A 57,671-nucleotide genomic window follows, 5' to 3' on the forward strand; every position below is an offset into this window, starting at 1 on the left:
GACGCCGTCATAACTTTATTATGGTCAACCTCACTGTATCTTACTCTGCTGTCAAAACTATACATAAGAAAAGCCTCCACTGAACACGATTATTCACATTATATCACGTTTCTTCCAAAAATAACAAGAGTAGAGAAATCAACTTCCGATAAGAATAAAAATGTGGTATAATGTACTTAACAAGTTTGGGCAGTGATATAAGAATATACGATAAGTATACCCAGTGCCGAATGAAGTGAGTGCATAGGAACGGCATAAGTTGCCGTATATCATTTGAGCTTGAGAATATGGTATAATAAAAAAGAAGTACATTCAAATTAATGAACAAACCCATCAAAAAGAAATGAAAAACAGGAGGTCTGGGATGAACTACGTTAGAAAAATAAATATAGTATTTTTATTTACCATAACTACTATATTTATATCAAACTTTATACCTTTTAGAGACTTCGTATCAAATGAAGCATTTTTACTATTAATATCTCAAGCAATCATAGCAGGACCTTCTATTGTATTTTTAATCGTAGAAAGTAGGAGACAAAAGAGATTCTCAGATGGGTTGGAGATAAATTATTATTCTATGGGATATGGAACCGGGGAAGATAAAAAAAGCATTCGCGAGCAACTTTGTTTTCACAAGGTATCGTTATCAAATGTGATATGGCTTATATTATTTACTATCTGTATTACACCAGCAATCAACTTTGTGAATGCCATATCACGTATGTTTTCAGTGGCAGCAATTAATGATACGATGTTAAATATAACTCAAAAAAATACTTATTTGTTTGCACTATTTTGTGTAGCTTTCGTACCTTGTGTAATGGAAGAGATCGTATATCGAGGTTTATTTTATCAGGGATATCGAAGAGTGAATCCACTTGGAGCTGCATTTTTATCAGCCTTCTTATTTGGTATCTTGCATGGTAACTTGAATCAGTTCTGCTATGCTTTTGTTATGGGAATTGTATTTGCATTTGTAATAGAAGCAACAGATTCTATTCTTTCGACGATGATAATTCACTTTATCATGAATGGTTGGTCGATTACCTTAGTTTATGCTATTCCAAGACTAATTGAATATTTAAGGAATATGGCAAATGATGCGATAGCACGTGGTGACCAAGGATTAGCAGATTCTATTACGAAATTGATAGGTACGGATCAAGTTGATTTTAAGCAAGTACTTCAAGAGAGTGGTAATGCAGTGTTATCGGATACGAATTTCATTGATATCTTAAGAACTTATGGTCTTACCGCTTTATTAGGTGGAGTATTAGCTTTTTTGATTTATCGTAAGATTGCAAAGAATACTGGAAGATATGAATATATTAAAAGTCTATTTTCAAAGAATAAGGAGTATAGATTAGAAGGAAATCATTCTATTCCTGGCGATGAGTATAAAGGCGAAGGAAATCACTATATTTCTAGTGATGAGTATAAAGGCGAAGGGAAAGTAAAAGCTAGAGCCTTATTTACTCTCCCTCTTTTGATTGCAATCGCAATCTGTGTCTTTTTCTTAGTAATAAATGAACTCACCCTTCAGGGAATCATTAGCATGTAACGTCAATGGTTTGCCCAAGGTTTGGAGTTACGGATTGCTCCATTAACTTTGTGATGTTTTCACCCATCTCTTTTATGGAGCTTAGATTCATAGCTAACACAGCAGTGTTAACCTGAGTCATAAGATTTGCTTGGCTATTCGCCATGGATAAAGCAGCAATGTCCATAGATATACCACCTTTCTGTGTTTGTACACATGGGTTACATCGACATAACAATAAGGAAACTTTAGCAATAAATTGCTTATTATATAGTAAAGGAGTGTTGTATATGAATAAAATAATTCATGACCTGGCTATCATTGGTTCGGGTCCAGCAGGTTTAACTGCAAGTATTTATGCCTCAAGAGCAGAGTTAAATACCATAGTGATTGAAAAAGAACCAATGAGTGGAGGTCAAATCATCAATACGTATGAAGTGGATAACTATCCAGGAATTCCGGGTATTGGCGGATTTGATTTGGCAGTTAAATTTAGAGAACACAGTGATAAACTGGGTGCCACTCATGTTTATGGTGAAGTGAAGGCATTTGAAGTAGAGGATGGTATTAAGAAAATCGTCTTGGATAATGGAGAGGAATTTTACGCGAAATCACTTATTATTGCGACTGGAGCTGCGTCTCGTAAATTAGATGTTAAGGGAGAAGCAGAACTACAAGGCATGGGAGTATCTTACTGTGCAACTTGTGATGGTGCATTCTTTAGAGGAAAAACCGTTGCAGTCGTAGGCGGTGGAGATGTGGCCGTAGAAGATGCTATCTTTCTTGCGAGAATTTGTAAGGAAGTGCATGTAATTCATCGTAGAGATGAGTTTCGAGCAGCGAAAACATTTATTACAAAGTTATTATCTCTTGAGAATGTAACAGTTCATTGGAACAGTGTTGTCGATGAAATTGTTGGTACAGATGCTGTTAATGCAGTTAAGGTACGAAATGTTGCTACAGAAGAAACATCAGAACTTAATGTGGATGGTGTATTTATTGCGGTTGGTAATGTACCGAATTCTGAAGTATATACACCTGCAGTTGCTGTTGATAGGGGTGGTTATATTATTGCAGATGAAAGTTGCGAAACCAATGTTCCAGGTATATTCGCAGCAGGGGATATCCGTACAAAGGAACTTAGACAAGTAATTACTGCAGCATCCGATGGAGCGGTTGCGGTAACTGGTGTAGAGCGTTATTTAAATCACTTATAGAAATAACAGCAATAAGGGATAAGGAATAAAAAATTAAATAAGAGATCAGAAGTTATGATTGGAGAATGATTTAGGGCATAGTACTTCCCTATATTATTCTCCAATTTTATTTTAATACATAAAAAGAAGGTTGGGAATGTGTTAAATGATACACACCCCAACCTTTATTATAGAACCCAATATTCATTAATGACAAGATAAGTTTGTGAAGCGTAAATTTATCTTGTTCATGATAAAGATAATCTTACGTATTGTGGATTAATCTTGTTCATAATCAAGGATAAGTTTGAGTAGGTGTGGATTTTTTATATCGATGGAAGTGAAAATAGATAGAGATGTTATTATGAGTTAAATTGTCGTTGGTAGTGGCTCGATTTAGACAATAGAAAATGAGATAGATTGACATAAGGTAACAGAAAAATTCTGATAATTGTCAGAATACAAAGAAAATATAGAAATAAAATAATCTTCGAAAATCCTATTGACAAGAAAGAGCTTATACAAAGTGCACAAACCAATATTCAGATATGGTAATAAATTACAAATGATAAAAGGAAATAAAAAAAGTTTCCAAAAGATATCCACAATAAAAACATGGAAAATGACGTACTTTAAAAGTTATACACCGAGTTATCCACATTATCCACAGTGAATAACCACATTTGTCGTATAAAAAAATAATGTCAAGTTCGAATATGTGTTTTGTCATATGTGTAAAAATGTACAATCTGACTATTAATTTCAAAAGACGCACTTGACAATAGTATTGTCGGAAAAATGAGAAATTAAGATTTCATTTGCTTGGAATATTGTCGAATAATTTCGAATAAGTGGTTTATATAGAAAATTAAGTGAGATATTGCAAGTAAAGTTGAAACAAGAATCGACTTTATCCTGAATAAGTGGGACAATTTGAAGAAATATTGATAATTATTGGACAGAAGGTATTGTCTAACATTCTAAATAGTGGTATAATATTAGTAACATCATAAAGAAAGACATCAAGTATTAGTATTTGCCTTTATTATGTTGGAATATCAGACGATAAGGAGTTGGTCAGTATGCGTTATATAATCAGCGGAAAGAATATTGATGTAACAGAGGGACTTAAGAGTGCGATCTATGAAAAGATTGGCAAGTTGGAAAAGTATTTTAATCCAGAGGCAGAAATTCACGTTACATTAAGTGTTGAAAAAGATCGACAGAAAATCGAAGTTACTATTCCTATGAAAGGTAATATCGTCAGAGCAGAACAAGTAAGCAATGATATGTATGCTTCCATAGATCTTGTTGAGGAAGTAATTGAGAGACAACTTAAAAAGTATAAAAGTAAACTAAAAGACATGAATCAGTCCGCGGCAAACTTTAATCCATCCTTTTTTGAAGATGTACTAAATGAAGATAGCGATGAAGAGGATATTAACATTACTCGTGTAAAGAGATTTGCTATGAAGCCAATGGATGCAGAAGAAGCTTGTGTGCAGATGGAGCTTCTTGGACATAACTTCTACGTGTTCCGTAATGCGGAAACTGATGAAGTGAATGTGGTTTATAAGAGAAAAGGTAATTCTTACGGATTAATAGAACCTGAATTCTAAGAAAGGAGTAGGGATACACCTTATATCAAAAAGAAAAGAGTGTATTAGATAGGATATGCTAGTACAATATTATACAAAGGTAATAGAATGCTAACTGCATTCGGATAAGGCTGTTGTTAAGTAATACAAAGGGGAAGCCCTTTGGAACACTTAGTGGCAGCCTTGTTGCATTGGAAGAACAATACACACGAACCAAGTAATTTATTGTTGAATAGTAGAGATGTAAATGATACAATAGACCCTATAGGGTTTAAAAGCGATGGTAGGCACAAAGTAAGATACTCATCAAGTTGTAGAGTCCGCATGCTTACCTGCTTCTTACGTTCTAGCCTAGTTAGGTAGAATGCATGGGGCTTTACAATGAAATGTTAGGAGTGAAAACGTAAATGGGATTAATAAAGAAAATATTTGGAACACATAGCGAACGAGAGATAAAACTTATCCGCCCTACTGCAGATAAGATAGAGGCATTAGAACCGGATATGATGAAACTTTCGGATGATGAATTAAGAGGTAAAACTATAGAGTTTAAAAATCGTTTGAAAAATGGTGAGACATTAGACGATATCTTAGTGGAAGCTTATGCAGTAGTTCGAGAAGCTGCGAAGAGAACTCTTGGTAATAGAGCTTATTATGTTCAGCTATTAGGCGGTATCATTCTTCATCAGGGAAGAATCTCTGAGATGAGAACTGGTGAAGGTAAGACACTTACATCTACATTTCCAGCATATCTTAATGCACTTGAAGGAGAAGGCGTACACATCGTAACAGTAAATGACTATCTTGCAAAGCGTGACGCTGAGTGGATGGGTGAAGTTCATCGTTTCCTTGGTTTAAGTGTTGGATGTATCTTAAACGATATGGATAATGACGAAAGAAGAAAAGCATATAACTGTGATATTACTTATGCTACAAACAATGAATTAGGTTTTGATTACTTAAGAGATAACATGGTTATTTATAAAGAACAGCTTGTTATGAGAGATTTGCATTTTGCTATCATCGATGAGGTTGACTCTGTATTAATCGATGAGGCTAGAACTCCTCTTATAATTTCAGGTCAAAGTGGAAAATCAACTAGACTGTATGAAGCATGTGATATCTTAGCTCGCCAGTTAACTAAAGGTACTGCGAAAGAACTTTCTAAGATGGATATCATCATGAAAGAAGATGACCAAGAAACTGGTGATTTTGTTGTAAATGAGAAAGAGAAGGCTGTAAACCTTACCGCAGAGGGTGTAGAAAAAGTAGAGCGCTTCTTTAAGATAGAAAACCTTGCAGATCCTGAGAATCTTGAAATTCAACATAATATTATCTTAGCATTACGTGCTCATTACTTAATGGCAATCGATAAAGATTATGTAGTTAAGGATGACGAAGTATTAATCGTAGATGACTTTACTGGACGTATTATGCCTGGTAGAAGATATTCTGACGGTTTACACCAAGCGATTGAAGCGAAGGAACATGTAAAGGTAAAGAGAGAAAGTAAGACTCTTGCGACAATTACATTCCAGAACTTCTTCAATAAATACACGAAAAAATGTGGTATGACTGGTACTGCGTTAACCGAAGAAAACGAATTCCGTGAAATCTATGGCATGGACGTTGTGGAAGTACCAACCAATCGTCCTGTTGCCCGTATTGATAAAGATGACGCTGTTTATCGTACTAAGAGAGAAAAATTGAATGCAGTTATCAATGCAATCGTAGAAGCTCATAAGGCAGGACAGCCGGTGCTCGTTGGTACTATTACAATCGAAGCATCCGAAGAAATCAGTGAATTATTAAAGAAAAAGAATATTCCTCATAAGGTATTGAATGCGAAGTTCCATGAACTAGAAGCGGAAATTATCGCAGACGCAGGTCAAAAAGGTGCTGTAACCATAGCAACCAACATGGCTGGTCGTGGTACTGATATCAAGCTTGGAGAAGGTGTAACAGAACTAGGTGGTCTTAAGATAATCGGTACAGAGCGTCATGAATCCAGACGTATTGATAACCAGTTACGTGGTCGTTCCGGTCGTCAGGGTGACCCAGGTGAATCTTGTTTCTACATCTGTTTGGAAGATGATTTAATGCGTTTGTTTGGTTCAGAACGTTTAAATACAATCTTTAAGTCACTTGGTTTACCAGAAGGTGAGCAGATCGAGCATAAGATGTTAAGCGGTGCTATTGAGAAGGCACAAAAGAAGATAGAGGATAATAACTTTGGTATCCGTAAGAATCTTCTTGAGTACGATAAAGTAAATAATGAGCAACGTGAGATTATCTACGCTGAAAGAAGGAAAGTATTAAACGGCGATAGTATGAGAGATGTTATCTTTAAGATGATTACAGATAACGTAGAAACCTGCGTAAATACTAGCATTAGCGACGACCAGCTTCCAGAAGAATGGGATTTAGCAGAATTAAATCAGATGTTACTTCCGATTATTCCAATGGAGCCTGTGGAGTTAAAAGATAATGAATTAAGACATATGAAGAGAAATGAATTAATTCATATGTTAAAGGAAAAAGCAGTTAAGTTATACGAAGAGAAGGAAGCAGAATTCCCAGAGAAAGAACATTTAAGAGAAGTGGAACGTGTTGTACTTCTTCGTGTGATTGACCGTAAATGGATGGATCATATCGATGATATGGATCAGTTACGTCAAGGTATTGGCTTACAGGCATATGGTCAGAGAGATCCTAAGACAGAATATAAGTTTAGCGGTTTTGAAATGTTTGACACCATGATTAATGCCATTACAGAAGATACTGTAAAAGCTTTAATGCATGTTCGTATTGAGCAAAAGGTAGAACGTGAAGAGGTTGCTAAGGTAACCGGTACAAACCGTGATGAATCTGTAGCTAAGGCACCTGTAAAGAGAGCGACCAAGAAAGTTCAACCCAATGATCCATGTCCATGTGGAAGTGGTAAGAAATATAAGCATTGCTGTGGCGGAGTTGGTAGAATCTAATTCACACCACTTCACAGGTTTATGATAGTGGAAACAAGAAAAAGTACGCGGAGCGAACTTTTTCTTGTTAGGAGGAAAGCGGATGTTATATCCGCTTTTCTAGGGTGGTGAAGTCACTCTGAAAATCTAAAAAGAAATGAGGTGGTTAGATGGTTGAATTGGATCAATTTAAATATACACTGAGTCAATATGATAAGCCTCTAATCGAAGTGGGGGATTCACTTTGACCTCGCTAATAAGAGGCTGAGGATTGAAGAAATTGAAGGAATTATGGAGGAACCAAATTTTTGGGACTCCCAAGAAAAGTCACAAGCTTACATGAAAGAGTTAAAGAATCTGAAAGATATTGTTTCGGAATACAATGGTTTAAAACAACAATATGATGATATTTTAACTTTACTTGAGATGGGATATGAAGAAGAGGACCCTGATCTGATTCCTGAAATTGAGCAGGAATTGGAGCAGTTTATTGATGCTCTTGAGGAGTTAAGATTAAATACCCTATTATCCGATGAATATGACAAAGATAATGCGATACTTACGCTGCATGCAGGTGCGGGCGGAACAGAGAGCTGTGACTGGGCAAGTATGTTATATCGTATGTATCAGAGATGGGCGGATAAGAAAGGATATACTACAGAACTTTTGGACTTTCTTGACGGTGAAGAGGCTGGTTATAAATCTGTTACACTTCAGATTAATGGATTGAATGCATATGGTCACTTAAAATCGGAACGAGGGGTTCATCGTCTTGTTCGAATCTCTCCGTTTAATGCAGCCGGCAAGAGACAGACCTCTTTTGTTTCCTGTGATGTTATGCCTGACATCGAAGAGGATATTGATATTGAAATCAATGATGACGATTTGCGTATTGATACGTACCGTTCTTCTGGTGCAGGTGGCCAGCACGTTAACAAAACATCATCTGCGATTCGTATTACCCACATTCCAACCGGAACTGTAGTGCAATGTCAAAATGAGCGTTCCCAGTTTCAAAATAAGGATAAGGCGATGCAGATGTTAAAGGCAAAACTTTATCTAAAGAAAAAGGAAGAAAACGCGGCAAAAGAATCAGGAATTCGTGGTGAGATTAGGGATATTAATTTTGGTAACCAAATAAGATCCTACGTACTTCAGCCATATACCATGGTGAAAGATCATAGAACGAATACGGATGTATCTAATGCACTTGGTGTACTGGACGGAAACATAGATCCGTTTATCAATGCATACCTTAAGTGGATTCATTCTTCAAGCGATGAGGAATCCTAGTTAAATGTGTGGAAGTAATATTCGGGCACTTTTAAATGTGAGGGAGTAACATTCGTACACTTTAAGAAAATTTAAATCTATTTATGGAAATGAATTTTGAAATTCGACTTTTTCGATTTTGAATTTTATAATAGCTTTTCTTAATAAAATGATGAAATTTGATTTACAGAGAAATGTTTGTACCTACGTAAACTTTTTGTACAAACATACGATAATTTAAATGCGCGATAGCGCAGGAATGGAGGGTTAGTATGGAAGCAACAAAACAAGTAGTGTTTAAACTAGGAGGGGAAGAGTACGGATTCGATATTTTAATTGTAAATGCAATTGAAACATATCATGGGGTCGTGCCAGTACCTAATGCTCCAGACTATATCCTCGGCATTTTGAATCTGAGAGGAGAAGTTATCCCAGTATACAGCCTCCGTGTGAAATTTGGATTGCCTGAAGTGGAGTCTACAACCTCTCAATTGATTGTTACCAAAACAAATGGTATGACCGTTGGGTTCAAAGTAGACGCCGTGGATGGTATTGTCGAATTTAGCGCGAAAGATTTGAATGAAGTTCCTATCATTATCAAGAGTAAGAAAACAAAGTATGCAAAACTAGTAGCGAATAAAAATGGTAAGATGATTGTTCTTTTGGATCATGATGGTATTCTTGATGATGAAGAGCATGAGTCAATAACACGCTTATTAGAGAAGCAATAGGAATCTCTATTCGTGTAGTATTGTATACGATAAAGTAAAATTTAGCTATAATAAAAATCGGTTTTTGCAGGTGGTTAATCACTTGAGAAATCGATTTTTTTAATTAAATTGTTATAGGAAAGCTTCGAACAAACATTCGAAAAATATTGCATCTAAAATATGGTTATGATATAATGACTAATAATTAGTATGGACAGAGTTAGACAGGAGAGGCAAACATGGATCATTTTAAATTAGTGTCGGAATTTGCACCGACTGGAGATCAGCCTGAGGCGCTAGAGGCCTTGGTGAAGGGGTTTGAAGAGGGTAACCAATTTGAAACCTTACTAGGTGTTACTGGTTCTGGTAAGACCTTTACGATGGCGAATGTCATACAAAGGTTGAATCGTCCTACGTTAATCATTGCACATAATAAAACGTTAGCAGCACAGTTGTATGGTGAGTTTAAAGAATTCTTTCCAGAGAATGCGGTAGAATACTTTGTTTCTTATTACGATTATTATCAACCGGAGGCTTATGTGCCATCAACGGATACTTATATAGAAAAAGACTCTGCTATTAATGATGAGATTGATAAACTGCGTCACTCGGCGACTGCAGCATTGACAGAACGACGTGATGTTATTATAGTGGCATCCGTGTCTTGTATCTATGGACTTGGTAGCCCGGTTGACTATCAGAACATGACACTTTCCCTTCGTCCTGGTATGATAAGGGACCGCGATGATGTGCTTCGCCGTCTTGTTGAGATTCAATATACAAGAAATGATATGGACTTTAAACGTGGTACTTTCCGCGTTCGAGGTGATGTTGTTGAGATATTTCCGATTACTGGAACAGATTTGGCATACCGAGTTGAATTCTTTGGTGATGAGGTAGAACGTATTACAGAGATTGATGTTTTAACCGGAGAGATTAAGTGTACGTTAGAGCATATGGTTATCTTTCCAGCATCTCATTATGTTGTATCCAAAGACAACCTTGAGAGGGCGATTGTTAATATTGAAGAAGAGTTAGAGGATCGAATTCGGTACTTTAAGAGTGAGGACAAGCTATTAGAGGCACAGAGAATTTCAGAGCGTACCCATTTTGACATTGAGATGCTCCGAGAAACTGGTTTTTGTTCTGGAGTAGAAAACTATTCGATGCATCTTGCTGGTTTAACACCAGAGAGTACACCACATACTCTAATTGACTATTTTCCAGATGATTTTCTGATTATGGTAGATGAGTCCCATATTACAATTCCACAGGTACGAGGAATGTATGCAGGTGACCAGTCAAGAAAGACTACCTTAGTTGATTTTGGTTTCCGTCTTCCATCTGCAAAGAGTAACCGACCATTAAACTTTACGGAATTTGAAAGTAAAATTAATCAGATGCTATTTGTTTCTGCTACACCGAATGTATATGAGAAAGATCATGAGCTACTTCGTGCAGAGCAGATTATACGTCCAACAGGTCTCCTTGATCCTGTTGTTGAGGTTAGACCGGTACATGGGCAGATTGATGATTTAGTTTCTGAAGTGAATAAGGAAACTGCGAAGAAGAATAAGGTCATGATTACTACGCTGACTAAGAGAATGGCAGAAGATTTAACGGATTATATGAGAGAGTTAGGTATTCGTATTAAGTATCTACACTCTGATATTGATACCTTAGAACGTTCTGAAATTATCCGCGATATGCGTATGGATGTATTTGATGTATTGGTTGGAATTAACTTATTGCGTGAGGGTCTTGATATCCCAGAGATCAGCTTAGTTGCGATTCTTGATGCGGATAAAGAAGGATTCTTACGTTCTGAAACATCGTTGATCCAGACGATTGGACGTGCTGCCCGTAATGCAGAGGGTCGGGTTATTATGTATGCAGACAGAATCACCGATTCAATGGATAAGGCACTGAGGGAGACAGAACGTCGTCGTAAGATTCAGGACGAATACAATGAGAAACATGGTATTACGCCACAGACAATTAAGAAAAAAGTACGTGAACTTATCAGCATTTCCAAGAAAGTAAGTAAGGAAATGTATGATATGAATATAAAAGACTACGAATCTATGAGCCGCAAGGAATTAGAGGCTGTGGCGAAGAAATTAACAAAAGAAATGCATACGGCAGCAGCGGAATTGAATTTCGAGCTTGCTGCAGAGCTTCGTGATAAATTGCTAGAATTAAAAAAGCAAATTAATGAGTTAGAATAGAGGTTAAATGATGGCTGATAATAAACACTTTATCAAAATCCGCGGTGCCAAAGAACATAATCTTAAGGGAATCAGTGTGGATATTCCAAGAGATGAATTCGTTGTTCTTACGGGACTTAGCGGTTCAGGTAAATCCTCTCTCGCATTTGATACCATCTATGCAGAGGGGCAAAGACGATACATGGAATCATTATCGTCATATGCAAGACAGTTCCTTGGTCAGATGGAGAAACCGAATGTGGAAAGTATTGAAGGGTTATCTCCTGCAATTTCCATTGATCAAAAATCTACGAATCGTAACCCAAGATCTACGGTTGGAACAGTAACGGAAATTTATGATTATTTTCGTTTGCTCTATGCAAGAATCGGTATTCCGCATTGTCCTATCTGCGGAAAGGAAATTAAGAAACAGACCGTTGACCAGATGGTAGATGAGATTATGAGATTACCAGAAGGTACGAAGTTACAGCTTCTTTCTCCCGTAGTACGTGGAAGAAAGGGTGAGCATACAAAGATATTTGAGCAGGCAAAAAAGAGCGGTTATGTACGTGTGATGGTAGATGGAAATCTATATGAACTAACCGAAGAGATAAAACTGGAAAAGAATAAAAAGCATAATATTGAAATAATGGTAGACCGTATCGTTGTAAAAGCTGGTATTGAAAAGCGACTGACAGATTCCGTAGAGAGTGTGCTCAAATTAAGTGATGGGCTTCTTATAGTTGACGTTATTGGAGGAGAACAGTTAACATTCTCTCAAAGCTTTTCTTGTCCAGACTGTGGTATTAGTATGGAAGAGATGGAGCCAAGAACCTTCTCCTTTAATAATCCATTTGGAGCGTGTCCGGAGTGCCATGGTATTGGTATTAAGATGGAGTTTGCAGAAGAATTACTAATCCCGGATACTTCACAAAGTATTGATGAAGGTGCGATTGCTGCTATGGGCTGGGCATCCGTAACGGATAAAGGAAGTTATACAAGAGCTACGATGGAAGCGTTGTCAAAAGAGTATGATTTTAGTCTAAGCACTCCTTATCGTGACTATCCGGATAAAGTTAAATATATTATTATGCATGGTACAGATGGAAAAACTGTCAAAGTTCATTATCAAGGGCAACGTGGTGTTGGTGTCTATGATGTGGCATTTGAAGGTTTAATTCGAAATATGGAGCGCAGATACCGCGAAACTGGTTCAGAGACACAGCGTGCGGAATATGAGACATTTATGAATACGACTCCATGTAAGGCATGTAAAGGAAAGAGACTGAAACGAGAGGCTCTTGCTGTTACTGTTGGTGATAGGAATATTGCAGAGGTAACTGAAATTTCTATTCGTGAACTTCATGAATTCATGAATCAACTTACTTTAACTTCAATGCAATTAAAGATTGGTGAGCTGGTATTAAAAGAAATTCGTGCTAGAATTGGCTTCTTAATGGATGTAGGTCTTGATTATTTAACACTTGCCAGAGCAACCGGAACATTATCCGGTGGAGAAGCACAGAGAATTCGTCTGGCAACTCAGATAGGTTCAGGATTAGTTGGTGTTGCCTATATTTTGGACGAGCCAAGTATTGGCTTGCATCAAAGAGATAATGATAAACTCTTAAAGACTCTAAAGCATCTGAAAGAGCTTGGGAATACGCTGATTGTAGTTGAGCATGATGAAGACACAATGTTTGCAGCAGATTGTATTGTAGATATTGGTCCTGGTGCAGGTGAGCATGGTGGTGAAGTTGTCGCTGTTGGTACAGCACAGGAAATCATGGACAACCCAAACTCTATTACTGGTGCTTACTTAAGTGGAAGAATTAAGATTCCAGTACCAAAGGTAAGAAAAGAGCCAACAGGGTTCTTAACTATTAAGGGAGCAAAAGAGAATAATCTTCGTAATGTCAATGTAGATATTCCTCTTGGTGTGATGACCTGTGTAACAGGGGTATCGGGATCTGGTAAGAGTTCCTTGGTAACACAGATTTTATATAAACGTTTAGCAAGAGATTTAAATCGAGCTCGTTGTATTCCTGGAAAACATGACGATATGATTGGTATTGATAAGCTTGATAAAGTCATAAACATTGACCAGTCACCAATCGGACGTACTCCTAGATCTAACCCTGCTACTTATACTGGTGTTTTTGATCAAATCCGTGATTTATTTGCAGCAACACCAGACGCAAAGATGAAGGGATACAGTAAGGGACGCTTTAGTTTTAATGTTAAAGGCGGACGTTGTGAAGCTTGTAGCGGTGATGGTATCATTAAGATAGAGATGAACTTCCTACCAGATATCTATGTTCCTTGTGAGGTGTGTGGTGGAAAACGTTATAATCGTGAGACATTAGAGGTTCGATATAAAGGTAAGAGTATTTATGATATTCTTGATATGACGATAGAAGAAGCAGTGAAGTTCTTTGAGAATGTACCTTCCATTAAGAGAAAGATTGAAACCCTTAATGATGTTGGACTTTCTTACTTAAAGCTTGGTCATCCATCGACTTCTCTTTCTGGTGGTGAAGCACAGCGTATTAAGTTAGCCACAGAGTTAAGTAAGCGTAGTACTGGAAAGACAATCTATATCTTAGATGAGCCAACAACAGGTCTTCATTTTGCAGATGTTCACAAGTTGGTAGAGATCTTACAAAGACTCTCGGAAGGTGGTAATACGGTCGTAGTCATAGAGCATAACCTCGAAGTGATTAAGACTGCGGACTATATTATTGATATTGGACCAGAAGGTGGAGACAAAGGTGGTACTGTAATTGCGAAGGGTACTCCGGAAGAGATTGCGAAAGTGAAAGAATCTTACACGGGTTATTATCTTAAAAAATATCTGGAAGAGGTAAGGGAATAAGTTAAGAAATAGATATTGTGCAAAAGAGGGGAATACAGTTATGGAGTATCATTTTTATGCAATGATGTCAAGAATGAAGTATATTGAACGATGGGCATTGATGAGAAATGCAATTTCTGAAAATATCAGTGAACATTCACTTGAAGTTAGTATGCTGGCTCATGCACTTGCTGTGATTGGGAAGAAAAGATTTCATAAAGAGTTAAATGCAGAAAAAGCTGCGTTAATAGGTTTGTATCACGATGCAACCGAGATAATTACAGGAGATATGCCTACACCAATTAAGTACTATAATCGCGATATCTTGGGAGCATTTCAAAAGATTGAGGAAAATGCTGCGAATCAACTTCTTGGAATGTTACCAGAAGATATCAGAGAAGAGTATCATAGCATCTTCTTTCCAGAAGAAGCGGAAAGCTATCTGTGGAAACTCGTAAAAGGAGCAGATAAATTATCTGCGCTGATTAAGTGCATGGAGGAAGAAAAGACTGGTAATACGGAATTCGTGAAAGCTAAGGCTAGTATCGAAGAGGCTTTGGAGAAGATGGAATTACCGGAGGTTGAATTATTTATGAAAGAATATCTTCCTTCCTATGCAAAGAGTTTGGATGAGTTGAGGTAAAGAGACAAGAAGGAATAAATAAAAGGACAATACCAGATTATAATGCTAATAGCAGAAAATCTGAGATTGTCCTTTTTGTTTATAACAAGGAAATTACGTAGTAATTATAATTCAGCTACCTTATCCTCAATTTCACGTAACTGGTCATGGGTAGGGATATAGTTAATCTTAATAGGATCTAATACCATCTCATAACCTAAGGATGCTAACTTTGCATGTACTGCTGGTACACTTTGTCCTCCCCAACCATAAGAACCGAAGGCGAATGCTTTCTTGTTCTTTAATGTTAATCCTTCTAAGTAGCAAAGGAATGAAGCAACTGTTGGGAGCATGCAATGGTTAAGGGTTGGAGAACCAACGATAATATAATCAGCTTTTAATACCTCGGACATAATATCAGAGATATGAGTCTCTTTTAGGTCGAAAAGATGTGTAGTAAGTCCTTTACGAGAAAGTCCCTCTACAATAGAGAAAGCCATCTTCTCTGTAGAATGCCACATGGAATCATAGATAACCAATGCTTTCTCCTCATTCTCACCGCTTGACCATTCTTTATATTTATCAATAATATCTTTTACATGACTTCTCCAGATAACACCATGACTGGTTGCAATCATATCTATATCTAAAGCTTCAATTAGCGGAAGGGTTTTCTTCATCGGTAACTGGTATGGTTGAATAATATTTGCGTAGTACTTCAAAGCTTCTTGCATTGCTTTATCTAAGTCTACTTCATCGTCAAAACGCTTATTTGTTGCATAATGCTGACCAAATGCATCATTGGAGAACAGAATCTTCTCTTCTGGACAATAAGTCACCATATTATCTGGCCAGTGAAGCATTGGTGTTCCTATAAAAGATAGAGTACGTTTACCAATAGAAAGAGTATCTCCGCTCTTCACAGGTAGATAGTTATAATCCTTGCCATAGTGTGCCATTAAACCTTTCAAACCATTTGGAGCTGAGGTAACAAGGGTTGCATTTTTAGCGACCTCCATAACACCTGGAAGTGCACCAGAGTGATCCATCTCCACGTGATTAGAAATTACATAATCAATCTTAGCAGGATCAATGATTTCACGGATACGATTTAATAATTCTTCTGTAAAGCCAACTTTAACTGCATCAATTAAAGTGATCTTCTCGTCAATAATTAAAAATGCATTATAGGTAGCTCCGCGATTGGTGGTGTAGCCATGGAACATGCGAACGTTCCAATCAATTGCTCCAACATCGTAGATACCTGGTTTCAGTTCAACTTTATTCATAAGTAGCCTCCTAACAAAATAAATAAATATATGATGACATTACGTCTTAATAAATATAGTAATGATGGCGCTGACAATATGTAATTTCAAAACAGCGCAAAACCTCATAGTCTGTTTAAATTGTAACATATTTGCCTTAAAAGTAAATAGTGAAACATAGCAAAATACTACGAATTCTTTCGATTAATGTGCCATTTTTAACAAAAATTACGGAATTCGTATTATATATTTTGGTACGCTTATCTAATTTACATAAATACATTAAAAATTAGAGGATAAAGAAGAGGAAAAAGTAGAGTAAACAGAGGGGTATTACATATAAGAATAGCGTTATGCACTCCCCCTATGGTAAGGGATTTTTATTAGTTTGGTTTTATATCTCTCCTTTGTTAAATGTTAAATTAAAAACAATTCCCAGATCCTTTGAATAGCTTTAAATTGCAACACTAAATTCTGGTTTTTCACTTAATAAATGATGTTTCTTTATTAAAATACAAGAAAATGCTCCGCAAATGTTATTGATGGAACAATCTGTAAATAGTTATCGTCTAATAGATAATCGCGATGGTACTAAGGATAAGGATAACCAAAATTAAATCAATTTAGAACACACGCTGCCGTTCGATAAAAAAAATAGGGTATTACTCGGAATCTAATAAAGAGAAAGTATTAGATAAAGGTAGGGGCTATGAATAGGTGTGCAGCGTAAGGAGATTTCTTTGTTTGGAGAGGAGTTGGAATGATGAATCAGAGTAGAGTTTTAAAAAGAATAGCACTTATACTTAGCATTATATTAATATTGCCAAATGTCGTGGCATGTTCAAGTAAGATGGATAGAGAAAATAGTACTACAGGGCAGAATGGAAGTAAGAGTAGTTCGGATATTAATTTTGGATCTCAGGTAGCATTACAGGATACCACATCGCTATCGAAAACGGAATCGGATGGCTTATATGTATCTTATAAGTTAGATGGGGACAATAGTAATAATATGGATTTTTCAACCGAGGAATACAATGCAGTAATAGAACAGGGTTACCAATCAACGAAGAATCATCCGTTATCAACCTTTTCAGCAGATGTGGATACGGCTTCTTACAGTAATATTCGTCGTATGCTAAAGGAAGGCAGAAGGGTGGATACCGGAGCTGTAAGAATAGAAGAAATGCTCAATTATTTTAACTATGATTATAAATTACCAGAAGGAGATTCCCCATTTGGAATAACAACGGAGCTATCTGATTGCCCTTGGAATCCAGATACCAAGCTATTCCTAGCTGGGATTCAGACAGAGAAGATTGATTTTTCCAAGAGCGCACCTTCGAATTTAGTATTTTTAATTGACGTGTCAGGTTCGATGATGGACGAGGATAAATTGCCTTTGGTTCAGCGAGCATTTTTATTATTGACTGAGAATCTTACAGAAAAAGATAGAATTTCAATTGTTACGTATGCAGGAAATGATACTGTTGTGTTAAGCGGAGCGAAGGGCAACCAAAAGGAGAAAATACAAAACGCTATCACCGAATTAGAAGCTGGCGGCAGCACTTTTGGTAGTAAAGGAATAGAGACAGCTTATCAATTAGCCATGGAAAATTATATCGAGGGTGGAAATAACCGCGTGATCTTAGCAACAGATGGTGACTTAAATGTTGGTGTCACCAGCGAAAGTGAGTTAACCAATCTGATTGAGGAGAAGAGAAAGAGTGGTGTCGCACTTTCCGTACTTGGTTTTGGAACTGGAAATATCAAAGACAACAAGATGGAGGCTCTTGCAGATCATGGAAATGGAAACTATGCTTATATCGATTCCTTAATGGAAGCAAGAAAGGTATTAGTAGAGGAAATGGGTGCTACCTTAGTTACGGTTGCAGGCGACGTAAAGTTTCAGGTAGAGTTTAATCCTGCAAAGGTGAAAGGGTATCGTTTGTTAGGGTATGATAATCGTTTACTTGCAACGGAGGATTTTAACGATGATACCAAAGATGCTGGCGAGGTAGGTGCAGGGCATTCGGTAACCGTGTTATATGAACTTGTGCTAGAAGATTCTAAGATGGAGATTCCTGAAACTGAATTAAAATATACGACGACAGAGCCGACAAATATGGTGGATGAATTACTAACCGTTAATATTCGCTATAAAAAGCCTGGTAAAGATAAATCAATTCTTATGTCAGAACCAGTGGGAATCAATCAATTAGCAGACACCCGGACAGATAACCTGGCATTTGCTACTGCTGTAGCAGAGTTTGGGTTGTTATTAAAAGATAGCGAGTATAAGGGAGACGCTACATTTTCTAAAGTTTTATCACGATTAGAAGAGACTAATTATAAACAGGATGAATACCGTGCAGAGTTTTATCAATTAGTTAAGTTGGCAAAAGATATCTATTAAAAGGCTATGTTGTCTGCATTAAGCTTCTAAAATGCTGTTACTATCATAATTCTGTCGAAGTGCTGTGTACTTTTGGTATGAAAATTATAGATTCTGTGGAAAAATATTTTTATACTAGAACATTTGCAAAAAATGTTGTAAAATGAGTGACATAGATTTTGAAGGTTTATGGAAACATAAGAAGGTAACAAATAATGGTTAAAGTATGAAGAGAATTTTTAAGGTGCTAAAAGACGCCACCTAAGAAATTCTAAAACTTCACACTGGAAGAATAAAAATGAAATCCATTGGAATTTCATTTTTATTTTTCCGGTTCATTGTTTGTGTCGCCCGTGTGAATTCGCACGTCTACTAAACAGGCATGTTTTCAGGTGTTTCTATAATTTGGTGAAATTTGATAGAGAAAGCATATTAGGAGGAAGCAATTGTGAATAAGGAAATGGTAATTGTACTTGATTTTGGTGGACAGTACAATCAGCTGATTGCAAGACGTGTCAGAGAATGTAATGTTTACTGTGAAGTTATGCCTTATAACATCAGTTTGGAAAAAATAAAAGAATTAAATCCAAAGGGTATTATTTTTACCGGCGGACCAGCAAGCGTTTATGCGGAAGGTGCTCCACATTGTGATAAGGGTATATTTGAGTTAGGGATTCCAGTGCTTGGTATCTGCTACGGCGCCCAGTTAATGACACATCTTCTTGGAGGATCAGTAACGAGCGCTGAGGTAAGAGAATATGGTAAAACTGAGATTAAGGTGAATACCACTTCTAAATTATTTAAAGACGTTGCTGAAAATACAATCTGTTGGATGAGCCATACAGACCATATCAAGACTCCTGCAGAAGGATTTGTAGTTACTTCAAGTTCCGATTCCTGTCCAGTGGCCGCAGTTGAAATGGTAGATAAGAAGCTCTATTCAGTGCAGTTCCACCCAGAAGTAGTTCACACACAAGAAGGTACTAAGATGCTTCGTAACTTCTTATATGAAGTATGTGAGTGTAACGGTGACTGGAAGATGGCATCCTTTACAGAGGAATCCATTCAGGCTTTACGTGATAAAATCGGTGATAAGAAAGTACTTTGTGCTTTATCCGGTGGTGTAGACTCCTCTGTAGCAGCAGTTATGATCTCTAAAGCAGTTGGAAAGCAGTTAACCTGTATCTTCGTAGACCACGGTTTACTTCGTAAGAACGAAGGTGACGAGGTTGAGCAGATCTTTACAACTCAGTTTGATGTAAACTTTGTACGTGTAAATGCACAGCAGAGATTCTATGATAGATTAGCTGGAGTTACAGATCCAGAAACAAAACGTAAGATTATCGGTGAGGAATTCATCCGTGTATTCGAAGAAGAAGCAAAGAAAATTGGAACTGTTGATTTCTTAGCACAGGGAACCATTTACCCAGATGTTATCGAATCCGGTCTTGGCAAATCCGCAGTGATTAAATCCCACCACAACGTAGGTGGTCTTCCAGAGCATGTTGATTTCAAGGAAATTGTAGAGCCACTTCGCCTTCTCTTTAAAGATGAAGTTCGTAAGGCTGGTTTAGAGCTTGGAATCCCAGAAAAATTAGTATTCCGTCAACCATTCCCAGGACCAGGACTTGGTATCCGTATCATCGGTGAAGTTACTCCTGAGAGAATTAAGCTTGTTCAGGAAGCAGACGCTATCTACCGTGAGGAAATTGCCAATGCAGGTCTTGACCGCAGTATCGGACAGTACTTCGCAGCATTAACAAACATGCAGTCTGTAGGATGTATGGGTGATGAGAGAACTTACGATTACGCAATTGCACTTCGTGCAGTAACAACAACTGACTTCATGACCGCTGAGTTTGCTGAACTTCCTTGGGAGTTACTTGGCAAGGTTTCAAGCCGTATTGTAAATGAAGTTAAGGGTGTTAATAGAGTACTTTATGATTGTACGGGGAAACCACCGGCAACGATTGAGTTTGAGTGATTTTTTAAAGCCAGCAGCGCCTTGATTTATCAAGATCTAAGTCAAATCTGCTAAGGAAGTCAAAAGTAAAATTTAATTATTTAACTTTATAGACATCATAAATAAGGAACGAGAGTTTCTCCTTCCTTATTTATGATGCTTTTTTAATTGTGCAATTATTATGTAATATAGGCATCTTTAAGCTTTGCATAGTAAATATATAAAATTTACTCAAGCCTGCAATTTTTGTAACTTTATAGGATTTGTCTCAATTTCTACTTTTTCACATTGTCATATACTACGTTTGCTTAAGGGGGATTGTCTGTAAATGGTATCGTGAAAGTTATCAGAGATTATTATGATATGTGTGATCATGAGTATAATTTTGACGATCTGATGAGTGAGGCAGGTATAATAATATAAAGTAGCTCAGCGTGATAGAATCCATGAGGTGGTAAGATAGATAGAGATAGGGGGAAGGTAAATTCAGAAAGTAGGCGGTAAGCATATCATAAAGCAGGGGCAATAAGTTCCTTTTTTTTACGTTTACTTCCATTAAATCATATTTAAAATGACGGAATTTGGTTGCTAATATGACAATTTAGAGATACAATAATTGTAGTTGTGTAAAAACAGAAAGTTCTATATTTTAGAGGAAAATGTATGTCTGAAATAAATGAAAAATGGCTGAGTATAGATGAAATATCAGAGTATCTAGGCGTAACAAAAGATACTATAAGAACTAGATTAAGAAGACAGATATACCATCACATAAACAGGAAGACTTTGAAAAGTTAGAAAGTGGTAAAAGTGAACTGTATGACCAGATTTTTAGAAAGGTTAAGTTGGATAATAGAGAGGTTTAGAATTAAATTACTATTTATTAGAGGGTGTTGTTTCTTTGATACCAGGTGAATCAGTAATAAAATTGATAAAATATGGGCGGATATGTGGGCTGGGGGATTTCAAATCCCCTAACTGTCATTTGAGCAGATTAAATATCTGATGTTCATTCGTCCAATAGTCGATAAACAACACCAAAATACTAATGAGCTCTTTGATGCAAAAGTATTTTGAATAGAAACATAAAAATAATAAGGATAAGTTGGTAATTTGATATATGTGGCTAAATTATTTATCTACAAAAGTAGCCATATGATTATTATTTTCTATGAGGGATATGACATGACAAAGTGGAAAAAGAATAAAAAGGTTGAAAAAGAGGGAGTAATATATTTAGAAAATCTAGTAAATAATCATGGTTCTATTTTCAGAGAAGTACCAGGAGATAAAGATACTGGTATTGATGGGTTTATTGAATTTGTTGATTCAGAAGAAGCAACTGGGAGGTTATTGGCCGTCCAAGTAAAATCAGGCGATTCTTATTATAATAGTGAAAAGAAGAAGTTTATATTATATCCAGATCAGGAACATCTTGATTATTGGAAAAGTTATACTTTGCCAGTTATTGTTGTATTCTATTCACCAACAGAAGGTTGCAGTGCTTGGATTGGGATTGAAGAGCATATCAAGAATCTGAAATATCATAATAAACCTTTGCTAAGTAGGATTGAAGTTAATAATGAAGGTTATAACAAGGTAGGAATTGATCTTGATGATTTAAAAGAATTATATGGATATGAAGTATGATTCGACGAAACTTCTTAAGAGTTTAGATAGATGTTTTGATAAGGATAGCGATATTGTATATAGAAATTTTCAAATTCTTATTAACCATCCGGATTCACGAGACAACAAAGGAATTATTAAGGTTGCAAGAGAATTATTAGAGGGTAATGACAAAGAGATTGTGAAAGAAGCATTGTGGTACCTTGGATCTTGTGTTGGTAGTCAAAGGTGGTCATGGAATCCTAATAATATAGAAGAAAAAAATTTGATTGAGTTTTCGCGTAATATATGTTCAGATATTTCTAGTGGGGTAATATATAAGCTTCTATGTCATGTAGATGATGAATACTTTTCAGGACTAATGGGTCTTGGTGAACGACTCCTAGATATCATATCATGCTGCTATGATAATGCTTATAGTGTGCTAGATAATACAGTTTTAAACGTCTCAGAACCAATGAACAGAAGAACAAATGCGTTATTTTATTTGTATGGTGGTGACGAAGAATTGATGGAAGATGATATTAAAAATCGAGGTAATAATAGTAAATATAAAGATGTATTTGACTATCTGACTCATGGTTATTAAAAGTTAGCATAATAATTTCGCTTAATTGTAATCTGATGTTTTGATAGTATTAATTTTGGGTAATTATAATTGAATATACAACAAAAATTGTATATTGATGAAAGAGCAATATGAAAATTGTAAATAGTTAATAATTGGTATGGGACCTAGGTTATCTTCTGCAATTGAAGATTTGAAAAGATTATTAAATGTTTTTAAAAAGATGGGACGATAAATAAGTAGTAGCATATTGATTATATACTATTTCTTATCTCATTAAATACTAAAAGTAGGAAGTGAATATTATGGATGAAAAGTCAACAGGATCATTTTATACTCCTGTAAATTTGATAAAATACATGGTTTCGTATATTGAAACTAAAAGAAAGCCTACTAGCATATTGGAACCGTCGGCAGGAGATGGTAGATTCGTTGATTTTGTAAGAAAATTTGATATACCAATAACCTTAATTGAATATGACAAGAAAAAGGTAAATCAGCTAAGAAAAAAGTACAGAGGAGTATGTAGTATCCATAAAGCTGATTTCAATAGATTTGCACAAAGGAATAATAGAAAATATGATCTTATAATAGGGAACCCTCCATATATAAGTAAAAAAAATATGACAAAAGAATTAAAAGAGCAATCAGAAAAAGTTGTAGATTCTTTTGGGCTTGCTAAAGACCTTTTTCAGAATATTTGGGTACCATTTATATTATCTTCAATTAACATGTTGGAACTTAACGGCCGGATTTTTTTTATTCTTCCATTTGAGTTTTTACAAGTACAGTATGCCGAAAAATTGAGAATTTTTCTTGAAACAAAATTTAACATAATCGAAATTATAACATTTGAAGAGCAAATTTTTGAGGGGATTGAACAAGATATTTGTTTGCTTTATTTAGAAAATGATAAAATTGGTTCACCATACATTATGTATAGAACATTAAACAATCCGAGCGAACGAGAAGAAAAATTTCAAAGTGTTATTATGAGAAATAAACCTTTAAAAAAATGGTCGAATTGTATACTGAATGATAATGAGACTGAAAGTCTATTCAATATTGCTAATAAGTTCAAGAGGGTAAATGAATTTGGGGATATTTCGCCTGGAATAGTAACTGGAGCTAATGCTTTTTTTATTATAAGCAAAGACGAATACTGTAAATTGAATGTTGATAATAACATTGGACTACCAATTATTTCTAGAAGCAAGGATGTAAAAGATTGTTTGCTTTTTGGAAAAGAGGATTACGATAGGCTATATAGTGATAATGCTAAAGTTACAATGCTGAATTTGAATGGTGTGGTAGAAAAATCATTTTCAAGTGAACTGGTAGACTATTTAGAAAAAGGAAAAGAAAAAAAAATAAATGAAAGATATAAATGTTCTATAAGAAACAGATGGTATGATGTTCCAATCATTCGAAAAGGAACCGTAAGTTTCTTTAAACGATATAGTATAGTTCCTAGAATAATAGTAAATGATGCGGATGTCCATACAACGGATGTAGCTTACAATATAAGGTTGAAAGAGCAGTATGATTCAAACTCTTTTGCATTTTGTTTTTATAATTCGTTGACGTTGGCTTTATGCGAATATGAAGGACGTTTTTACGGTGGTGGGGTTGGAGAATTGGTCCCAAACGAATTTAAGGGACTTTCAATGCCATATGTTAAGGTAGAGGATGAAAAAATTTTGCATTTAGATAAGTTGTTTAGGGAAGGTGCTAATATAGAGGAAATTGTAGATTATGTAGATTCTGTTGTCTTCGCTACGTTTGAAGAAAATGATAAACAGTTGTTAAAAGCTATTAGAATGAGATACTTAAAAAGAAGATTAAAAATATATGAGAAGGAGATTGATATTAATGGATAATAATGTTGTTGGAAATGTAAATTTTAAATTTGCTGCCAGATTTAGTAAATTGATTGGTAGAAATTTAATATCAAATCCTATTGTGGCGGTTTCAGAACTAGTAAAAAATTCTTATGATGCTGATGCTGACAATATAACTGTTGAATTTAAAAATCTTGTAACGGGGGTATCTCAATTAATTGTAAAGGACGATGGAGATGGTATGTCTCTAGACGATATCCAAAATAAATGGATGATTGTTGGAACAGATAATAAAATACATAATCCAAATACTAAATCAGGAAGAAGAAAATTAGGCGAAAAGGGAATAGGAAGATTTTCGGTTGAACGATTATCAAGAAAACTTAAGATAACAACAACAGAGTTTGGAAAAGACTTTGCATTGGTTTTTGAAATAGATTGGGACAAAGATGAAGCAGAAGCGGATGAGTTTGGAATAGTGAATCATCCAGTTTATAAAATCCCTTTTGAAAGAAATATAAAAGGTACCGAAATTATTATGGAAGAATTACGTGATGAATGGACAGAAGACAGTCTGGTTGATTTAAGAAAAGAACTAAATTTAATAAGACCAATTAATATAAATTCTGTTTCATATGAAAAATATAAATTTCCTGGTGATAAGGTAAAAATTAATTTATATGCACCTGATTTTATAAAAAGTGTGAATAAAGTAGATGCTAATTTTATGTCTTATAGACAGGCACATTTATATGGAAAAATTAATAAGGATGGAAGTGCTATTATCCGTGTTAGTATAAAATCAAATATTAGTATGAGCGGACAAGTTAATGAACAAACATATACCTATAAAAATGAAGAATTAGATAATTCTTGTGGACCGGTAGTCTATGAAGCTTTCGTGTTTCTTAAAGATAAGAGATTATATAGAAGTCTAGATATCGACAGAAAATATATGGATGATTTTCTTAAATCATATAGCGGAGTTAAAATTTACAGAGATGGTTTTAGAATATTACCATTTGGTAATGTGGATAATGACTGGTTAGAGCTAAATGCTCAGAGAACAAAATCACCAGAACATCGTATGTCAACACAAAATATAATTGGAATTGTTTACATAACCAGAGACGAAAATCCAGGATTGCAAGATGTATTAAGTAGAGAAAATATGTATGAAACAAAAGAATTTGATGCACTAAAAACTTTTGTTAATTTGTCTTTTGAAAAATATACTTCGCTACAATTAAATGCAAGGAAGAAAAAAGAAAAGAAAATTAGAGAAGAGGGGAAAAAAACATTATCAAATGTTAGAAAATCAGTAAATGATTTTTCAAAACAGGTTGATGATTTAAAAGTTTCAGTTAAACAAGTTAATGTAAATGTTGATACTGTTGAGGCTGTAAATCAAGTCCAACAAAAATTAACTAGCATATTGCAGGCTGCTGAATCTTCGCTAGAAAATTTTAAAAAAGCATTTTCATATTATAAATTTCAAGATGACTTTAAAACTCGAGAGATGCAGATTTATAGAAATATTGCAACATTAGGTATAAGTGCGGCAATGTTTGGACATGAAGCATTGCATCAGACATTAGATGCAAAAGCAATATGCGGGGATATTAAAGCAGATTATTCTGAGATAATTAATTCAACAAATCAACTTAAAGAGTATTTTAATGATTTAGAAAAAGATATTGGTCTTGTAAATGAAAAAGCTGATTTTTTTCGAAGTTATCTAAAAAGAGAAAAGCAGGATAGGGTAAGGTATGTAAATATTAAGGAAATAGTTGAAACTATAATTAATCAGCATAAAAAAGCATTTGAGGCAATAGAGGTGCTTCCTCAATTAAATGTGAAAATATCGGATGATAATATATATACATGGGGATACGAAGGTGATTTTGAGACAATATTTACAAATTTGGTTACTAATTCATATAAAGCATTAAAGAAAGAAAAAAATGAAAAAATATTTTATATTAATCTAGAGTTTGAAAATAATGCATATATAATTACTTCGGTCAACAATGGTAAGGTTATAGAAAAAGAGAATAGAATCAAGATTTTTCAACCATTGTTTTCTTCATATTCTGATGGAACAGGATTGGGACTAACAATTGTACAGGATACGGTATTAAATTATTCAGGGACTATAGAATTATGTAAAGATTATCCGCTGACTAAATTTAAGATAGTAATACCAAGACAATTGGAAACAAAGGAGGATGTAGACGATGTCAATTAATATACTGATAATTGATGATGATAAAAAGGCAGTTGAAAGATTAATCAATAGTTTAAGAAGGGCAGATACGAATAATATAATTGGCGAATGTGTTGTAGACGATTCAGTAATTTATGAGGATAATATAGAAAAATATAATCCTATGAAATTTGGTGTACGATTCGATGTATTACTTGTTGACTATCAACTTAATAGTCAGTTTACAGGTGCATTAGTTGCTGCATGGATAATGCTTCAATTAAAAATTCCTAAATTAACATTAACTAGTGGGATTTATGCGGGTCCAAGGGAAGGGTTTGAAGGATTTATTTTAAAAGACGAATTGCTTGATAATCCCCAAATGATTATTAAAAAATTGGTTTCTGTAATTGATAATTTTAATTCTAAGAAATGGTTTGAAGAGCAGCATCAAGCATTGGTAAGTGAGTATCAAGTACAATTGGAAAATAAAACTTTACTACAAACAAATTTTGCAGATGATAAGAATTTATTGCTTCTTGAAAAAATACTGGACAAATTCGAAAAAGTGCTTGATGAAGAACAAGAAAAAGAAATAAAAGCAAGGATGAATATTTGTTCTCAAAAAGAATCTTATAATGAAATATATGAGAGCCAGAATAAAAAGATTGATGAATTAGATCAAACGTTGGAAGATCTATTTACGGAGTTGAGTCAATATGAATAGCAGTATTATGAAAAAGCTGAAATACAATAATAAACCGACATATAATAAACCAAGTGGATATAGAGAGTATCTCAGGGAAATTAGTGATTATTCATGTGAATATTGTACTATAACTGAAAGTGAATGTAGTGGAGCTACTTTCAATATTGATCATTTTAGACCCAAAGCGTATTTCCCCCAGTATTTTTCGACCTGTGAAAATTTAAGATATACATGTCCTCGCTGTAATTCCTACAAGAATGATAAGTGGATTGAGACGGAAAAAGGATGTATAAGAAATTGTGAACAGTGCAATAATAAAGCATGCCATGAGAATATCAGCAGATTTATAGATAATTTGTATGAAGATCCCCAAGAAGTGCTTGAGTTAGATGATTATGGTGTTTTAAAAGCAATAAGTGGTTCTAATCCAGCAGATTATACAATAAAATTTCTTAGGCTAAATAGAGCTCAATTAATTAAATTGAGAAAGATTAGGAGATTTATTGATTTGTGGAACGAAGAATTATTGGCTAAGAGAAAAGAAATATTATTAAGAAATGAAAATTTATCATTAAAAATTAAAAGATTTGATGAGTTAAAGCGTCATACATTTCATAGCCCAAAAGAAGAATGCATGTTAAAAATTATTTCTACAACACTAGAGCTCTTACAAATACAGATAGATCAGGAGTTGGTTTTAATTAATGATCAACTAGAGAAGATTGAGGTTCTTCAAAAAAATAGAAAAATATCAGATGATAGCTTCTTAAATATGATATAGAACGTAAAGTTATCTCTAATTGCAAAGAAGAAAGAACAATATTATTAATATGTGTTCTTCGATTTGCAGTTGTATACTATGGATCAGAATAATACGATAACTACATATATTCAATCAAGTAGGTGATACTATGCAGGAGGCAGAAGTGAATTTTCGAGCTCATTTTTGAATCCACGATTTTATAAAGCTTAATTTCACTTAAGAAGAATCTTGGTCATCAGTATGAGTATTTAACCATTCGAAGCTGACTTATATTCCTTCCTATGGTTTTCGCAATTTGATTGATTTGGATTATGGAAGTAAGATAAAGAAAGAATTTAAGAAATATATTTGATGGAGAGTGAAAATATTAATAGTGAATGGAATAAACAGATTGTAAATCATAGACAATATAATAAGATATGTTCTAAACATGGTAGCGTCCTTGTAAAATCACCCAATTCCAAATGTCGTAGATGTATAGAAGAAATGAAAAACAATTACAATGATTTAAACCATAATGGAATTGTAAAAATTATAGAAAAACTAAAAAATAAATATGATGTTATTATGGTTCCAACATATATACCAGAAGGTTCTGTTCGCTGGAATGGTAGGCGTAAAAATTTCGAAAATCCATTATCAGAAATATACAATTTATATTATTTTGTATATATTAAGTTTTGCGTAAATAAGGAAGGTGTTATTCGTGCTTTAGTGGCAGGAAAGACAGGTTCAAAAAAAGTGAATTATTCAGGCAGCGATATTAATTTTTTTGAATCTGTAAATCACGGGGAAGCACGGAAACTTCTAAAAGAGAAGAATATGAAGTGGTATAAGGATGAAATTTTAGTAATAAAAGCTGACGATGAAGATTCTGCATATAGGATTGAAAATGAAGTACAAGAGTGCTTTAATCTATTTGGAAGTTGACAGTTATTATTAAGAAAGAAAATTATGAATGTTTGACTAATCTTAGTTAATCAGTATTGAATAAACTGGTTGAATAGGGAATAGAATCAATACTTAGAAGCAGATTTAGTAAAAATGAAATTTTATATGGAAACTTTAAAAATTCACAATTTAATCACATCTGTTGGAGACACTATCTATAAATCAGTGCACTTGTTGTTTTTTTGGAAAGAGAGGATGCAAAATGAACAAAGCTAAATTAAGTAGTTTTGCTATTGCTGGAGCGATTGGACTCGCAAGCCTTAGCCCGATTACAACCGTAGCAGCTGAAACAAAAACACAATCAACGATGCAAACAGAAATTAAGACTGACTGTAAGGACTGTAAAGATAAAAAAGCTGAATTTAATAAGAAAATGAAAGCGGCAAGAGAAAGATGGAATTCCTTAAGTCAAACGCAAAAGGACGAAGTATATTCCTTACTGGAAAATAAAATGAAAGAAAACAACAAAGTTCTCGATAAATTGGTAGAGCTTAAAGTGCTTGAACAATCTGATGTTGACAACCTCAAAGCGAATCAAGCAACGAAGTTTCAGAAGATAAAGGAAAATGGGGAATTCCCTATGCTAAGAGGTAAAGGTATGGACAGGAATCATACACGTTAGATTTTAGTATCTGTAAATGTAGATGAGTCGACAATAAGTGTACTGATTTTATAAATGATTGAATTGATAATGAAAGTTGCTCTTGGCTATTAGATGTGTACCATGCACTGAAAAAAGCAGCTACTAACAGAGAAAAAATCAAAACTTTATGTAAGGAAGTAATTGAATACAAGATAGCATAGTGTATGTACGGGCAGGAATCAAACTTTGGGTTCCTGCTTTTTTCTTGGAATTAGAAATAAGTATAAGTAGCAATAATAAAAATAGAGATGTCAGTTAAATGAGGTAACTAAATATTAATGAAAAGAAATAGTTATGAATATTCACTGGTTACACACCTTTAGCTATCGTTGATTATTTATTGTTATTTATAGGAATAATAGAAAACAATAGCCTGAAATAATATTGATATTATTCCGATAAACTGCTATAGTATGAGAGAAAGAGGGTGAGATGAATGGAGTATATGTCAGTGAAGGAAGCAGCTCTAAAGTGGCATATCAGTGATCGAAGAATTCGGGTGCTATGTTCGGAGGAAAAGATTTCTGGAATTAGAAAAGAAGGTAAAAATTATAGAATACCTGTAGATGCTCTTAAACCAGTGGATGGTAGAACGTTAAGAGGGAAAGACATCCCACAGGAATACAAGGAAGTATTTGCACGGATTGATGCAAAGAAGGCAGAGTTACAAAAAAGAAGACCACTTACTCAAGGGGAATTAGAACGATTAAGAGAGGAATTTTTAATTGAGTTTACCTACAATTCTAATGCAATTGAGGGGAATACCCTAACCTTACAAGAGACAGCGTCAGTACTGGAAGGGATCACAATTGACAAAAAACCATTAAAAGATCACCTTGAAGTAGTAGGACACAAAGAAGCTTTTCTATATATCGTGGAGCTGGTTTCAAAACAAGTTCAAATATCAGAAAAGGTTATAAAAGAAATTCATTCATTAATCTTAGTGGATAGACCTCATGATCGAGGTGCATACCGCCAGATACCTGCTAGAATTAAGGGGTCTGTATATATACCACCACAACCATTTTTAGTACCTATTCAGATGGAAGAATTAATGAAAGATGATAGTTTGAGAGTCAATAAGATGCATTTGATCGAACGACTGGCAAGATTTCATATGGAGTTTGAACGAATCCATCCATTTATAGATGGAAATGGCCGTATAGGAAGATTATTAATGAACTTAGAATTGATGCAGCAGGGTTTTCCACCAACCAATGTGAAATTTGCTGATAGAAAGCGATATTATGAATGTTTTGCTGACTACCAGGAACATAATAATGCGAGTAAAATGATTATTATGCTTGCTGATTATATGGAAGAGGAGCTAGATAGATATTTAGAGATTTTAGGATAGAAATCTCTGTTAAGATATACTTATATTTATAAACTTGTAGACATGATACGAAAGTACTAACGCTATGAAAAGAATAGGAGATATTATGGCAGATCAAAATATAAACAAAAACGAGAAAGTCCTCACAGGACAACCCACGGAGAATCAAGAACCAGTTCACAAACGGCGTGAACGATACAAAGGAACTCACCCAAAAACCTTTAAAGAAAAATACAAAGAAAGACAACCAGAAAAATACGCAGATACCATTGAAAAAGTAATTCAGAAGGGAAGTACGCCTGCAGGTATGCACATCTCTATCTGTGTGAATGAAATCCTGGAGTTTCTGCAAATCAAGCCTGGTCAAAAAGGGTTAGATGCCACTCTTGGCTATGGTGGTCATACGAGGGAAATGTTAAAATGTCTAGAATCACAAGGGCATATGTACGCGCTTGATGTTGACCCAATTGAAATTGTGAAAACAAGAGAACGCCTTCAAAACCTAGGATTTGGTCCTGAGATTTTAACTATTAAACAGCTTAATTTTGCTAACATAGATGAAGTTGTAGAAGAAGCAGGATTATTTGACTTTGTATTAGCAGATTTAGGTGTTTCTTCAATGCAGATTGATGATCCAGACAGAGGATTTTCTTTTAAGACAGATGGACCACTGGATTTGCGATTGAATCCTGAGAAGGGAATCTCTGCAGCAGAACGTTTAAAGACAATTTCGCAAACGGAGCTACAGGGAATGTTGCTTGAGAATTCCGATGAACCTTATTCAGAAGAAATCTCAAAAGCGATTGTAAATGAAATCAAAAGAGGAAATGAGATTGATACGACGACGAAACTTCGTGACCTAATTAGTAAGGTACTTGTAACTATACCGGAAAATGAACAAAAAGAAGCCATTAAGAAGACTTGTCAAAGAACTTTCCAAGCATTACGAATTGATGTGAATAACGAATATGAAGTATTATATAGTTTTCTAGAGAAACTCCCTAATGTACTTGCAAAGGGAGGACGCGTCGCAATTTTAACCTTCCACTCAGGAGAGGATAGACTCGTGAAGAAGTCCTTTAAGAATTTACAACGAGCAGGTATCTATAGTGAAGTCTCAGATGATGTAATTCGTCCATCAGCAGAAGAATGTAATAGAAATCCACGTGCTCGTTCCACAAAGATGAGATGGGCTATCAAAGCATAATTCTACCATTGGTTTACTTTGTATACTCAACCTATGGTCGGTTGAAATGAGTATTTGATTTACGATATACTGATAGTGTAAGTAAGCGAATAGAAAGGAATCTTTAAGATGGATAATGAAAAGATGGCTCTGTTTATTGCCGATCAGCGAAAAATTAAAAAGCTGACACAAAAAGAGTTAGCAGCGAAACTAGGTGTCACCGATAAAGCTGTTTCAAAATGGGAACGGGGGTTAAGTTGCCCTGATATATCGTTATTATCTACACTATCAGACATTTTAGGAGTAACTACGGGTGAATTGTTAAATGGCGAAAGAGCAGTTATGTTAGAGAACACCAATGTGGACTCAATTGTTGAGTCCACGATTCAATATGCTGATACAGTAACAAAGCGTAAGTCGAAAGATATTCGAAATGCATTTGCAGTTACTATAACTTCTCTTTTCCTTCTTGGTATTATGGTATGCCTTATCTGTAATTTTGCCATCTCAGGCAAACTAACTTGGGCATGGTTTCCTATCAGTTCAATAATCTATATGTGGTTACTAGTGATACCAATGGTTATATGTAAGAAGAGGGGAGTCTGTATTTCACTTGTTTGTACAAGCCTTTTCACTATCCCATATCTTTATGTGTTAGAGAGGGTTATTGGAATAGATAGACTTATTATGCCTATTGCTATGCCTGTATCAATCGTTTCTCTCTTATATTTGTGGATAGTATATGTATTATTAGTGAAATTCACGTGGGGCCGATATCTTTCTGCTTCGATAGCATTGATTTTTGGTATTCCTTTATCGTTTGGTATCAATTTCATTTTATCAAAGCAGATAGGGGAACCTATTATGGATATCTGGGATATCCTTGTTTATTCCCTATTGATCCTTCTAGCGGTTATTATTTATGTTACTGGATATATTAGAAACAATGCTAGAAAATAAAGCGGTTTTATTTATTGAGGAAATATAGTTACAGTATATCAATTGATTAAATATTCAGTGATATTTGATTATATCGAAATGTTTAAAGTACTTATAAATAAATTAAAGTATATAAATGAGAATTTAATTACTATAGAAATTGCTGGACTTTTACGATAAGATAACTATGTACATATTCAGAACTTATATCCATATAGACCAATAGTATTACTATCGTTATCATTGGAAAGAAACAAACAGTTGATATTGCGATTTTTATTACGTGTCGCAGTATAGTAGGAAACCTCGGAGATGCCATATTACAATGGTTCTCCGAGGTTTCTTATACCTTAATATCCATTACGCGAATACTCATTTCGATAGCTCCGCGATTTTATAACACTCACCTTAAGCCATTATACTAACTTGTTTAATAAACCTGTCGTATTCTGCTTCACCGCCGCCACTCATCCCCTTTATAAATCACTTAAAGTACTCCTCCAAAGCCCTACCAATAAACGCAGAAGCCCCTTCTCCATATAAGCTATCATTCGCCTTGATTAGTTGTTCACTATGAAGATATCCCTCAATGACCATATCCCAAAAGTTCTCGCCCATATCAAATCCCTTATTAACCTCATTACTCAATAAAACCATTTCTTTCACTAATTCCTGAACCTCATTTGAAGCAACATCCAGTGTTAAGTCTTTTGTAAGCTTTTCATTTATCTCTTTTGATCTAGTGAGATAATCGTCTTTATCCTTGCCTAAACTCTGCAGTTTTTCCATTGTTTCAGGAAAGTTCTTAAGATTAGCTTTCATAGCCTCCGTATATTTTTCAATGCTCCCATATTGTTGTATTGCTAATTTGGCAATCTCGCTTTCCTTATCTTTAAAATTCTCTAACATCGAGTCAAAAGCTTCTATACTGCCCCAGTGTTTCACTACTTCATCTGTGTGATCTGATTTAAACTGCTGTAATGCGTGAAAATAATCACTCATATCGAATTCCTTAAAACTCATACATTGTTCTCCTCTTTCTAGCTTTTCCAATAGATTTAGTAACCGGTCAAGACGATCTCTCTTGGCACGGATTAGTTCTTTTTGCTTCTTATAAGCAGTAAATTTATCATATTGTGGATTCTCCATGATTTGTTTGATATCCTTTAATGGAAAGTCCAGTTCTTTAAAAAATAGAATCTGTTGCAGAGTTTCAAGTGACACATCATCATATAATCGGTAACCAGCGTCCGTAACTTCGCTTGGTTTGAATAAATCAATTTCATCGTAATACTGCAAGGTTCTTACGCTGATTCCGGTTAACTCAGCTACTTGTTTTACTGTTTTCATAATTGATCACTCCTAACTCTGTAATAAAATAATGCAAAAAGTGTTTGCCGGCATTCTTTCTTTTCTGGATTATCTTTAAGTTTATAGTACTCTATCACGGAACGTGAGAGTCAATAGTCTTTTATAAAACTCATGTAAAAGGCACAGTTAAATTCTTGATTCAATATTAAGTTTGTGACTGACGAATTAGTCGTGTACAGAAATAATGAATCTTGTTTTTCACATAATGTACATAAGAACTGTCATTAAAAATTGTTATGTGTTATGATAGGGGGAACTATTGCTTCATTCATCACCCTATATTGACAGCCATTCGAGATTTCATTATTCTATTATATATGAAATAAAGAGGGATAGTAATAGGTATATAAGTGAAACAATGATAGAATAGAATATTGTACAAAACGAGAACTACATAGAATTTTCGTAAAAAGATATTTAAAGGAATGGTCAGCATGAAGAAGCAAAAACAGATTTCAGAATCATTACAACTAGGAATAATATTAGCACTTTCGGGTGGATTTATGGACGCATACTCTTATGTATGCCGCGGAAAGGTCTTTGCAAATGCGCAGACTGGCAATATATTATTATGTGGTGTCCATCTATCAGAAGGAAATTGGCAGCTAGCACTGAGGTATCTTTGCCCAATCATAGCATTTGCGCTAGGACTGATACTTGCCAATGTAGTACAGTTTCATCTAAAAGACAAAAAAGTTATTCATTGGAGACAGATTACAATTCTTTTTGAAGCTGCCGTATTGTTTCTTGTTGGTTTTATGCCTCAGAGTGCAAACCTATTGGCGAATAGTATTACTTCATTTGCTTGTGCAATCCAGTTAGAAAGTTTCCGAAAAATTAATGGAAATGGGATTGCTACAACTATGTGTATCGGAAATCTACGCTCTGCAACGCAATCCATTTGTGAATTTCTATATACGAAAGAGAAGATAACACTTTTCAGAGGATTATTGTATTTTACAATCATAGGATTCTTTGCAATAGGAGCTATTCTTGGAAATGTAAGTGTTAAGTTATTACAAGAAAAAGCTATCATCATCAGCACTTTGTTCTTGCTGGTTGGTTTTGCCATGATGTTTTTTAATGGGGAAGATGAAAAAGTAATAGATTGATATCATAGAGTGTGAAATTTCATAATTACAAAATAATCGCATTCATTTTATCACAAACTTAATATGCGCATGAAAAGCGCATGATTGGAGGTTGTTATGAAGGTTGAAATGCATATGCATACAAGTGAAATTAGCCCTTGTGCAGCGGTAAGGGCAATAGAGGGTGTTAGGGAATATAAAAAAGCATCCTACAACGGTATTGTGATAACAGATCATTTTAATGATTATGTGTTAAATGGTTTTATAGGAAGTGACAGGGAGAAAGTAGCAAGGTTTCTTACAGGTTATGAGATGGCAAAAGAACAAGGGGAAGAGTTAGGGATTACTGTATTCTTTGGAATTGAAACATGTCTTCTGGGTGCACAAAATGATTTTTTACTCTACGGACTACAACCGGAATTTCTTTATGAATACCCAAAACTTTATTCCTTGTCAATTAAAGAATTACATCAAGTGGTAGGGGAAGCAGGGGGAATTGTGGTACAGGCTCATCCATATCGGGGATATTGTACAATAGAAGACCCGAAGTATCTGGATGGAGTTGAAGTATATAACGGTAATCCGCGCCATAATAGCAGAAACCACCTTGCCAAAGATTTTGCGAAGCATTATCCTCATCTAATTGAGACTTCTGGTAGTGATTATCATCAACTTAGTGATTTAGCATCTGGTGGTATGATATTTCCTCGAGAGCTTCATACAGAAACTGAATTAAAAGAGGCTTTGCTTGCTAGAGATTATGAATTAATTCAGTAGTATATTAAAGGAGCTGACTTTGCGTAAATTCTGGTGTAAGATGTTGCGAAACAGATACTTGCAAAACATTTACTTGCAAAACATATAAAAGTTTTTAGGAACTGGCTGAATGATAATTTTTAAAAGCATATTATACCAAAAAGAAAGCTTACCAAAAAAGATATGATGATTACAGTCACATCTTTTTTGATGAGCTTTCTTTGCGTATCAGCTTTCAGATACTAACTTTATTAGACACACACATATATCAGCTAAATTCATTTAATAGTCACTTGACACTGATCAGTTACACACTACAAAGAAATATCCTATCAAGAGTACCATGTTGTATGCCCATTTGGATTCTTACTGCATAATCCTTTGCTGCCTTAGCAAAATAAATTAGTGCAATATCATCCTCAAGTGGTGAAACTATGGTTTGAATTAACAGCTTTATTTTCTGTTCCATAGTACGAACATCATCCCCATTAAAATAAGCTTTTATCAAATCACAGTCGCTATATTTTAGCATTAGAGTTTTTAATGGCTTTTTGACGATACAGCGGCCTACTGCATTAAGTAAGACAGGGTAAGATAGATTATCAAAATAAAGGGATTGATAATCCGGTAAAATATTTACTAATAGATTTCTAATTGCAAATCGATCAAAACAATGTAAGAAGTGTTGTTCTATACGGATACCTCTTAGGTATGAGAAAATTAAGTCAATTCCACAAAGGTTAGGTAAATCTATAATCAGTGGATAATCTAAGGTAAGTAAATGGTTCTGGGGTTGAAATCTGGCGTCATAACGAGTGAAGAAAGCAGGCATACCCTTTAAAATAGTATCAATGTAATTCACACAACCATAATCTTCAAAATTTTCTATGATACTATCATAGAGATTCTTTGCTTCTTTCGTCTTTTCTATCACGAGATTTAATCCCCGTTCATATAACAAGGCAAGATTTGGTTGTTTTTCATCTACGAGCGAATAATCATTTTCAGCTTCAGCTTCGTTCAAGCAATAAATAACAGCCTCCATAAGCATTCTGGCTGTCTCATACGTCACAGAGCTACTTTCTTTTGAGGTATATTTCTCGGTTAGTTTCGCCACAACTGGTAGTAAATCTTCTATTTGATATTCCATGTTAACTCCGTTTCTTTGCATAATTTTACGCATATCAAATTTAACTTAGGATTGAGAGGTGCAAGCTTACCTCCAGCACAACTCCCTTAATACTTCGAGATAGAGGTCCTTATCCCATCTTGCTTCTTCTGAAAATTGATCGTATTCATGAGAGCCGCCAGTCCTTTTATAACCTTCATATCCGGCACGAATGGCGCTACAAAATCTCTCAAGGCAGGTACCGGAGAGATAATCAATGTCTCCAAAGCAGACGGATTCAAACTGTTCTTTCATAAATGTAATTAGTTCGTCGTCGGTCAGTTTATCTTCAGATTCATTTTTAAATTCATAGAAAATATCCTGAAGCTCTTCTAAGAGTTCTACATAGTTGTCTTGACTGATGTACTGCGAATCACAGAATGCGTAGATCAGTTTGTCTAAGATGCCATTATTAAATTCCACTCGCTTGTGTTTTCTAAGGCTATCATTTCTGCATACCATTAATTCTTCCGCTTCCTCATTCGTTAAGGTTAGTCCAAATTGCTCCGTTTTATCATTGCAGGATATAAGCGTTGACAGTTCGTTTTGCTTATTTTGTAATAGAATTAATTCAAAAAAATTACTATCCATAGAACACTCCTTTCGGTTGTAGTAGCTCATTATACGGCGACTGTAAAATCATTACAAGTCTTGTAAAAATAATGATTTTGTGGTATGATATAGGTAGAAAGAGAGGTAGAATAAAAGTTGCTATCTCTCTTTTTTTATAAAAAATTAAGGAGGCCCGGTATGATTTTAGAAGAGTTTGACAGCAATAAAAAAGCAATTATTAATCCAGAAGAGATAATAGAAAAGATACCTGATTTTCCTAGAGTGGGGGTATCCTGTTTTTCGCTTACGCTTTTTAATCGTATCATAAGCATATTAAATCCAAGTAAAATAGCACAAACAGGAACAGCTAGTACACAGGTTATAATCTATGAAATTACATATCATGACGTAAAGATTGCTTTTTACATGTCACCAGTTGGTGCTCCTGCTTGTGCCGCAGTATATGAGGATTTGATTGCTATGGGACTTGACAAGCTCGTTCTTTTTGGTACATGCGGTGTATTGGATAGAACGATTGCGGATTGTTCTATTATCATACCAACTTCGGCTGTACGTGATGAGGGAACTAGTTATCACTATATGCCGGCATCCGATGAAATTAAAGTTAATAATAAAGGAATAGATATATTTAAAGAAATACTATCCAAACATCATTATAGTTATACAGAGGGTAAGATATGGACCACGGATGGCATTTATCGAGAAACTAGAGAAAAGTTAGAAAAGAGAAAATCCATGGGGTGTATATGCGTGGATATGGAATGTTCCGCGATGGCAGCAGTAGCTGCTTTTAGAGAATGTGAACTATTTCATTTCTTTTATGCCGCGGATAATTTAGACTCTGACAATTGGGATGCCAGAAGCCTTGGAAATTTAGTTAAACTCGATGAGAAGGAAAAGATAGCTCTCTTAGCACTTGAAATGGCGTCGAAGTTTTAAGCAGACTAAGATATGTAAGGAACGTGGCAAAAAGAGAATACTAGTTAGTGAAACGGTATATATATAGGATGAGAATTATATTTCAACTGGAACTGCCTGGTCAGTGGTGCTAGGTAGAAGTGCGAAAAGAGGGATAAATATAAGGAGGTGTATTCCATCATAGAAAAGCCTTTGTGGACGAAAGAGTACGTAAATGAGCTATTTTTAAGTCGTAATACGAAGGATAAGAAACAGTTAAGAAACAGTTTACTTTATTTTTTTACAGTTACAATATTAGGAATTGGCGTTGGACTAATTACAAATAGTATTTTACTATCGGAAGAAAATTCGAAGTTTTGGCTCATTGCCATCCTTTTTACATGGTTGGATGGAATTCTATTAATTGTAATACACGAAGCAGGACATTTCGTTGGGGGAATTATAACCTCCTACCGTTTTCAATCGTTTCGTGTTTTTTCTTATTGCATAGTAAAAGAAGATAATAAATATAAGATTGAAAAACGGAAGATACCAGGTACAAGTGGACAATGCTTGATGAAGCCCCCAAAAAATTGGACCCTGGATTCGCCGTTTTTTTTGTATCATGCAGGTGGAGGAATAGCAACCTTTTTAGTATCAATGCTGTCTCTATTATTGTTTAAACTTACATCTTCACCACTGGCTCAAATTATATTTTTTATTCTCTTCGGTTATGGATTGATTTTAACCATTATTAACTTAGTACCATTACAACTACCAAGCTCAAATAATGATGGTGCAAATATATTAGCTATCAGAAGAGATAAAACGGCGAAGGAAACTTTTTTTAAGCAGCTAGAATGTAATGCATGGCTTTCTGATGGAAGAAAATTAGAGGATATCAGCGAGGATTATCTTAAACTTAGTGAGAATGCAGTATGGTCAGAACCACTAAATTATTATCTAGAATGGATATTATATAGCAAGTTTTTAAAGGAAAGAGAGTTTGATAAGGCAGAAGAGCTGCTAATGAAGATGGAGGAAGCCTATCATGATATGCTACCAAGTAAAAAGATTAGAATTGATAGTGAACGGCTATATCTATTAATAATTCGTCAGGTTGACACAGATTGCATAAATACCTTTTATAAAAATGTGGCAGATAAACTAAGGATACAGAAATTGTGCACACCAATACTTCGTACATTAATTGCTTATGAAAAATACTCAAATAATAATAATAACAATAATAATAAATGTGCGCTTGAACAATATCAAAGGATGTTTTATCGTGCAATGAAAAGTGCTGCTTGCAAGCAGGAAGCTGAAGTTGATTACATATTAACATATCAGGTGGAAGAAGCTTGTGATACGGAAAAAGGGAGTAGTGACTTAATATAATTTTAAAATAGTAGTGATTTAAACAATTTTAAAGCAGTAGTGATTTATACAATATTGTTGTAGTAATACATAGAAGGAGTAATTTTCATAATTCTATAGGATAAGGCAATGTACATACATATTTAAATCTGTGTAAATCAACTAAAAATTTACCACAAAATTATGCAAAACAATAGTCTTATGCAGAAAATAAATTAAATATTGACAAAAAATATAAAATACTTACAATTATAGTTAATATAAAATAAGGAGGATATTTATGGCATTTTGTACATCTTGCGGTAAACCAATTGAAAAGACAGCAAAATTTTGTATTCATTGTGGGGAAGTGAATAAAGCTTATGAAAACGGAAGTGCTGCTGTTATGAAACAAACACAAGATAAGCCTGTAGAAGAAAAGAAATCAAACGAGGGAAGCTACATACATCCACCAGTCAATAAGATTAAGACTATGGATGCAATCAAGGCAACCATGCCATTTATTATTGTGAAAGGTATAGTTCAGCTTATAGTAACACTGGTTATGATTGTGATGGCTATCATTGGTATTGTAATTATAACTCAGACTGGTGAGAGTGGAGTAATAGTGGTATTAATCTTAGGGGCTGCTTTTTTTGGAATTATCAAATTTGCAAAAAGATATGTGCTCTATATGATAAAGGTTGCATATATAGCAGCCTTAACATCCTACATAAAAACAGGGGAATCTCCTAAAGTACAGGGATATAGCGGTGTACTTGCTTATGGTACTAATCTAGTGAAAGATAATTTTGGTACAGCTAATGTTGGATTTGTCGCAGATGCTTTAATCTCGGGTGCGGTTCAGCAAATTTGCAAGTTCCTTTTTAAGATTGGTGATCTCTTATCCTTTATACCAGGATTGAAAAATGTAATTGATATTTTAACTTACATCATATCGGTAGCGTTGAACTTTATTGATGAGGCTATACTAAGTTATATCTTCTTCCATCAAGAAGAAAAAAATTCATGGAAAAAAGCATGTGATGCGATTGTATATTATGGTCAGAGCTGGAAGGGAATGTTTAAGGGCGCTGCAAAAGTTGCTTTTAGTATCTGGGGAGCAAGAATTGTGAGCTTTTTTATTTTCATGCTGATAGGAAAGTCATTTGCACCTACAGCGGTTGCTGTCATTATTTCCTTCCTACTGGTTTATGCCTTAGAAGCTATTTTTGTTGAACCATATATGGTTGTGGTTATGACGAAACAGTATTATGCATCCATAGAAAATCAACCTCTTAAGAGTGATTTATATGCGAAGTTTACCAAGTGCTCTAGGAAGTTTAAGAAGCTTATGGAGAAGTCGGAAAATGAAGAAGTTCCAGTGGCTGCTTAGGAGTAATGAAGCGATTTATTGAGAATAAATAAAAGCCAAGAAAAAGCACACAAACTTTTCCTTGCAATGGATATAAAAATAGAGCTGTTACGCTATGTAACAGCTCTATTTGCTTATTCTACAGTAACCATTCCTTTTACTAATTCAAGGGCTTTTATTTTTACCATCTCCTGTAGTACAAAATTCTTACCATAGGTTTCTACCTGATTATCAAAATCTTCTTTTGTTTGACCTTGAGATTCTAAGTAAGCAATATAATCGTCTGCTGTTACGGTTACACCTTCTTTTTCAAGGATTGCCTGATAGATTAAAGCAGCTTTTACTTGTTTTTCTGCTGGTTCTGCTAAGGACTTATCGTATTCTGCTTCAGACACGCCAGTATATTCTTCAAAACTATTATAAGCTGGTGCACCTAAATTTTCCATATAATATTGATTCATAGAGTTATAGTAGCTTTGATCACTAAATTTCAGAAGGCTCTTTGATAGTTTTACATACTTTTCTGGATAACTTGTTACAGTAGTATTATCTGCTAAATAGCTTACGATATAAGTATTTAAGGTACTAGCATAATTCGTATCTTTTAAGTATTTCTTGTACTCTTCAACATTCGATGCATACTCAGATAAATTCTCTTTTACAAAAGCATCTGTGAATTCAGGAACATCATAAATTCCATTAATTTTAACCTTAAACTCTGCATCTTTCCCTGCTAAATCTTTATTTGTATAGTCTTCTGGGAAAGTTACATTTACAGTCACCTCATCACCAATCTTATGACCGATTAACTGTTCCTCAAAATCATCAACAAGCTTTTTAGATCCAATTTTTAACTCATATCCATTGTCGTTTGTATTTCCACCATCAAATTCTTTACCATCAATAGTTCCAACATAGTCTATGTTAACAATGTTACCATCTGCAATAGCAGCATCAGTTTCTTTATTTAAAGTCTTTTTCGCTTCTACAGCTGTCGCAATATCTTTTGCAACAGATTCGTCGCTGTATTCTATTTCAGATAATGGCGCTTTGATTGTTTTGTAATCCACTAGGTTAAGTAAAGAGGATGCATCCACCCCATCGATAAATCCTTTGTCATTTAACTGTGCACTAAAATTACTACTAGCTGTAACTTGAGTTGCTTTACGATGAATACTATATCCAATATAGGATACAAGACCAACACACAACACAGCGACAACGCAGATTGATACAACCTTTGATATTATGGCATTTCGCTTCATTTGTTCAATTTCTTTTTTTCGAGCTATTTTTCTTGCCTTGCTCATACTCATTACGGATTCTTTTTCTTTTTCCATGTTATCCTCCCTTTATGCTTCCCTTCATACACGGACTCCCCTTCTGGCTTTTTAAGAATCGGGACAAGGTATGAAATACTTGTACTTGTCATTATACCAAAAATTTATGTATGATGTGTGAATTTTTTATAACAAATTTTATAAGAATGTCTTTAAATGTATAAAATATGAAAATACGTCATAAAGTTGGAGAAAATCAGATGTTAGTTTGGTATTTTTGAGTTTAGTTTGGTACTTTTAAAATACGGTTTATCAAAATAAATTGGATATAAAATCCAGAAAGCAACAAAAATTATAAATATAAGTGTAATTTATGATATAAACACCCAAGTTATGTAAAAATATATAAAAATTAAAAAAATATGGTAAAAAGTAAGTGAAATATTTGATGTTTTGTGTTATATTAAAATATATTAAAATTATACTAAATCTATTAGAGAAAGGATCGTATATGAAACGAAAGATGGTGGAGAAATTAAGTCACAAGAGCTTGGCGAAAAGGATTTCCTTTCTGGTTACTAAACTTTTAGCTGTCGTATTTATTTTATTTATTGTGGTATCCTCATTGATTTCTGGTCTATCAATTGAAAAATCTATAAGAGGTGAAGTTTCTGTATTATCAGAAAAAAATGCACTAAAGGTGCAAGGGATATTTGATGATGCAAGTAGCGTTGCAGACATTATTTTAACCTATGTGGAAAAACAATATGTTCATGATTCGACATTATCGGCCCAAGAGAAGTTACCGATCTATCAGGGACAGGTATATGATGATAAATTGACAAAGACTGATTATGAGACCGAGAAATTTATCATAGATATTGCAAAAAGTTCAATTATTAATTATCCAACAATTACTGGTGTTGGAATTATGTTTGAACCATATGAATTTAATTCTAAGATTAAAAACTATAGCATCTACATAAAGCGAGGATATCTGGAAGCAAAACCTGGGTCATATGGTGATTACGATAAATACTCCATACAACCTTATTTTACCGAGGCAAAATCTAGCTTAAAACCTGTTTTTACTGACCCTCAAGATTATAATGGAGTTACTTTTATATCTGCTGCCTATCCAATTGTTTTGGATGGAGTTTTTAAAGGGGTTATCGTTGTTGATATTGATATTGCTAATTTTAATGAGTTAGAGATTCATAATGATAATTATACTAGCATGTATAGTACTGTTTATACTCCGGATGGTTTAATAGTCTACGATAGTGAATCTCATGTAGAAGAAGGGGAAGATTTATCGAATTTCTTGGCAAGTGAAAAAGACTATAATACGATTTTACAAAAGTTTGAAGGTGAAGAAGCATTTACGATTCATACAAAACGAAAAGATGGCGGAAGCGAAACTCGATTCTTGTATCCAATCCAAGCAGGTAGTGAACGTTGGTGGGCACAGACAGCGATAAGTCAGTTGGATATGTATAAGAGTGTAATTGTTACTGTAGTTGTACTAACTGTATTTACTTTAGCAGGGCTTCTTGTCATTGTTTTCTTAGTGTCAAGAGCGATGAAAAAGAGGTTAGCACCGATTCAAGGGATTGTCAATTCTGCTGAAAAAATAGCAAAAGGCGAATTTGATATTGTAGCGGAGTATAAGGAGGATGATGAGATTGGAAAGCTAGCCAGATCATTTGCCAATACAGCAAATACGCTAAATCTCATTATTGATGATATCAATTATTTACTTAATGAAATGGCAAGCGGAAACTTTGTAATTGAATCCTCCTGTACAGAGAACTATGTTGGTGGATTTCAGCCAATTCTAAAATCAGTGGGGCATATTAATCGTCAATTAAGTAACACGTTACATGAAATTAACGAGGCAGCTGATCAGGTAGCAACGGCTTCTAGCGCAATGGCGGATGGTTCAAGTTCTTTGGCCGAAGGATGTACAGACCAAGCAAGTTCCGTAGAGGAGTTGGTTGCAACAATAACAAGTTTGGAAAATGATATTGATGAGAATACAAATAAAACAATAGAAGCTAGTAAGAAGATGCAACTAATTGGTGAAACAGCTCAGGAAAGCGGAGCTAAGATGAATGAATTGACACTCGCTATGGAGAAAATAAGCCAAAGCTCTGGACAGATTGCTGAAATTATTACTACGATTGAAGGCATTGCAGAGCAAACAAATCTATTATCCTTAAATGCAGCCATCGAAGCAGCAAGAGCTGGTGAAGCTGGTAGAGGATTTACTGTTGTGGCAGAGGAGATTCGAAAGTTAGCAAATCAAAGTGCTCTAGCAGTTCAATCAACAAGAGAATTAATAGTAACAGCGCTTAGCGAGATAGAAAGTGGAAATGAAATCACTAGCCAGACCAGTGAATCATTACAACAAGTAGAGGTTGGAGTTAAAGAAGCAATTGCATTAGCAGAAGGCTCCAAGGACGCTTCTATATCACAAGCACAAGCAATGAGAGAAATAACCTCTGTCGTAGAACAGATATCCGTTGTTGTGCAGAATAACTCTGCTACAGCAGAAGAAAGCTCCGCAACAAGCGAGGAACTCTCAGCGCAAGCACAAACATTGGCGGACTTAGTTGGTAGATTTAAGCTTCGAGAAGACTTATAAAGTATTTTTGGAGTAAAATGAGTTAAGTAATTATTAAAAATAAGATGTGATAGCAAGTTTTGTAAACACATCATAAAGGCAGGAATAAACGGATTACCGTTTTTCCTGCCTTTTTCTGATGATGGAAAGTTAGAGAAGCATTCCTTATAGTGGTGAGGATACTTTAGGTTCTTGTTGCTATTTAAATAGATATTATTCTATAATAATAGGTATACAAGGTTTGTAATTTAATATTAAATAGAATGTAATATAGAATTCGTTACAGTAGGAATTGGGGGATTATATGAAAAATGTATTTTACTACAATACAATGATAGGAAAATTACGCATCGAGGAAGAAGATAATTTTATCATTGGGGTATCAAGCTCTGATGGAGATAAGACAGATCAGATAAAGGAAAAACAGATAAGGGAAACAGAACAGATAAATGAGGCAGAACAGGTTAAGGAATCAGATCTGATAAAAAGAACCTATCTGCAATTAATGGAGTATTTTGAAGGAAAGAGAACCACTTTCGATGTGCCAATCCGATTAGACGGTACTAGTTTTCAAACAAAAGTTTGGGAAGAACTAAGGAAAATACCTTATGGAGAAACCAGAAGTTACGGAGAGATAGCAAAACAGGTAGGTGTGCCTAAAGGCGCACGTGCAGTAGGCGGAGCGAATCATAATAATCCAGTTCTAATTATTGTACCTTGCCATCGGGTGATAGGTTCTAGCGGTGCATTAGTTGGTTTTGGAGCAGGTATCCCTGTAAAAGAGTTGTTATTAAAGCTAGAAAATCAAGAAAGTGAAAATATATTAAGCTAAAAAGGGATTGGTATATTTGGAGATGCAAGTGCAAGGAATCTATTGCATTTATTTTATACAGCTCGAATCAATTCCTAGTAATAACAGAAAGGAAGACACCAATGACAGAAGAATTAGTAATCCGCATGGCAACAATTTTAGATGCTCCAAAGCTACTAGAAATTTATGCACCTTATGTAAGAGAAACAGCGATCACATTTGAATATACGGTTCCAACGGTTCAAGAATTTGAATCAAGAATCGCAAAAATCTTGACTCGTTATCCTTATTTGGTTGCAGAAAAAGAGGGAGAGATATTAGGATATGCCTATGTGTCATCTTTTAAGGAGCGGGCTGCTTATGATTGGGCGGTAGAAACAACAATTTATATAAATCAAAATCAAAGAGGCAGTGGTGTCGGTAAAAGGTTATATTTAAAGTTAGAGGAGATTGTGAAAAGGCAAAATATTATAAATATGAATGCTTGTATCGCATATCCAAATCCGGGTAGTATAGCTTTCCATGAGCATCTTGGATATAAAACAGTGGCACATTTTACAAAGTGCGGTTATAAGCTAGATCGTTGGTATGATATGATTTGGATGGAAAAAATCTTAGAAGAACATCCAGAAAAACCAAAGGAGTTCATTCCAATCAACAAACTATTTATTGAATAAGCAACCCATGGTTGTCAATTCTGCAACGGATAGGATATGGGATAGTTGATTAGGTTCGTTTATAATAGTCTTGAGGTGATACGATGGAATTTAAAGATATATTGCAAATGATTCGAAAAGAACGAAAATTATCACAAGAGGAAGTTGCAGAAAAAATAGGAGTATCACGACAAAAAAAATCCTAGAAATGCAGCAATGGCGGAAGGCTTGCCATAACTGTTTTCTAGGATTTTTATTCTTTTTCTTACCAGTAAGTATCCCAATCCTTAAATAATCGAATTAGGAGTTCAAACCAGAAATAATCTCCCCATGTGTTACATTCATCAACTCCACGGTCAGTAACAGTATTATAAGGTGATTTCTTAGCATATACGCCGTGTAAGAGTAGGCCGTTAGATTTTCCTATATCTGCTGTATAATTTCTACTTAAGGAGCCTGCTATTTTTTTAGCTATGTCCATATAGTATTCAGCCTTATCTTTCGGTAAATATTTAGCCATTTCAAGCATACCGCAAGCTGCGATACAAGCCGCGGAAGAGTCCTTAGGTTCATCGCTTCCCTGCGCGAAATCTAAATCCCAATAAGGAACTATATCATCAGGTAATCTATTTATAAAGAAATCTGCTACTTTATAAAATAAGTCAATACAACCGCTGTCATTAGTATAGCGATAGCTTAACGCTAATCCGTAAATACCCCATGCCTGACCTCTTGCCCAAGCGGAATCGTTACGATATCCCTGAGCGGTAACTCCTCTTAACGGTTTACCGTCGATAGGATCAAAATAAAATGTATGATAAGTAGAATAATCTTCCCTCACTAAATTTTCAAGTGACGATTTTGTATGAATTAAAGCTTTTTCGCGGTAAATAGGATTACCCGTCTCTTCGCTAGCCCAGTATAACAGCGGAAGATTTAATAAACAGTCTATAATCAATCTATAGTTATCTGGTGCTCCAAGCTCTCCCCAAGCTTGAAAGAAACCGCCTTTTTCATGGAAACGTTTCATAAGGTTATCAGCCGCCAAAAGAGCCGCTTTACGTCCTGTTTCACTGGCTGTTAGTTTCCATGCCGCCACGCAGGATGGGGTATAAAGAAATCCCATATCGTGATGGTTTACATCGATCTGTTTCTCTATACGCTGTAAAAAACTTTCCGTTTGGATAAGGGCAGCTTTCTTAAATGACTCATCTCCTGTAATTTCCCATGCAAGCCAGTATTCACCGGTACAAAAGCCTGTTGTCCATTCTACATTTTCGCTTACAGGATAAAAATTGTTAATACTAGTAGAATCTTGAAATTTTTCTGTGAACTCGGATAGATTACCACGTAAAATCTCAACTGCTTTTGAAATAGAGCTCTTTAGCTCATGATTTGTAATCTCGTCAATTAAATTCAAAATAATCCCTCCTAACCTTTAACACCACTGCTGGTAACACTTTGAACGAAGTATTTTTGGAACATCATAAATACTGCAAATACTGGTATGATAGACAATACCGCTGCCGCCATGATAAGGGAATATTCAGCGGAATATTGGCCTATAAACATACGGATTCCTAAAGGTATTGTTTTTAGTTCTGTTCTGGTAAAATAAATCATCGGTCCCATAAAGTCGTTCCAAATGGTAACGAAACTCATGATAGTAAGTGAAGCTAACGCTGGTTTGGATAGCGGTAGGACAATTCGCGCATAGATTGAGTATTCGTTAAGTCCATCAATACGCGCAGCCTCCAGAAGTTCATCCGGAATAGAGATATAAAACTGACGTACTAAAAATACACCCATAGCAATAAAGCTTTGCATTAAGACATATCCTAAATGAGAATTTGTGAGTCCAAGCGTACGCATTTCAATAAACTGTGGTAACATATATACCTGCCAAGGAATAGAGATGGTAGCCACATATAAAAGAAATAGAAAGTTTCTGCCAGGAAAATGGCACTTAGCAAAGCCGTAAGCAGCAAAACTTGATGTAAATACCTGAATAATACAAACTATGATAGTAAGCTTAAACGAGTTAGTTGTAAATTTAGCAAGCGGTATTTTCTTCCAAATTGTAATATAGTTTTTCCATACAGGATTTCTTGGTATCCATTGTATTGGAATAGTAAACACGTCTTTATTCAACTTAAGCGAAGCGGAAAACATCCATACCAAAGGTAGGAGTGTAATCGCCACAATAAAAATCAATAAAACATATATAAATAGTTGCGATTTCGCACTTTTTCTTTCAACCATAATTTTAGCCCCCCTTAGTTCGTTAACTTCTTTTCAGCATGAAACTGTATTAAGGTAATGATGCTGATAATAAACAGCAGAACCATAGCAGCGGCACTGGAAACACCATAAGTTTCGGAAATAAAAGATTTACTATAAATGTAGTTTACTACTAATGTTGTAGCTTGCCCTGGACCGCCTTCAGTCATTACATAGATAAGGTCAAAGGACTTAAAGCTAGTAACAGTAAGCATCAAAACTACAAAGAAAAGAGCGGGAGTGAGAAGTGGTGCCGCGATTCGCCAAAAGTACTGACGTCTGTTTGCGCCGTCTATCGTTGCTGCTTCGTAGAGGTCTACGGGAATATCTTGTAATGCAGCAAGTAAAACAATCATGTAGTACCCCATGTATTTCCATACGGAAACGATAATAACTGCTGGGATTGCCCACTTGACTGATGCAGTCCAACCTGGAGGATTTTGTATACCAATCCATCGTAAAAATTCATTAATAGGTCCGAAATCTTTTTGAAAAAGCATATTCCATACAACGCCAACAGCTACAATACTAGCTACATACGGAAAGAATACGGCGCTGCGAAAAAAACCTCTAAATCGTAATTTATTATTAAGCAGCACAGCCAAACCCAAAGCTATAAAAGTTGTTAAAACCACAGTAAAAAATGTGTAATACATAGTACGGCTAAGGGCGTTTACAAAATTCTTGTCTTTAAAAATTGTAACAAAGTTTTTTAAACCTACAAATTTCATAGGTCCAAAACCATTCCATGAAACTAAACTTAGAACCAAGGAAAACATTACAGGTATAAAAACAAAAATAAAGAAACCAATAAAGTTTGGCAAAATAAACGAATAACCAATAAGTGCATTGCGTGTACGTAAACTAAGTTTCTTTTTTCTATTATTCATATAGCTGCTCCTTTAAAAAATGCGGCGAAACAATATCGCCGCATTTACAATATTATTGTTCCTGTATTGTCTTAGAGTTTTCAGTGAAAGCTTTAATTCCTTCGTCTATAGTAACTTCACCGAGCATGATAAGGCTGTGTTCCTCACCAAGCATCTTATCAACTTCATTTACATTATCTACGATTGGACGATCTAATACGATATTCTTAACTTGTAAAGCTTCTTTTGCACCTTCAGGCATACCTTCTAAAGATGTAACAGTATCAAGAAGTTCTGGATTAATACGAGCTGGTAATTGACCAACGGAAGCTAGATAGGAAGCACCGCTATCACCTGTCATAAATTTGATAAGCTCCCAAGCTAATTCTTTATTTTTAGAAGCTGCGTTAATTGAAATTGGAGTTGCGGAACCTACAGTGTTTCCTGCCTCTAAGCCCTCTGGATGAGGTATTGTAGCAACTCCCCAATTCACACTGCATTCACCTTTGCTTACAACATCTCTCATTGTAGCCATGAACCATGTGCCCATAGGAAGCATAGCAACAGAACCATTTTGGAATACACCTGAATAATGGATGTTTGCTGTTTTAAGTGTTGCATAATCCATAATGGTCTTGTCATCGTTTTGCATTCTTAAAGCCATCTCATAATAAGGTTTCATAAATTCGTAATCAGGACCCATAGTTGTGTTCTTTCCATCCTGTATAGCCCAGTTTTCTACTAATGCTTGCCATGTATGAAGGTGTGCACCATAAACCTTGTTTGCACCTTCACCGAAAGTTACTTTTTTAGCAAGTTCTTCGAAATCTGCCCAAGTCATATCGTTTGATGGGTAAGCAACTCCGGCTGTATCAAAGATGTCTTTGTTATAGTACAATACATAATAGTCTGTACGGAAAGGAAGACCTGGCTGAGTACCGTTAATGCTAATACTTTTATCTAATCCGTTATAGGAACTTAAGTCTACATTGTCGCGTTTTATGTATTCATTTAAATCGACAAGTTGACCCTTTTGATTCATAGATGGCATTGTAGACGCATTTTTTACTAAAATTACGTCAGCAGCAGCTCCACCGTTTAAATCGATGTTTAATTTTGTATCATAGTCAGCGGAAGGAATATCAACAATTTCCACATTAACTCCAGGATGTTGACTCATAAATTCAGCTAACATATCCTTGATATAAGGCATTTGGGTATCCACGTCCCAAGCGGAAAATGTAATACTGCCGCTAAGCTCGTTCTTTTCTGGCTCTGTGGTAGGTTTGCTTTCGCTAGAATTGTTTGTTGGGGTTGGATCAGCAGAAGAAGGCTGATTATTTTTTGTGCTACTGCAGCCTGTGAAAATAACTGAAGCTGCGAGAAGAGAACTAAGTACTTTTACTAATTTTTTATTTTTCATAAAATATCTCCTTTCGTTTAGTGGAATTTTTCAAATCCACATGTTACAATATCATTATACCTATATATTTGGCATAAAAAAACTAACAAAACAATTGAAAAATAATACAATTTATATAAATTGAATTATTTTAATAAAATATTTTTATATATATTACTATTTTAATGTTATAAAAAAAATATATATAATTGAAAGGTTTTTTTTAGTAAAATATATTAATATGTTATAATAAATGATATTTTAAAATAAATGGTATTTTAAAATAAGAATGGGTGCCCAGTTTATGAAGCATAAATTAAAAATCATATTAATGTCAGCCTTATGTATTATTACAGTCGGTGTATGTAGCAGCGTCTATTTATATAATAATCTAATGAACATTATTAGTAACAAAGAGGAAGGTATCAGCGACTTATATCTTGAAACAGTTCGCAATCAACTGAATTATAATCTTGTAGAACTGGTGGGGTTAAGCCAATGCAGAAATGATTTAGATATCTCTAAGGCTATGAGGCTTGATAAGATGTCATCATCCAAAGAAAAAAATCTTGCATTACGAGCCAGTGAAAAGCTGACCTCCTACTTATCAAACTATCGTACATGGCGATATGTTGATAAACTTATAGCGTTTAATGAAAAAGGAATATCCGTACAAGCTGCTACGCTTGGTGTAAATAGGCTTGATGATCCTGATAGGATTTTGGAACTTAATATTTTTAACAGCCTTTTACAAAGTGGGGATAAACAGATTATTAGCCTATCACCCTCCATTATAAATGGTAAAGAGTGTATTGCACTAATATGTCAGATCTATGACATTAACAATTCAAAATCGAATGGTTGGCTTTATATGGAGATAAATACCGATATTATTGCCGATAATCTGTCCAAAGATTTAGGGGTGAATCTTTATGTGGCGAAAGCGGATGGTACATATCTTTTAGGGAACCAAATTACTTCCGGAGTAGGTAAAACAATGAAAACCCATGAGATCCCGTTGTCAGTAGCTGGTCTTAAATTAATAGGTTTTAAAGAATCTATATCGACAGCTCGGAGTGTAAGTTCTGTAATTATTACAATCGTTGTAGTAGTATTAGCCGCTTTAGTGGCAGCAATTCTTATGGCAATCGTAATTATATCCTTGCTACGTGAAAGTGAGGTTTTACGTAATCAAAGGAAAAACGCCGAAATTACCATGCTTCAAAGTCAGATAAATCCACATTTTCTTTATAATACCCTGGAGTCAATCCAGTGGATGGCTAAAATTCAGAAAAACACTGGAATCGTAAAAATAACACGCTGCCTAATATCACTACTTCGTAATATGGCGAAAAGTGTGGGAGAGAAAATCAGTTTAGGAGAAGAACTTGCCCTATTGAATGATTACGTGGAATTGCAGTCGATTCGATATATGGACGCTTTTGAGGTAGTTAATAATATACCGGAGTCCTTTCATTCTTACGCAATTATAAAATTTTCTATCCAGCCTCTTGTAGAAAACGCTATTTTTCATGGGGTTGTACCTTCTGGGAAAAATGGTACAATTACGATAAATGCCATCGAGGATGGAAACGATTTGTTAATTACGGTGACGGACGACGGTATTGGTATGGAGCCACCAGAACTTAGAAAATTATCCGATCGGATGGAAAGCACGTCATCCAAAGGATTGACCGGAATAGGATTATCCAATGTAAATAACCGTTACAAGCTGTCATATGGAGAACAATACGGTCTTACATTCGAAAGTGAGAGCGGACAGTATACGAAGGTTATTATGCGGTTTCCGAAAGAAGTTGTTTAAAAGGAACGGAGTGAATATATGTATAGAGTTTTGTTGGTAGACGACGAGCCTTTAATTTTATCTGGCGTTAAATTTTTAATTGATTGGGAAAAGAATGATTGCATCCTTGCGGGGACAGCTAAAAATGGCGCACAAGCTTTGGAACTTATTGATGAGCTTAAGCCAGATATTGTGATAACAGATATCAATATGCCTATCATGAATGGCATTGAACTTTTGCGTCATACTCAGGAAAATTATCCGGCAATTGTGTTTATCATGCTGACAAATCTTGAAGAATTTGATTTGGCAAGGGAAGCTATGCGTATGAAAGCAGCAGATTATTTGACAAAGTCAATGATGGAACCCCAAATGTTAGAGAACAGCTTAACTATGGCCAAAAAAGAAGCCAAAACACGAGGTGGCTTTCTCCATGCGGAAGCAGCAGGATATTATTTGTTGGAAAATAAGCGGAAGTTATTGACCGTCGCGTCGGAGCATTTTATTTCAAAAAATGAGATTAGCAAGCATGAGTCGGCTATATTGGCGGAACATGGAATACTGGAAGGTTGGGCATGTATACTGATATGGTTCACTGCAGCCGAGTCTACCGCTATTTCCAACGATTCGGAAGAAGATACTGAAATCACTTCTTGGATGAACGAGATAGTAGAAAATTTGGCACAAAACAGCTTTTCAAATTATTTAATTCAAACAAGATTTAAAAACAAACAAAGATTTCTTTTACTTCACTGGGGGAAAAGTATAGCTGAAAATGAGAAGCAAGCGGTAATTTTCGCTAAAAGATTAAGTTCCGCTTCGGAAAATATTGCTGGATTAAAAGCTAGTGTGTTATATACAGATGTGTTCAAAAAAGAGGACAAGCGAAAGGAATGCCTGAAGCAATTATATGATTTAGATACCTATTTTTATCTAAATAAAACAATGCTTGCAGGATATCATGAAATTGGAACGACCGTATGCAATCCTTTGGGTCTTATGGGTCTTCCGAAAAAGATGGAAGTCGAATTGAATAGCTTAAGCATATCAGGTTGTAATGACATATTTACAAAGGCTATTCATCGGATAAGTGAAATACCTCATGAAAAGGAAGAGGCAATTTGGATTTGTGAAGAAATTTGCGATGTTTTAAAACGTTGGTTTTCGGAGCGAGGTGATGACATCGCTATTAATAGTATTTTTCAAAGTTATAAGGAAATCGAAATGCTTACTGCGAGAAGTCAGGTTATTTGTTGGCTGGAAAAGTTAAAGAAAGAAGTTTTGGAATGGTTAAAGCCTTTGGCGGAACATCGTAGTGATTTGGTGGATAAAGCCAAAGAATATGTACGAAATAATGTTGATAAGCGGATTACGCTTCAAGATACAGCCTCCCATGTAGGCGTCTCATTAGGCTATCTTTCCTCATTATTTAAGAAACAAGATGGGCAAAATTTTATTGACTATGTGAATAAAAGTAAAGTAGATCGGGCCTGTGAGCTTATACGTGAAGGAGGCTTAAGGCTAAATGAAATAAGTTATATGTTAGGCTTTGAAAATGCCTATTATTTTAGTAAAGTTTTTCGACGCCACGTCGGTGTAACACCGTCGGAATATCAAAATGAATTGAAAAATAATTAAATAGTGAGTATATGAGTTATAGGGTGCTAATAATTTTAGCACCCTTATTATTAGTTGTATATTTAAAAAATATTTTGATTGATAAATGCAATTTATTAAGCTATGTGCATGATTTTCTTGTATTTTCGAATACTAATTTTGAATCGCTTTTATGAAGCATTCTATTCATCTAATTATATATTTAAATTGGTAGTTGGGTGAATGGCCATTATTAACAAAAAGGTAGTTTTCTGTTTTTTGTTGAAAGGAGGGATTCTTTGAAGTCGAATCGTTTAGAGAAGTTAGATCCTAAGGTAGAAGAGCTTATGAGTACACACCCTAACTTAAGAAAAGCCCCAGCGAATATCACGAATCATGTAGAACAGGAGCCTGGTATGATGACAAAACAGGGTTCTAGCTACGGTGCAAATAATAAATGTGCACCAGATAACAATATTTTTTATGAGGATAGAAGCAATCACCTATGTAGTAAAGGCGATTAACTAGCACTCAAAAGAATCTTTATAAGTAAGGGAAAAAAGACCTCTCAAATCCGAGCTTTGTATAAAACTAGGATTAGAAAGGTCTTTTTTTTAACTTGTTACTTGTGCGCCCTTTTCCTCGTATGCTACTAGTACAACATCACTGCCAAACATATTTTTTATTTCATTTTCAAAATCAGTAATTTTTTGTTTGCAATCCTCTGTGATATTAGCCATTTGATAAGCTTCAAAATCTTTCATGAGAATCCTCCTATGTTAAGATTTACCTTAGAATTATTCTCCAATTTTTAAAGATTTATTCTATAATTGCTGCTTAAGGATAACAATGCGTTTTGATATTACTAAAATTAACTGATATTATAAACCAACATTATAAACTAGCCTTTTGCCCCTTAGCTGCACGCTTTCTATTACGGACTTTCTTAGCAGAGAGTTCTTTTCCTTGATATTCAAAGAATTCTGTTTCAGGAAGGGCAACTGTAGCAAAGGCGACTTTGTCCTTTTTCTCCAGGGTGATACCTTTCACTCCCTTACTGGTCTTCTTTAACTCGGATACCTCAGTTAATGGGAAGCCAAGTGAAAGACTGTCTTCTGTTAACAGAATAACTTTGGAATCTGGATTTGAAATGGTATGGGCACTTAAGCAAAGAACAGATACCACATGATCGGCTTCCTCTAGCTTTGTTGCAGATATCATTGCACGATTAGTTTCAAATTCGATTCCGGATACTAATTTTATAAAACCGTTTTTTGTTGTGAACAGTAATTGTGATTCAAATAAATCTTCAAATGCAATATAAAGCAGAATTTCTTCTTTATCTACCTTACATAAATTATGAATTAGGGTACCTTTGTCTTTTATTTTACATTTTGGTATCTTTTCCGCCTTTACTTGATACATGTTACCTTGTGCTGTAAAAAGGCATAATCGGTCGGTATTCTTCATTTTAACGATATGAACAAAGTCTTTTAAATTGTCCTCGGAAACACGAGAAATACTAGTATTATCGACGGATTTTGTATAGCCGAATTTGTCAATTAAGATATAAATATCTTCTACTTTGACCTCTTCTACGTATTCTGCAATTTCCATATTAGCGAGAACAGTATGTCTTGGAACGTTAAATTGCTTTTTGTATTCTTTTAAGTTACTTTTAATGACTTTAAAGAGCTCTTTTTTGTTTCCTAAAATACTCTGATATTGTTCGATACTATCCAACAAACTTTGATTCTCTTCATGTAGTCTAAGTATTTCTAAACCGATTAATTTACTTAAAGGCATTGCAAGAATAGCATCCGCCTGTCGTTCTGTAAAATCGAGTTTTGCTGCTTTTTTTCTAGAAGCCTCTGTTTTAAAATTAATTTCTGTGGTATTTCCATGAATCAAACAATCCTTTGCTTGTTTAATGGAAGAGGAGCCACGTAGAATTTCGATAATTAAATCAATTACATCCGTTGCTCGGATTAAACCATCAACGATTTCTAATCGTTTATTTGCTTTATCTAATAAGTGTTCGTATTCTTTCGTATAGAGTTCTTCTTGAAAAGAAACAAACTCACCAACCAAATTCTTTAGCTTGAATACAATTGGCTGTTGATCTTTTACTGCTAGAAGGTTTACTCCATACGTGTCTTCCATAGAGGTTTTTTTATAAAGACCATTTAATAGGTTTTCGATGTCACGGTCCTTCTTTACTTCAATTACGACACGAATACCTTCTTTTGAGGACTCGTCACGAACGTCAAAAATCTCATCAAAGACTTTATCTTTCATCAAATCTACAAGGCTTTCGACTAATTTGGTCTTATTTCCTGCTACGGTATATGGAATTTCTGTAATTACAATGTTTTTTCTACCATTGTCAGAAGCC

General features: G+C 34.9%; 47 protein-coding genes (2 of these 47 only partly in view). 34 read left to right on the forward strand and 13 right to left on the reverse strand.

The features are described 5' to 3' along the window. A protein-coding gene (locus tag CPHY_RS01370; protein ID WP_012198281.1) for an acyl-[acyl-carrier-protein] thioesterase crosses the window boundary here: on the reverse strand, positions 1-65 show its 5' portion. 649 nt of this gene lie to the left of the window's left edge; only the first 65 of its 714 coding nucleotides appear in the window; the start codon lies at positions 63-65; its stop codon lies off the left edge, out of view. Positions 66-364: 299 nt separating this feature from the next. On the opposite strand from CPHY_RS01370, the gene CPHY_RS01375 reads away from it, so the two are divergent. Then, positions 365-1,564, forward strand: a complete 1,200-nt coding sequence (locus CPHY_RS01375) for a CPBP family intramembrane glutamic endopeptidase (protein ID WP_012198282.1) — start codon at positions 365-367, stop codon at positions 1,562-1,564. On the opposite strand, the gene CPHY_RS21125 is transcribed toward CPHY_RS01375, so the two are convergent. Continuing rightward, entirely contained in the window at positions 1,554-1,730 is a 177-nt protein-coding gene (locus CPHY_RS21125) for a YjfB family protein (RefSeq protein WP_012198283.1), read from the reverse strand. The genes CPHY_RS01375 and CPHY_RS21125 overlap by 11 nt on opposite strands. 103 nt (positions 1,731-1,833) lie before the next feature. On the opposite strand from CPHY_RS21125, the gene trxB reads away from it, so the two are divergent. From trxB to yfbR, 8 genes are all read left to right on the forward strand, one after another. Continuing rightward, positions 1,834-2,760, forward strand: a complete 927-nt coding sequence (gene trxB / locus CPHY_RS01380) for a thioredoxin-disulfide reductase (RefSeq protein WP_012198284.1) — start codon at positions 1,834-1,836, stop codon at positions 2,758-2,760. A gap of 1,061 nt (positions 2,761-3,821) precedes the next feature. Next, positions 3,822-4,358: a ribosome hibernation-promoting factor, HPF/YfiA family gene (hpf, locus tag CPHY_RS01385; RefSeq protein WP_012198285.1), complete on the forward strand. Its 537-nt coding sequence runs from the start codon at positions 3,822-3,824 to the stop codon at positions 4,356-4,358. 386 nt (positions 4,359-4,744) lie between these two features. Continuing rightward, the gene (gene secA, locus CPHY_RS01390) at positions 4,745-7,321 is read left to right on the forward strand and encodes a preprotein translocase subunit SecA (RefSeq protein ID WP_012198286.1); all 2,577 of its coding nucleotides are present in this window, start codon (positions 4,745-4,747) and stop codon (positions 7,319-7,321) included. 149 nt (positions 7,322-7,470) lie between these two features. Then, positions 7,471-8,593 (forward strand): peptide chain release factor 2 gene (prfB, locus tag CPHY_RS01395; protein WP_157668636.1). Its coding sequence is split into 2 segments (ribosomal slippage): positions 7,471-7,545 and positions 7,547-8,593, totalling 1,122 coding nucleotides; the frame shifts between segments, so codons are not numbered across the junction. Positions 8,594-8,844: 251 nt separating this feature from the next. Then, a complete protein-coding gene (locus CPHY_RS01400) occupies positions 8,845-9,303 on the forward strand; it encodes a chemotaxis protein CheW (RefSeq protein WP_012198288.1) in 459 nt (152 codons plus the stop codon). A gap of 218 nt (positions 9,304-9,521) precedes the next feature. Further along, the gene (gene uvrB / locus CPHY_RS01405) at positions 9,522-11,510 is read left to right on the forward strand and encodes an excinuclease ABC subunit UvrB (protein WP_012198289.1); all 1,989 of its coding nucleotides are present in this window, start codon (positions 9,522-9,524) and stop codon (positions 11,508-11,510) included. A 10-nt stretch (positions 11,511-11,520) separates the two neighbouring features. Next, positions 11,521-14,364: an excinuclease ABC subunit UvrA gene (uvrA, locus tag CPHY_RS01410; protein ID WP_012198290.1), complete on the forward strand. Its 2,844-nt coding sequence runs from the start codon at positions 11,521-11,523 to the stop codon at positions 14,362-14,364. 40 nt (positions 14,365-14,404) lie between these two features. Then, positions 14,405-14,986, forward strand: coding sequence for a 5'-deoxynucleotidase (gene yfbR / locus CPHY_RS01415; protein ID WP_012198291.1), 582 nt, complete (start codon positions 14,405-14,407; stop codon positions 14,984-14,986). Between the two features lie 104 nt (positions 14,987-15,090). Here yfbR and CPHY_RS01420 read toward each other — a convergent pair whose 3' ends face one another. Continuing rightward, the gene (locus CPHY_RS01420; RefSeq protein WP_012198292.1) at positions 15,091-16,254 is read right to left on the reverse strand and encodes an FprA family A-type flavoprotein; all 1,164 of its coding nucleotides are present in this window, start codon (positions 16,252-16,254) and stop codon (positions 15,091-15,093) included. Between the two features lie 742 nt (positions 16,255-16,996). Between CPHY_RS01420 and CPHY_RS01425 the strand changes: the two genes are divergently transcribed. From CPHY_RS01425 to CPHY_RS01485, 13 genes are all read left to right on the forward strand, one after another. After that, complete coding sequence (locus CPHY_RS01425; protein ID WP_242657962.1) at positions 16,997-18,649, forward strand: vWA domain-containing protein; 1,653 nt, start codon at positions 16,997-16,999, stop codon at positions 18,647-18,649. A gap of 427 nt (positions 18,650-19,076) precedes the next feature. Beyond that, positions 19,077-20,612, forward strand: a complete 1,536-nt coding sequence (gene guaA / locus CPHY_RS01430; RefSeq protein ID WP_041703057.1) for a glutamine-hydrolyzing GMP synthase — start codon at positions 19,077-19,079, stop codon at positions 20,610-20,612. Positions 20,613-21,776: 1,164 nt separating this feature from the next. Further along, on the forward strand, positions 21,777-22,241 hold the full coding sequence (locus CPHY_RS01435; protein ID WP_012198295.1) for a DUF4365 domain-containing protein: 465 nt from the start codon (positions 21,777-21,779) through the stop codon (positions 22,239-22,241). Continuing rightward, a complete protein-coding gene (locus tag CPHY_RS01440; RefSeq protein ID WP_012198296.1) occupies positions 22,225-22,809 on the forward strand; it encodes a hypothetical protein in 585 nt (194 codons plus the stop codon). Before CPHY_RS01435 ends, CPHY_RS01440 begins: the two co-directional genes overlap by 17 nt. 284 nt (positions 22,810-23,093) lie before the next feature. Continuing rightward, on the forward strand, positions 23,094-24,668 hold the full coding sequence (locus CPHY_RS01445) for an Eco57I restriction-modification methylase domain-containing protein (RefSeq protein ID WP_012198297.1): 1,575 nt from the start codon (positions 23,094-23,096) through the stop codon (positions 24,666-24,668). After that, the gene (locus CPHY_RS01450; RefSeq protein ID WP_012198298.1) at positions 24,661-26,877 is read left to right on the forward strand and encodes a sensor histidine kinase; all 2,217 of its coding nucleotides are present in this window, start codon (positions 24,661-24,663) and stop codon (positions 26,875-26,877) included. The genes CPHY_RS01445 and CPHY_RS01450 overlap by 8 nt, the downstream gene beginning before the upstream one ends. Then, complete coding sequence (locus CPHY_RS01455) at positions 26,867-27,562, forward strand: hypothetical protein (protein WP_012198299.1); 696 nt, start codon at positions 26,867-26,869, stop codon at positions 27,560-27,562. Before CPHY_RS01450 ends, CPHY_RS01455 begins: the two co-directional genes overlap by 11 nt. Next, a complete protein-coding gene (locus tag CPHY_RS01460) occupies positions 27,555-28,325 on the forward strand; it encodes an HNH endonuclease (RefSeq protein WP_012198300.1) in 771 nt (256 codons plus the stop codon). The genes CPHY_RS01455 and CPHY_RS01460 overlap by 8 nt, the downstream gene beginning before the upstream one ends. Before the next feature lie 333 nt (positions 28,326-28,658). Further along, a complete protein-coding gene (locus tag CPHY_RS01465; RefSeq protein ID WP_012198301.1) occupies positions 28,659-29,237 on the forward strand; it encodes a hypothetical protein in 579 nt (192 codons plus the stop codon). 223 nt (positions 29,238-29,460) lie between these two features. After that, the gene (locus CPHY_RS01470) at positions 29,461-29,880 is read left to right on the forward strand and encodes a hypothetical protein (protein ID WP_012198302.1); all 420 of its coding nucleotides are present in this window, start codon (positions 29,461-29,463) and stop codon (positions 29,878-29,880) included. Between the two features lie 457 nt (positions 29,881-30,337). Next, positions 30,338-31,258 carry a Fic family protein gene (locus CPHY_RS01475; protein ID WP_012198303.1) on the forward strand — a complete coding sequence of 307 codons (921 nt, stop codon included), beginning with the start codon at positions 30,338-30,340 and terminating at the stop codon, positions 31,256-31,258. 85 nt (positions 31,259-31,343) lie between these two features. Then, the gene (gene rsmH / locus CPHY_RS01480) at positions 31,344-32,444 is read left to right on the forward strand and encodes a 16S rRNA (cytosine(1402)-N(4))-methyltransferase RsmH (protein ID WP_012198304.1); all 1,101 of its coding nucleotides are present in this window, start codon (positions 31,344-31,346) and stop codon (positions 32,442-32,444) included. Positions 32,445-32,552: 108 nt separating this feature from the next. Next, positions 32,553-33,383 (forward strand): helix-turn-helix domain-containing protein, encoded by an 831-nt coding sequence (locus CPHY_RS01485; protein WP_012198305.1) that lies wholly within the window; start codon positions 32,553-32,555, stop codon positions 33,381-33,383. Positions 33,384-33,845: 462 nt separating this feature from the next. Here the strand turns inward: CPHY_RS01485 and CPHY_RS01490 are convergent, their stop codons facing one another. Then, the gene (locus CPHY_RS01490) at positions 33,846-34,712 is read right to left on the reverse strand and encodes a MerR family transcriptional regulator (protein ID WP_012198306.1); all 867 of its coding nucleotides are present in this window, start codon (positions 34,710-34,712) and stop codon (positions 33,846-33,848) included. Positions 34,713-35,167: 455 nt separating this feature from the next. Between CPHY_RS01490 and CPHY_RS01495 the strand changes: the two genes are divergently transcribed. Continuing rightward, entirely contained in the window at positions 35,168-35,845 is a 678-nt protein-coding gene (locus CPHY_RS01495; protein ID WP_012198307.1) for a YoaK family protein, read from the forward strand. A 96-nt stretch (positions 35,846-35,941) separates the two neighbouring features. Further along, positions 35,942-36,601, forward strand: a complete 660-nt coding sequence (locus tag CPHY_RS01500; RefSeq protein WP_012198308.1) for a PHP domain-containing protein — start codon at positions 35,942-35,944, stop codon at positions 36,599-36,601. A 286-nt stretch (positions 36,602-36,887) separates the two neighbouring features. On the opposite strand, the gene CPHY_RS01505 is transcribed toward CPHY_RS01500, so the two are convergent. Both CPHY_RS01505 and CPHY_RS01510 read right to left on the reverse strand, forming a co-directional pair. Continuing rightward, positions 36,888-37,730: a DUF6179 domain-containing protein gene (locus tag CPHY_RS01505; protein ID WP_012198309.1), complete on the reverse strand. Its 843-nt coding sequence runs from the start codon at positions 37,728-37,730 to the stop codon at positions 36,888-36,890. Between the two features lie 66 nt (positions 37,731-37,796). Continuing rightward, positions 37,797-38,339 (reverse strand): DUF6323 family protein, encoded by a 543-nt coding sequence (locus CPHY_RS01510; RefSeq protein WP_012198310.1) that lies wholly within the window; start codon positions 38,337-38,339, stop codon positions 37,797-37,799. A 159-nt stretch (positions 38,340-38,498) separates the two neighbouring features. Between CPHY_RS01510 and CPHY_RS01515 the strand changes: the two genes are divergently transcribed. The 3 genes from CPHY_RS01515 to CPHY_RS01525 all read left to right on the forward strand — a co-directional run bounded on the left by CPHY_RS01515 (position 38,499) and on the right by CPHY_RS01525 (position 41,973). Continuing rightward, the gene (locus tag CPHY_RS01515; protein WP_012198311.1) at positions 38,499-39,260 is read left to right on the forward strand and encodes a nucleoside phosphorylase; all 762 of its coding nucleotides are present in this window, start codon (positions 38,499-38,501) and stop codon (positions 39,258-39,260) included. A gap of 147 nt (positions 39,261-39,407) precedes the next feature. After that, positions 39,408-40,619: a hypothetical protein gene (locus CPHY_RS01520; protein ID WP_012198312.1), complete on the forward strand. Its 1,212-nt coding sequence runs from the start codon at positions 39,408-39,410 to the stop codon at positions 40,617-40,619. Between the two features lie 259 nt (positions 40,620-40,878). Next, positions 40,879-41,973 (forward strand): zinc ribbon domain-containing protein, encoded by a 1,095-nt coding sequence (locus CPHY_RS01525; RefSeq protein ID WP_012198313.1) that lies wholly within the window; start codon positions 40,879-40,881, stop codon positions 41,971-41,973. A gap of 113 nt (positions 41,974-42,086) precedes the next feature. On the opposite strand, the gene CPHY_RS20470 is transcribed toward CPHY_RS01525, so the two are convergent. Further along, positions 42,087-43,292, reverse strand: a complete 1,206-nt coding sequence (locus CPHY_RS20470; RefSeq protein WP_012198314.1) for an FKBP-type peptidyl-prolyl cis-trans isomerase — start codon at positions 43,290-43,292, stop codon at positions 42,087-42,089. 451 nt (positions 43,293-43,743) lie between these two features. Between CPHY_RS20470 and CPHY_RS01535 the strand changes: the two genes are divergently transcribed. From CPHY_RS01535 to CPHY_RS21130, 4 genes are all read left to right on the forward strand, one after another. Beyond that, positions 43,744-45,879: a methyl-accepting chemotaxis protein gene (locus tag CPHY_RS01535; protein WP_012198315.1), complete on the forward strand. Its 2,136-nt coding sequence runs from the start codon at positions 43,744-43,746 to the stop codon at positions 45,877-45,879. A 283-nt stretch (positions 45,880-46,162) separates the two neighbouring features. Then, positions 46,163-46,690 carry a methylated-DNA--[protein]-cysteine S-methyltransferase gene (locus CPHY_RS01540; RefSeq protein ID WP_012198316.1) on the forward strand — a complete coding sequence of 176 codons (528 nt, stop codon included), beginning with the start codon at positions 46,163-46,165 and terminating at the stop codon, positions 46,688-46,690. Between the two features lie 101 nt (positions 46,691-46,791). Then, positions 46,792-47,346 carry a GNAT family N-acetyltransferase gene (locus tag CPHY_RS01545; protein WP_012198317.1) on the forward strand — a complete coding sequence of 185 codons (555 nt, stop codon included), beginning with the start codon at positions 46,792-46,794 and terminating at the stop codon, positions 47,344-47,346. Positions 47,347-47,429: 83 nt separating this feature from the next. Continuing rightward, positions 47,430-47,531, forward strand: coding sequence for a helix-turn-helix domain-containing protein (locus CPHY_RS21130; protein ID WP_081428465.1), 102 nt, complete (start codon positions 47,430-47,432; stop codon positions 47,529-47,531). Between the two features lie 59 nt (positions 47,532-47,590). Here CPHY_RS21130 and CPHY_RS01550 read toward each other — a convergent pair whose 3' ends face one another. Genes CPHY_RS01550 through CPHY_RS01565 form a run of 4 tightly spaced genes read right to left on the reverse strand, consistent with a single transcriptional unit; the run spans position 47,591 to position 51,897 of the window. Beyond that, positions 47,591-48,745: a glycoside hydrolase family 88 protein gene (locus tag CPHY_RS01550; RefSeq protein WP_012198318.1), complete on the reverse strand. Its 1,155-nt coding sequence runs from the start codon at positions 48,743-48,745 to the stop codon at positions 47,591-47,593. Between the two features lie 11 nt (positions 48,746-48,756). After that, positions 48,757-49,587 (reverse strand): carbohydrate ABC transporter permease, encoded by an 831-nt coding sequence (locus CPHY_RS01555; RefSeq protein WP_012198319.1) that lies wholly within the window; start codon positions 49,585-49,587, stop codon positions 48,757-48,759. Positions 49,588-49,601: 14 nt separating this feature from the next. Next, the gene (locus CPHY_RS01560; protein ID WP_012198320.1) at positions 49,602-50,495 is read right to left on the reverse strand and encodes a carbohydrate ABC transporter permease; all 894 of its coding nucleotides are present in this window, start codon (positions 50,493-50,495) and stop codon (positions 49,602-49,604) included. A gap of 52 nt (positions 50,496-50,547) precedes the next feature. Then, positions 50,548-51,897, reverse strand: a complete 1,350-nt coding sequence (locus CPHY_RS01565; protein WP_012198321.1) for an ABC transporter substrate-binding protein — start codon at positions 51,895-51,897, stop codon at positions 50,548-50,550. Between the two features lie 283 nt (positions 51,898-52,180). On the opposite strand from CPHY_RS01565, the gene CPHY_RS20475 reads away from it, so the two are divergent. The 3 genes from CPHY_RS20475 to CPHY_RS01580 all read left to right on the forward strand — a co-directional run bounded on the left by CPHY_RS20475 (position 52,181) and on the right by CPHY_RS01580 (position 55,800). Beyond that, positions 52,181-53,701, forward strand: coding sequence for a sensor histidine kinase (locus tag CPHY_RS20475; protein ID WP_012198322.1), 1,521 nt, complete (start codon positions 52,181-52,183; stop codon positions 53,699-53,701). A gap of 18 nt (positions 53,702-53,719) precedes the next feature. Continuing rightward, positions 53,720-55,318 carry a response regulator transcription factor gene (locus tag CPHY_RS01575; RefSeq protein ID WP_012198323.1) on the forward strand — a complete coding sequence of 533 codons (1,599 nt, stop codon included), beginning with the start codon at positions 53,720-53,722 and terminating at the stop codon, positions 55,316-55,318. Positions 55,319-55,575: 257 nt separating this feature from the next. Then, a complete protein-coding gene (locus CPHY_RS01580) occupies positions 55,576-55,800 on the forward strand; it encodes a hypothetical protein (protein WP_012198324.1) in 225 nt (74 codons plus the stop codon). A 90-nt stretch (positions 55,801-55,890) separates the two neighbouring features. Here the strand turns inward: CPHY_RS01580 and CPHY_RS21550 are convergent, their stop codons facing one another. Both CPHY_RS21550 and CPHY_RS01585 read right to left on the reverse strand, forming a co-directional pair. Then, positions 55,891-56,040: a hypothetical protein gene (locus CPHY_RS21550; protein ID WP_157668637.1), complete on the reverse strand. Its 150-nt coding sequence runs from the start codon at positions 56,038-56,040 to the stop codon at positions 55,891-55,893. Between the two features lie 130 nt (positions 56,041-56,170). Further along, a protein-coding gene (locus CPHY_RS01585) for a DNA gyrase/topoisomerase IV subunit A (RefSeq protein WP_012198325.1) crosses the window boundary here: on the reverse strand, positions 56,171-57,671 show its 3' portion. Its footprint extends 746 nt past the window's final position; the window shows 1,501 of its 2,247 coding nt (coding positions 747-2,247); its start codon lies beyond the right edge, outside the window; its stop codon occupies positions 56,171-56,173.

Source organism: Lachnoclostridium phytofermentans ISDg (genome assembly GCF_000018685.1).
GTDB lineage: Bacteria > Bacillota > Clostridia > Lachnospirales > Lachnospiraceae > Lachnoclostridium > Lachnoclostridium phytofermentans.

Coding starts and splice junctions, on each gene's coding strand:
- CPHY_RS01375 (WP_012198282.1), top strand. CDS start 365: ATGAACTACGTTAGAAAAATAAATATAGTATTTTTATTTACCATAACT.
- CPHY_RS21125 (WP_012198283.1), bottom strand. CDS start 1,730: ATGGACATTGCTGCTTTATCCATGGCGAATAGCCAAGCAAATCTTATG.
- trxB (WP_012198284.1), top strand. CDS start 1,834: ATGAATAAAATAATTCATGACCTGGCTATCATTGGTTCGGGTCCAGCA.
- hpf (WP_012198285.1), top strand. CDS start 3,822: ATGCGTTATATAATCAGCGGAAAGAATATTGATGTAACAGAGGGACTT.
- secA (WP_012198286.1), top strand. CDS start 4,745: ATGGGATTAATAAAGAAAATATTTGGAACACATAGCGAACGAGAGATA.
- CPHY_RS01400 (WP_012198288.1), top strand. CDS start 8,845: ATGGAAGCAACAAAACAAGTAGTGTTTAAACTAGGAGGGGAAGAGTAC.
- uvrB (WP_012198289.1), top strand. CDS start 9,522: ATGGATCATTTTAAATTAGTGTCGGAATTTGCACCGACTGGAGATCAG.
- uvrA (WP_012198290.1), top strand. CDS start 11,521: ATGGCTGATAATAAACACTTTATCAAAATCCGCGGTGCCAAAGAACAT.
- yfbR (WP_012198291.1), top strand. CDS start 14,405: ATGGAGTATCATTTTTATGCAATGATGTCAAGAATGAAGTATATTGAA.
- CPHY_RS01420 (WP_012198292.1), bottom strand. CDS start 16,254: ATGAATAAAGTTGAACTGAAACCAGGTATCTACGATGTTGGAGCAATT.
- CPHY_RS01425 (WP_242657962.1), top strand. CDS start 16,997: ATGAATCAGAGTAGAGTTTTAAAAAGAATAGCACTTATACTTAGCATT.
- CPHY_RS01435 (WP_012198295.1), top strand. CDS start 21,777: ATGACAAAGTGGAAAAAGAATAAAAAGGTTGAAAAAGAGGGAGTAATA.
- CPHY_RS01440 (WP_012198296.1), top strand. CDS start 22,225: ATGGATATGAAGTATGATTCGACGAAACTTCTTAAGAGTTTAGATAGA.
- CPHY_RS01445 (WP_012198297.1), top strand. CDS start 23,094: ATGGATGAAAAGTCAACAGGATCATTTTATACTCCTGTAAATTTGATA.
- CPHY_RS01450 (WP_012198298.1), top strand. CDS start 24,661: ATGGATAATAATGTTGTTGGAAATGTAAATTTTAAATTTGCTGCCAGA.
- CPHY_RS01455 (WP_012198299.1), top strand. CDS start 26,867: ATGTCAATTAATATACTGATAATTGATGATGATAAAAAGGCAGTTGAA.
- CPHY_RS01460 (WP_012198300.1), top strand. CDS start 27,555: ATGAATAGCAGTATTATGAAAAAGCTGAAATACAATAATAAACCGACA.
- CPHY_RS01465 (WP_012198301.1), top strand. CDS start 28,659: ATGGAGAGTGAAAATATTAATAGTGAATGGAATAAACAGATTGTAAAT.
- CPHY_RS01470 (WP_012198302.1), top strand. CDS start 29,461: ATGAACAAAGCTAAATTAAGTAGTTTTGCTATTGCTGGAGCGATTGGA.
- CPHY_RS01475 (WP_012198303.1), top strand. CDS start 30,338: ATGGAGTATATGTCAGTGAAGGAAGCAGCTCTAAAGTGGCATATCAGT.
- rsmH (WP_012198304.1), top strand. CDS start 31,344: ATGGCAGATCAAAATATAAACAAAAACGAGAAAGTCCTCACAGGACAA.
- CPHY_RS01485 (WP_012198305.1), top strand. CDS start 32,553: ATGGATAATGAAAAGATGGCTCTGTTTATTGCCGATCAGCGAAAAATT.
- CPHY_RS01490 (WP_012198306.1), bottom strand. CDS start 34,712: ATGAAAACAGTAAAACAAGTAGCTGAGTTAACCGGAATCAGCGTAAGA.
- CPHY_RS01495 (WP_012198307.1), top strand. CDS start 35,168: ATGAAGAAGCAAAAACAGATTTCAGAATCATTACAACTAGGAATAATA.
- CPHY_RS01500 (WP_012198308.1), top strand. CDS start 35,942: ATGAAGGTTGAAATGCATATGCATACAAGTGAAATTAGCCCTTGTGCA.
- CPHY_RS01505 (WP_012198309.1), bottom strand. CDS start 37,730: ATGGAATATCAAATAGAAGATTTACTACCAGTTGTGGCGAAACTAACC.
- CPHY_RS01510 (WP_012198310.1), bottom strand. CDS start 38,339: ATGGATAGTAATTTTTTTGAATTAATTCTATTACAAAATAAGCAAAAC.
- CPHY_RS01515 (WP_012198311.1), top strand. CDS start 38,499: ATGATTTTAGAAGAGTTTGACAGCAATAAAAAAGCAATTATTAATCCA.
- CPHY_RS01525 (WP_012198313.1), top strand. CDS start 40,879: ATGGCATTTTGTACATCTTGCGGTAAACCAATTGAAAAGACAGCAAAA.
- CPHY_RS20470 (WP_012198314.1), bottom strand. CDS start 43,292: ATGGAAAAAGAAAAAGAATCCGTAATGAGTATGAGCAAGGCAAGAAAA.
- CPHY_RS01535 (WP_012198315.1), top strand. CDS start 43,744: ATGAAACGAAAGATGGTGGAGAAATTAAGTCACAAGAGCTTGGCGAAA.
- CPHY_RS01540 (WP_012198316.1), top strand. CDS start 46,163: ATGAAAAATGTATTTTACTACAATACAATGATAGGAAAATTACGCATC.
- CPHY_RS01545 (WP_012198317.1), top strand. CDS start 46,792: ATGACAGAAGAATTAGTAATCCGCATGGCAACAATTTTAGATGCTCCA.
- CPHY_RS21130 (WP_081428465.1), top strand. CDS start 47,430: ATGGAATTTAAAGATATATTGCAAATGATTCGAAAAGAACGAAAATTA.
- CPHY_RS01555 (WP_012198319.1), bottom strand. CDS start 49,587: ATGGTTGAAAGAAAAAGTGCGAAATCGCAACTATTTATATATGTTTTA.
- CPHY_RS01560 (WP_012198320.1), bottom strand. CDS start 50,495: ATGAATAATAGAAAAAAGAAACTTAGTTTACGTACACGCAATGCACTT.
- CPHY_RS01565 (WP_012198321.1), bottom strand. CDS start 51,897: ATGAAAAATAAAAAATTAGTAAAAGTACTTAGTTCTCTTCTCGCAGCT.
- CPHY_RS20475 (WP_012198322.1), top strand. CDS start 52,181: ATGAAGCATAAATTAAAAATCATATTAATGTCAGCCTTATGTATTATT.
- CPHY_RS01575 (WP_012198323.1), top strand. CDS start 53,720: ATGTATAGAGTTTTGTTGGTAGACGACGAGCCTTTAATTTTATCTGGC.
- CPHY_RS21550 (WP_157668637.1), bottom strand. CDS start 56,040: ATGAAAGATTTTGAAGCTTATCAAATGGCTAATATCACAGAGGATTGC.